The sequence below is a fragment of the Bacillus cereus group sp. BfR-BA-01310 genome (genome assembly GCF_022664325.1).
Classification (GTDB): domain Bacteria; phylum Bacillota; class Bacilli; order Bacillales; family Bacillaceae_G; genus Bacillus_A; species Bacillus_A paramycoides.
Map to the genome: position 1 here is coordinate 1 of NZ_JAKUHD010000011.1, position 57,671 is coordinate 57,671.

The following is a 57,671-nucleotide window of genomic DNA, read 5'->3' on the forward strand; positions in this document are numbered from 1 at the left end:
CGCAACCAAATGGTCCCGTGGTGTAGTGGTTAACATGCCTGCCTGTCACGCAGGAGATCGCCGGTTCGACCCCGGTCGGGACCGCCATTTTTACATAAAGGCTCGGTAGCTCAGTCGGTAGAGCAGAGGACTGAAAATCCTCGTGTCGGCGGTTCGATTCCGTCCCGAGCCACCATTTTGAAAAATGCAAGCCGGCTTAGCTCAATTGGTAGAGCAACTGACTTGTAATCAGTAGGTTGGGGGTTCAAGTCCTCTAGCCGGCACCACTTTCAAAATGAGCCATTAGCTCAGTTGGTAGAGCATCTGACTTTTAATCAGAGGGTCGAAGGTTCGAATCCTTCATGGCTCACCATTTTCAATTTAATGCGGGTGTAGTTTAGTGGTAAAACAAGAGCCTTCCAAGCTCTGGTCGAGAGTTCGATTCTCTTCACCCGCTTATCTATTATGGGCCTATAGCTCAGCTGGTTAGAGCGCACGCCTGATAAGCGTGAGGTCGATGGTTCGAGTCCATTTAGGCCCACCATAATATTCCGCAGTAGCTCAGTGGTAGAGCTATCGGCTGTTAACCGATCGGTCGTAGGTTCGAGTCCTACCTGCGGAGCCATATTATAGAGAAGTACCCAAGTGGCTCAAGGGGCTCCCCTGCTAAGGGAGTAGATCGCGAACGCGGTGCGAGGGTTCGAATCCCTTCTTCTCTGCCAGAACTGGCCCGTTGGTCAAGTGGTTAAGACACCGCCCTTTCACGGCGGTAACACGGGTTCGAATCCCGTACGGGTCATACTAAAAGAGATAGCATAATCTGCTATCTCTTTTTTGTTATGTAAAAGTAGACTTTGAATAGTCTGCTTTTTTATGGATTTTTGTATACTTTTTTCTATTTCAATCGTCTAACTAATAGAAAGGAGAGCGCGATGGAGTATGAAAAGGTGTCGTAAATTCTTTTTCATTTGCTACTCCATTCCAGTACTCTTTCTGTTTATTCATACGTGACAACATTCCTTCCCCATAAATTCCCTTGATTATATTCCTAACAAGAAGAAAAAAACAGTTTTTACATTCATTTTGTAATGAGATAATAAAGTTGTTTGAAAATAATAAAATCATTTAAAAACAAATAAAGGTGTTATAAAGTATAGAAATGGTTTGTATTGTATACTTCTATAAATAAAGAATAATTCTAAGTGTGGGGCTGATATTAAGTGTTTAAATATAACGTATGTTTCTTAAAAAGTAAGGATAAAGTCTTGATGTTGAATCGTGAAAAGGCACCGATTATGGGAGTGTGGAACGGTGTTGGTGGTAAAAATGAAGTAGGTGAAACTGCTGATGAGGGTGCAATTCGTGAAGTGTTTGAGGAAACAGGATTCAAGGTAAATCAGTATTATTCAAAAGGTGTCATTACATGGGATACTAGTGATCGTAAAAAAGATGGATTATATGTGTATTTATTTGAAATAGATACAATATTAGATAGTGAATCTATGAAAAAAACAAGAGAAGGTATTCTCGATTGGAAACACATTGATTGGATACTGAATCCCTCTAATTTAGGGATTGCTGAAATGGTAAAGGAATATTTACCTGTTCTATTAGAAAAAGAAGGTGATTATTCATTCGAATATAAAGATGACATATTAATACTTGTAAAATAAAAGTTTTTACATAAAGATTTCATAATTAAACATTTTTATTATCTATTTTTGAGGGGAAATTTAAATAGATTGATTTACATTTAAAGAAATTTAAAGAGTCTTGCTACATGTGAATTGTAATAAGGCCCTTATTTTTCTATTCAAAATTAAACACCTTTATTCTCTCTATACACATTTGTGTATTTGATACAAATCTAAGATGACTATAAAAAACACCATTCTTTCCTATGATTTTACAGAAAGAATAGCGTATTTTTTCATTTTAGGAGGTATTTTGTTTTGTTAGCTTGATAGCGATGGGCTAACACCACATACTCATCAAGCTAACATTTTGAAGTGCCCCCAAAACGAAAATTTCATCTTTTCATATGTGTCCATGAGAATTCAGTTCATTTTTTTCGTTTTGGGGAACATTTAATTTCTTAAGTTGATAACGATGTGGTGGGGCCCCATTATGGTCTTAATTCAAAATTGATTTTAATAATATGTTCTTGCCTACACACTAAGCGACCATCTATTTTTCTTTACATAATCTCCAGATACAGTCCATATCAACTATAGATTCTTGTCTTATGCTAAATGTATTCCCAAACAAGGAGGTAATGAAAAATGTTTAAAACATTATTAGCAGGAACACTTTTAAGTACAGGATTATTAGCGGGTGGTGCAGTAGGTGCAGAAGATGTGAAAATGGACAACCTAAAATCAAATGAAAATAGTCCAAATCAATCAATTACAACAAGTGCAGATGGAACAACGTCTTTCTCACAAAACTTTAATGCACCTAAAGATGCAGTGCCAGCAACTCCTAAAGGAGATGCAAAAACTGTTGAAAGAACAGAAGGTACAGGTTCGCAAGAAGGAAAAATGGTACCAACAAAAGAAGGTACAGATTCTCAACCTGGATTTGAAATGGGAGCCCCTGAAAAACCAGAGCATGCAAAAACTGTTGAAAGAACAGAGGGTACAGACTCTCAAGAAGGAAAAATGGTACCAACAAAAGAAGGAAATTAAATAATATATAGTTATAACGAAGAGCATCCAAAAAGTGGTGCTCTTTTTATATTATAGGGATCAACTAGTTTTACTCAATATAGAACTGTAGCAGGAATTAAGGCTAGAACATGGGGTACTGTCTTTTCAAATCATGGTGTTTGGAGCAATAGTTTTGGTGGTAACGTTACAACATAAACATTTTATTAGAGATTTTTTAAATTTACATACACTCTAGATATACTACATATCAACTTCAGATACTTGTTTTATGATACAAGTAATCAAACAAAAGGAAGGCAATACAAAATGATTAAAAAAGTATTAACAGTGCACTCTTTTAAGTACAGGAGATTATTAAACGTACGATTCGAAGAAGTTTGAGTTATAAAAAGAAAATAGATAAATATAGTGAAAATAGATAAATTGACAAGAGAAAAGTACTTTGTGTATATTACAGGTGCTTTTTATTTTCATTTTGATATAGGGCTTGAATTAAATTTTTACACAAAAATATATACGGCAAAAAGGGGGGAGTTCATTGCACAAAATTATTTATGGAATATTAATTTTAATTTATACTTTGTATTCATTTTTTGTAAGTGATGGAAGTGAAGTAAGGTTTATTATGGTGTTAACTATAGTACTTATCTTTTCTGTGGTTTTAGAAAAAGGAAATGCAAACAAAACGACTGATTAAAGGTCCTTTTGTTTGCATTTTTTTAGTTGGCTATTTAAGTCCAGATGTTTTAGGGATAGCACCAAATCGCCATAAGGCTTAAAGAACGATTTATCCCCAAACAATAAATACGAGCAAAATGCACAAAATTTTCGTTCTGGGAGTGGTATGAGATTTTAACTTGATGGCATGGGGTTTACCCTCTTACAGAGTTAGAAGACAACTCGGACATCTCTGTTACTGTGGTTGCTGACCATCGTACTGCTTTTTCTTCATTCTTGTGCCTAGTATGATGAGGGCGACATAGATTACGATGGCAATCGAATCTATAAGCGTATCCGTAAGCCCCGATACGTCAAGCAATGCGGTTACACCAAGAATAACCATCAGTCGGACGGTCAGGATCGCCGCAATCAACCATGCGGCAAACCGGATCTTTGATCTCTCGGTTTGGAATGACATGAAAATGAAAGCGATGCCGAAGACCAGATTTTCCGCCGTGATGATGTGCCAGACATACGTGAATACTGTCCGGGTACCCACGGATATCGCCTCAGTGTTGAGCGTCGGTAGCACAGCGGATTGCCCGTTCCATGCGTGCGTGACGGCAAACAGCATCGCAAGGACGCCTGCAATCAGATAATAAAAATTCCTAACCTTGATGTTCACCACAACCTTCCTTGGAAATTCCCGGTTTCTTCTTTCTCTTTTTTGTTTATTTCTTTATTATTTTTAATTTATTTTCTTAAATGGATTGTATTCACTTTAATGCAGAAAGAACACCTTTCATTTTTAAAGTGGTAATTAAACTTGTTTATTTCGATTCACAATCTTTATAAACCATCTTCATTGAGATTGATTCCACACTTGATTTAATCATTTTACACTCTATGTGAAAAAGTTCACAAATAGGTCATAATTTGTGAAGTAATTCACAATAATCCGTGCTACAATATGAATGTAAAGAAGTTAAACAACATTAAATTAGTATTTTAATTAATTACTTAAACAATAATAAAAAATAGATGTAAACAATAGAGAGGGGAAATTACAATGAAAAAAGGTATCAATCGCGTAGTATTAGTAGGAACAGGAGCTGTAGGTTGTAGTTACGCTTACTCAATGATCAACCAAGGTGTAGCTGAAGAATTCGTACTTGTAGATGTTAATGAAGCAAAAGCAGAAGGGGAAGCAATGGACTTAAGCCATGCGGTACCATTCTCTCCAGCACCAACAAAAGTTTGGAGCGGTAGCTATGCAGATTGTAAAGATGCAGACTTAGTAGTTATCACTGCTGGATTACCACAAAAGCCAGGCGAAACTCGTTTAGACTTAGTTGAGAAAAATACAAAGATCTTTAAACAAATCGTTCGCGGTATTATGGATAGCGGATTCGATGGAATCTTCTTAATCGCAACTAACCCAGTTGATATTTTAACTTACGTAACTTGGAAAGAATCTGGTTTACCAAAAGAGCGCGTAATCGGTTCTGGTACAACTTTAGACTCTGCTCGTTTCCGCTACATGTTAGGTGACTACTTAGATGTAGATCCACGTAACGTTCATGCTTACATCGTTGGTGAGCACGGTGACACTGAACTTCCAGTATGGAGCCACGCTACTGTAGGTGTACAAAAGCTAGAAACAATCTTAGCGAACAACGAACAATACAAACAAGAAGATTTAGATAAAATCTTTGAAAATGTACGCGATGCAGCTTACCATATCATCGAACGTAAAGGCGCAACTTATTACGGAATCGGTATGTCACTACTACGCGTAACTAAAGCGATCTTAAGCAACGAGAACAGCGTATTAACTGTATCTGCATACCTTGAAGGTCAATACGGTGAGAAAGATGCTTACGTAGGTGTTCCAGCTGTTATTAACCGCGAAGGTGTACGTGAAATCGTAGAACTTGAATTAAACGAAGAAGAAAAAGCGAAATTCGCTCATTCTGTAAAAGTATTAAAAGAAACAATGGCACCAGTACTATAATAATTGCTAAATGAATCAGAGGCGGGAAACTGCTTCCTACCTCTGATCATATATAAATGAATATAAATTCCTTTTCCGGTTTCCCTTGTATATCCCCAATATACCCCTGTTGCTGGAGAAGGATCGTTTATAGAAAAAAGCACTCTATTTTCGAATAGAGTGCTTTTATGTGTTATTTTTTCGGTGTTAGTCCTAATTTCGTTGTTAGACGGCTTGTTAAATGACCTGGCACTTCTACATAGAAGTTATAGTCACGTGTATTTACAGGAAGTCCGTTTATGCTGAAGAAGCTATATTTGTCTAATTTCCTTTCGTATTTATGGCGATAAGCATCAGTAGCATATACTTTTGCACCAAGTTTCGTATAATCGAATGTTTCATCTAAATATCCACGTTCGTTTACGAATGCTTCAGGCGTAATGTTTCCTTCAACTAATGAATTGTAGTTCTTTATTAAGAACGAGTATATGCTTATGAATTTTTCATTTCAATAAAATTTGTGACAAAAAATGTTGAGAAATATTATTTTATGGCAGATTAATTTGTTGGTATTTTACATGGAAAATAGCGTGAAAAACGGAGAGAAATCAATAAAATAAATATTGAGCAATAAAGAATGGTGAGAAATAGTGAGGAGAAATGAAGCGTTTGCAATGAATATTCGTCAAAATTCGATATTTTATATAGAAATATGAAGAAAATTCAACATTTTCAAGAAAAAAACGTATATTTTTAAAAAAATAACAAGGATATTTCAGTTTTTCGCAGAAATGATAAAGTGTTAAAAATTTCTGTCATCTTAGTGAGGTGAGCATATTGGATGTAATAAAGTGTGAAGAAGTGAAACGAGATGGGTTTCATACAGAAAAGTACTATGACAGTTATAACATCTTTGGGGCACATATTGTGACGGAAGATGGGATGCGAGGTGTACGATTTACAGTATGGGCTCCTCATGCTAAAGCAATGAGTGTTGTTGGAGATTTTAATGAATGGGATTATGAGCAACATAAGATGCTACAAGTGACAGAAGAGGGGATTTGGTCCTTGTTTGTACCGCATATTGAAGAGAAGGAAATATACAAGTATGCGATTGAAACGATGGACGGTGACGTTATTTTAAAAGCGGATCCTTATGCAGTATATGCAGAAGTAAGACCAAATACGGCATCTGTAGTTTTTGATATAGAGGGATATGAATGGAATGATAAAAACTGGGTCCGTAAGAGAAAGAAAAAGTCGATTTATAAAGAAGCGATGACAGTTTACGAATTACATTTCGGTTCTTGGAAAAAGAAAGAAGATGGAGATCTGTATTCTTACCGAGAAATGGCCGAGGAACTCATTCCGTATGTGGTGGAACATCAATTTACACATATTGAAATTATGCCGCTTGTTGAGCATCCATATGATCGTTCTTGGGGATATCAAGGAACGGGATATTATGCAGCAACAAGTAGATTCGGCACACCACATGATTTGATGTATTTTGTCGACGAATGTCATAAATATGGAATCGGTGTCATTTTAGATTGGGTGCCGGGGCATTTTTGTAAAGATGCTCACGGTTTATATTTATTTGATGGGACACCGACTTATGAATATAAAGATATAGATGTACAAGAAAACCCGGTATGGGGAACTGTTAATTTTGATTTAGGAAAGAGGGAAGTACGTAATTTCTTAATTTCAAATGCGTTATTTTGGATGAAGTATTTCCATATTGATGGTTTCAGGGTAGATGCAGTTGCGAATATGTTGTACTGGAATAAAGAAGGAAAAGAGCAAAGCAATGAACACGCTGTTTCTTTCTTACGAGAGTTAAATGAAGCTGTGTTTGCAGAAGATGAAGACTTTCTTATGACAGCAGAAGATTCAACAGCTTGGCCACTTGTAACAGCTCCAACATACGAGGGTGGACTTGGATTCAATTACAAATGGAATATGGGCTGGATGAATGACGTGCTGAAATATATGGAATGTGCACCCGAGTACCGGAAATACATTCATGAGAAAATGACATTCTCTTTACTATATGCTTACTCTGAAAACTTCATATTACCGCTTTCTCATGATGAAGTCGTTCATGGGAAAAAGTCGTTATTAAATAAAATGCCGGGAGATTACTGGGATAAGTTCGCCCAACTTCGTTTATTATATGGATATTTCTTTGCTCATCCAGGTAAGAAATTACTCTTTATGGGTGGAGAATTCGGGCAATTTGATGAGTGGAAAGACCTTGAAGAGTTAGATTGGAATTTACATGATTTTGAAATGCATCGTTATATGCATGATTACTTTAAAGAGCTCATAGCATTGTATAAGCGCTCAAAACCACTTTGGCAGCTTGATCATTCACCTGAAGGATTTCAGTGGATTGATGCTAATAATAATGAGCAAAGTATTTTCTCGTTTATCCGCCAAGGGGATAAGCAAGAAGATGCGTTAGTTGTCGTATGTAATTTTACGAAAGCTACATATGAAAACTATAAAGTAGGTGTACCAGATTTCGAGTATTATAACGAAGTTTTAAACAGTGACGCTGCACAATATGGCGGTTCGGGGCAAGTCAATAAGAAACGTCTCAAGACGATTCTAGAGCCGTACCATAATCAAGCAGCACATGTAGAAATTACAATTCCACCATTTGGCGTATCCATATTACGACCAGTGAAGACGAGAAAGGGGAGCAAAAAACAAGATGGCTCAAAAACAAAAGTGCGTAGCAATGTTACTAGCAGGGGGAAAAGGTAGTCGTTTAAGTGCATTAACAAAAAATTTAGCCAAGCCAGCTGTTCCATTTGGTGGTAAATATCGCATTATTGATTTTACGTTAAGTAACTGTGCGAACTCCGGTATTGAAACGGTTGGGATTTTAACACAATATCAACCGCTAGAACTTCATAATTATATTGGAATCGGAAACGCTTGGGATTTAGACCGTGTAAACGGTGGGGTCACAGTTTTACCTCCTTATGCGGAGTCTTCAGGTGTGAAGTGGTATACAGGTACCGCAAGTGCCATTTATCAAAACTTAAACTATTTAAGCCAGTATGAACCAGAATATGTCCTTATTTTATCAGGTGACCATATTTATAAAATGGATTACAGCAAAATGTTAGATTACCATATTGAGAAAGAAGCGGACGTTTCGATTTCTGTTATTGAAGTGCCTTGGGATGAAGCAAGTCGTTTCGGTATTATGAATACAAATGAAGAGATGGAAATTGTTGAATTTGAGGAGAAACCGCAATTTCCAAGAAGTAATCTTGCATCAATGGGAATTTATATTTTTAACTGGGCTATTTTAAAAGAATATTTAGAGATGGATGCAAGAAATCCTGAATCTAGTAATGATTTCGGAAAAGATGTACTTCCGCTTTTATTAGATGAAGGGAAGAAGTTGATGGCGTATCCGTTTGAAGGATATTGGAAAGATGTCGGAACGGTAAAAAGCTTATGGGAAGCGAATATGGATTTACTTCGCGATGAAACATCGTTGAACTTGAATGATCGTAATTGGCGCATTTATTCTGTGAATCCAAATGAGCCACCTCAATATATTGCAGAACAGGCAAAAGTAGAAGAATCGCTTATTAATGAAGGGTGTGTCATTGAAGGGGACGTGAAGCATTCTGTATTATTCCAAGGAGTAACGGTAGAAGAAGGTAGTATGGTAATTGATTCTGTCGTTATGCCGGGGGCAAAGATTGGTAAAAATGTTGTGATTGAAAGAGCAATCGTTGGATCGGAAATGGTTATTGAAGATGGGACAATAATTCGCCCGGAAAAAAATGTTGATGATGTAGTGCTAATTGCTGAAGGGAAATAGAAAAGGGGGATGAAATGAATGGGAGAAAAAATGTTAGGAATTATTAATGCAACGGGAAGTTTTCCTTCCTTAAAGAAAGTAACAGGGCATCGTTCATTAGCGGCGTTACCGTTTGGGGGCCGTTACCGACTCATTGATTTCATGCTTTCAAATATGGTGAATTCTAATATTCATAGCGTAGCGGTTTTTACAAGTCATAAAAATCGTTCTTTAATGGATCATGTCGGTTCAGGAAAACAGTGGGATTTAGATAGAAAGCGTGATGGACTATTTTTATTCCCACCTAATTGCCAATGTGATCAGGACGAATTTGGATCTTTTGCACATTTTAGAAGACATATTGATTATTTTCTAAGAAGCAGAGAAGAGTATGTTGTGATTACGAATAGCCATCTTGTAACGGCGTTAAATTTCCAAGCAGTGTTAGAGCGACATATACATACGGCAGCAGATATTACCGAGGTTTGTCATGAAGGAGTTTCGCTTCAAACATACGTGTTAAAGAAACAATTATTGTTAGACTTATTTGAGACATATAAAGATGTGGAGCAATACAGTTTATTTGATGTAGTGAGAGAAAAGCGGGGAAAATCACTGCATATTGCTACGTATGAGCATACAGGATATGTAGCTATTATTGACTCGATTGAAAGTTACTATAAACATAGCTTAGAAATTTTGCAACCTGTTATTTGGAAGCAATTATTTAAGAAAGAAGCACCAATCTTTACGAAAGTAAAAGATGAGCCGCCAACTCGTTACTTAAAGGGTGCAGTCGTGAAAAACACAATGATTGCAAACGGCAGTATTATTGAAGGCGAAGTAGAAAATAGTGTTGTCTCCCGTTCTGTTAAAATTGGAAAAGGTTCAATTGTTCGTAATAGCATTATTATGCAAAAGAGCCAAATTGGAGATAACTGTATAATAGATGGTGTTATTATTGATAAAGATGTGAAACTTGGCGACGGTGTAGTTTTAAAAGGAACTGCTGATAAGCCATATGTTGTAGAAAAGGGTAGTGTTCAAAATAGTACAATCAATAGTTATTCGTAAATAGCGGGTGAATAATCAGTGGGGAGGATGAAGAAAATCTCCACTGATTAAAGTTTCAATTTACATGAAAACTTGAAGGGAGGAAGCTGTAAGGAGAGCGATTTATGATGTATACGCTTTTCGCGCAGTGGGACAACAGGTGAATATTTTATTTGCAGTATCAGAATGTGTACCGTTTATTAAATCAGGAGGTTTAGCTGATGTAGCAGGAGCGCTCCCGAAAGAACTAAAAAAATTAGGGGTGAATGTTCGCATTATACTTCCGAACTATAGTCTTATCCCGAAAGAGCTAAGAGAAGGATGTACGCTTCATAAAGTAATTAATATTCCTCTTGGGTGGAGAAACCAATATTGCGGGATTTTAAAAGGTGAGCAGGACGGAATCACGTATTACTTAATAGATAATGAATATTATTTTAAGAGAGATTCTCTGTATGGTCATTATGATGATGGGGAGCGTTTTTCTTATTTTTCGAAAGCAGTTTTAGAGTGTATTCCGCATCTTGATTTTGAAGTAGATGTTCTTCATAGCCATGATTGGCATACAGCTATGGTTAATTTCTTACTTCGAGAAAAGTATCAAGATAACCCGTTATATGAGCATATTAAAACGGTATATACGATTCATAACTTGCAGTTCCAAGGTGTATTTCCTCCTGAAGTGATGTACGATTTACTGGAACTTGGTCATGAATATTTTCATAGTGAACAGCTGGAATTCTATGGAAATGTGAACTTTATGAAAGGCGGTATTATCGCATCTGACAAAATTACAGCGGTTAGCCCGACATATAAAGAAGAAATTCAATATGAGTTTTTCGGTGAGAAGTTAGATGGGTTGCTACGAAAATATAATGATAAGCTTAGTGGCATTGTAAATGGAATTGATACGAGCGTATATAATCCAGAAACAGATCCATATATTACAGCTCAGTATAGTGCAGAGTCATTAGATGAAAAGAATGAAAATAAACGCGCATTGCAGCGTTATTTTGGTTTGCCAGAAAAAGAAGATACACCAGTCATTTCGATGGTAACACGATTAACGAAGCAAAAAGGTCTTGATCTAGTACGTACTGTATTCCGTGAAATAATGGAAGAAGATGTACAATGTATAATTCTAGGATCGGGCGATTCGGAATACGAGCAGTTCTTTGAATGGATGGCATATGAGTATCCAGAGAAGGTAAAAGTATATATCGGATTTAATGAAGAGTTAGCACACCAAGTGTATGCGGGAAGCGATTTATTTTTAATGCCATCGCTTTTTGAACCGTGTGGACTTGGACAACTTATTGCACTAGCATATGGCACAATTCCAATTGTAAGAGAAACAGGCGGACTAAATGATACTGTACATTCTTACGATGAAGAAACTGGAGCTGGGAATGGCTTCAGCTTTACGAATTTTAATGCACATGACATGTTACATACGATTCTTCGTGCAATTGAGTTTTATCAAGATAAACCGGTATGGGAGCAACTTGTAAAGCAAGCGATGACTGAGGACTATAGCTGGAGAAAATCAGCTCTTGCATATAAGGAATTGTATAAGAGTCTCATGGAATAACATTTAGGTGGTGAAAAAATGTTTACTCATGTTGAATGTTTCAAATCAGCTTTTCTAGAAAAACTAGAGACGATGTATGGGAAAAGTTTCAAAGATTCTACAACTCGTGATCAGTATAATACGCTTGGTCATATGGTTCGTGAGTATATGAATAGTCAATGGATTGCAACGAATGAAAGTTATCGGTCTGGAGATCAAAAGCAAATGTATTACTTATCCATTGAGTTTTTACTTGGGCGTTTGCTTGGAAGTAATATGTTAAATTTAGGCATTCGAGATGTGTGTGAAAAGGGACTTTCTGAACTTGGAATTTCTTTGCAAGAGTTAGAAGAGATTGAAGCAGATGCTGGCCTTGGTAATGGTGGACTTGGACGTTTAGCAGCCTGTTTCCTCGACTCGCTCGCTTCTTTAAACTTGCCAGGACATGGCTGTGGTATTCGTTATAAACATGGCTTGTTTGATCAAAAAATTGTTGATGGCTACCAAGTGGAATTTCCAGAACAGTGGCTTCTTCATGAAAACGTTTGGGAAGTAAGAAGGTATGATCAAGCTGTAGAAGTAAGTTATTTTGGAAACGTTGAACCACTAGAAATTGATGGACGTTTAGAGTTCCGGCATACAAACGCAGAAGTTATTATGGCAGTACCATACGACGTTCCAGTTGTAGGCTATGAAACGAGTACTGTAAATACGCTTAGACTTTGGAATGCAGAGCCAGTTCCTTTCCCGCAAAATTGTAAAGATATTTTGAAATATAAGCGTGAAACAGAGGCAGTATCGGAGTTTTTATATCCAGATGATACGCATGATGAGGGGAAAATACTTCGTTTGAAACAACAGTATTTCCTCGTATCAGCAAGTTTGCAAAACATCGTTCGTATGCATAGGGAGCGACATGGTAGTCTTCGTCAGTTACATGAAAAAATTGCGATTCATATTAACGATACACATCCAGTTCTAGCTATTCCGGAACTTATGCGTATTTTATTAGATGAGGAAAAACTAGCATGGGAAGAAGCTTGGAACATCACAACGCAGACGATTTCCTATACGAATCATACGACGTTATCAGAAGCGCTTGAGAAATGGCCAATTCACATTTTTAAACCGTTATTACCGAGAATTTATATGATTATTGAAGAGATTAATGAACGTTTCTGTCGTGAGCTTTGGGAACGTTATTCATACGATTGGAATCGCATTGAGAACATGGCAATTATTGCGCATGACCTTGTGAAAATGGCTCATTTGGCAATTGTCGGAAGTCATAGTGTAAATGGTGTAGCGAAAATTCATACGGAAATTTTAAAGCAGCGTGAAATGCGATTGTTTTATGAATTTTATCCAGATAAGTTTAATAATAAAACGAATGGAATTGCTCATAGGCGCTGGCTAATGAAGGCGAATCCGCAGCTGACGAATCTTATTTCGGAGGCGATTGGAGAAGAGTGGAAGAAGCAGCCAATTAAACTGCAAGCGTTACAAGCTTTTCATCAAGATGCTAGTTTTCAAGAAAAGCTTGCAGGGGTAAAAAAAGAGCGTAAGGTCATTTTAGCAGAGCGCATTCAAAATAAAATGGGGATTCATATTGATCCAAATTCTATTTTTGATGTGCAAGTGAAAAGGTTACATGCCTATAAACGACAATTATTAAATGTTCTTCATATTTTATACTTGTATAACCGTTTAAAAGAGGATACTAGTTTTTCATTTTACCCGCGCACTTTTATTTTTGGAGCGAAAGCATCACCTGGCTATTATTATGCGAAGAAAATTATTAAATTAATAAATGAACTTGCAAGAAAAGTAAATAATGATCCATACGTAAGTCAATATATGAAAGTTATCTTTCTAGAAAACTACCGAGTTTCTTTAGCGGAAGATATATTCCCGGCAGCGGATGTGAGCGAACAAATCTCAACTGCAAGTAAGGAAGCATCAGGAACAGGGAATATGAAATTCATGATGAATGGTGCAATTACACTCGGAACGTTAGACGGGGCTAATATTGAAATAAAAGACCGGGTCGGTGATGAAGCCTGTTTCATTTTCGGCTTAACAGCGGAAGAAGTGCTTCATTACTATCAAAATGGTGGATATCGTACAGGTGACTATTATCACCACAATATGCACATTAAAAAAGTGGTAGATCAGTTAACGAATGGTTTCTTTGCACATGCTGGGGCTGAATTTGAAGCAATTTACGATTCCCTCGTTATTCAAAATGATGAATACTTCGTTCTTCGAGATTTTAGTCCATATGCTGAAAGACAAGAAGCTGTCGGTAGAGCCTATGAAAATAGGACGAAATGGTTAGAAATGTCGATTTTAAATATTGCACAATCTGGGCATTTTGCAAGTGATCGAACAATTTTGCAGTACAGCAATGAAATTTGGGGTATTGGTAATACGGTAAAGCTATTTTAAATAGATTGCCATATTTGGAACGGTACGATAATGCATGAAATTATATCGGTGATTCTTCGAATATATCGACCGCAACTCCAAATATATCAGCGATTTTTAAGCTATATCGATTTACCGACAAAAGTTTACAATGGTAGCAAGTTATGAATCAGAAGAGGGTGTTCCAAAACGGGGACATCCTCATTCATTATGTTAAAACGTGGTGAATGGGATATATGTATGAGCAATCTAATTTGGAAAGTGAAAGATTAATATTAACGCAGGTACAACATTCGCATGTAGATGATTTGTTTGAAGTGTATTCGGATTCCGAAGCGGCTATATATGTACCTCGGGAAGTGCATAAAACGAAAGAGGAGACTCATAGTTTATTAGAAAATATGCTTGTAACGATAAGAGAAGGTAAGGCTCTTATATGGTCTATTATGCTGAATGATAAACAAAAGGTAATTGGAACGTGTGGAATATGGCTCATGCCACATAATAGTGCATCGATTGGAGCTGTAATTAGCCCAGTATATTGGGGAAAAGGATTTATTGTGGAAGCTTTAGAGAAACTTATTGAAGTTGGCTTTCAGGAGCTAAGTTTGAACCGCATTGAAGGAAGATGTGATGTGAAAAATGTAGCTTCTGAACGCGTGATGCAAAAATTAAAAATGTCATATGAAGGTACATTGAGACAGAGTGTAAAAATTAATAATACGTATAATGATTCTAAAATATATTCACTTTTAAAACAGGAATACGATTACTTAGAAAAGTAAAACGAGCTTAATGAGATTAAGCTCGTTTTACTTTTTTTGCTTAAGAAAGAAATGAGATAGCGGTATAAATTATACCTGTTCCGCCATATTCCTCTGTCGCAAAGTATGAAAATGTAAAGAAACCTGTAAACGAAAAAATTATCATGAGAAAAAGTGCAAAGAAAAATTTTAGCATGTAAGGTCCCCTCATCCGAAAGTAAATTCATATATTATTATAGTCTACAAATGTTTAATTTCCAATTGTTTACTGTTTAAAAATGAGAAGTCAGACATGTTTTGTATGTTGTAATGGAATGATTATTCGCAATAGATTTTGTGTTCTTCGTAAATGTCATGTTGTGATGAACGTGTGCATATTCCCAATCTTGTTCATTAAAATGGACATGTCGCGGAGGGAGAAGAGGAACGACATCGAATAAATTGACAAAGCGAAAGCTACTAGCTACTTGCAATTTATAATAATTTCGAAAGGCAATATCTCCAACTTTTGGAGAGGCAAATGTATAAAGACCGTATTGTGCGAAGGCAGTATTTATACGTGCATCTAGTATGTGTAATGTAGCGAGTGCTCCCCCTAAGCTATGGCCTGTTGCAAGAAGTTTCTTATGGGCTGGTAACGATACGAGCATATCCATAATGGAATCCCGGCAAGATTCATAAATTGAAAGAAAGCCATTATGGACATTTCCGCTATTTAAAGCATAGGGGTATGGCCTTTGGTTGACGAGTGAATCGATAATCCAATCTGTATCTGTTTGTGTGCCCCTAAAAGCTACAATAATCGTATCCTCAGATTCTAATATGAACCCAAACCAATCCGTCGTTTGAATCGCTTTTCCTTGAAAGCCTTGTACATATTGGAATCCATCAGGTATTTCAAAAATCCCGTTGTGTTTATATTGTTCATATGTTAGACCGCAGCAGGATGCTAACAATATGGCAGTATCTTTATCAAAGGATAAAGGAGTACGCATCAAGCAAGCCCTCCTTAAGAAAAGGTATAGTTCAATATATGAGTGAGGGACTTGATTCATTCTTTTGGAAATAAGGCTTGAACCTACAGTTACGTGAGGAAGTATGATTTTTGTAAACATATTGTTAGGAGGAGTGTAGTGTGAGCAAAAAGGAAGGTTATTCAATTGGTAAATTTTCGAAGAGAACAGGCATATCAATACGGGCACTACAATATTACGATGAAATTGGATTGCTTAAACCTGAAAAAAAAATGAGTTCAGGACACCGTGTATATAAAGACAGAGATATATTGGAGCTCCAAAAAATAGTGAGTCTTAAAATATTAGGATATAGTTTAGAAGAAATTCGTGTCATGCTCAATATGAAAAGTTTGAATATAAGCTTAAAAGAAACATTGCAAAACCAAAGAGCAGCTTTTGAAGAAAAGAAAAAACAACTTGAAGTTTCGATAAAGGCGATTGAACGAACAATTTTATGTCTCGAGGAAGATGAAGAGGTAGATAGTAACATATTAATGGGCTTAATTAACAGCATTCAAAAAGAAAACGAACAACGTTTATGGCTTGAGGAATATATACCGAAGGAAATGGTTGATGGATTATATACTAAGCCTGAAGAAGAGATGATAGCACTGGATAAAGAGTTTGTACGCTTATCAAAAGAAGTAAAAAGACTATTTGGAAAAACGATTGATGATCCAGAAGTCCAAAACCTTGTCGATCAGCATATGAAGGCAACTCTTAAGTATGTCGGAGAAGGGACGATGTATTCTTTAAGTAAAAAAATAGAGGATGTAGAAGAACAATATAATAAGATGATGCCATCTCCTTATACAGAGGAAGAAGAGGTATGGCTTAATGAAGTGATGGAATATTATATGATTCAAAATGGTTTGTATAGTCCACCTAAGTAAAAAGCGCCCTATAAGGGCGCTACTTTTTACTCTTTTCCATCTAACAAGCGACCAAGTCCGCCTAAAACGCTACCTTCACCGCTGTTTTGAGCTGCTGGGCTTGTAAGGCGTGCTGCTAAGCGGCTAAGTGTTAAGGACTGGATCCAAACCGTTCCAGGCCCTTCTAACGTTGCGAAGAATAAACCTTCGCCGCCAAATAGAGCTGTTTTTACTTTTCCAACGAATTCAACATCATAGTTAACGTCTTTTGTCATTGCAACGAGACAACCTGTATCAATGCGAAGTTTTTCACCAGGTTTTAATTCACGCTTATATACTGTTCCGCCTGCGTGCATGAAAGCAAGTCCATCACCTTCAAGTTTCTGCATGATGAAACCTTCACCACCGAAGAAACCACTGCCTATTTTTTTCGTAAATTCAATACCGATAGAAACACCTTTTGCAGCGCAAAGAAATGCATCTTTTTGGCAGACTACTTTTCCTTGATATTCTGTTAAATCAACTGGAACAATCTTTCCTGGATAAGGAGCGGCGAATGATACGTGTCGTTTGCCATGGCCCGTATTTGTAAATACAGTCATAAACATACTTTCACCTGTAACGAGACGTTTACCAGCGCCCATTAATTTGCCGAATAAACCGCCAGATGGTCCGGAACCATCACCGAAGATCGTTTCCATTTCGATATGATCTTCCATCATCATCATTGCACCGGCTTCAGCGATAACGCTTTCTTCTGGGTCTAATTCAATTTCAACGAACTGCATATCATCGCCATATAATTTATACTCGATTTCATGTGCTTGCATTTTTTCACCTCATAATATGTAGTAATTATATTGTATAGAAATTAAAGGAATTAGAATACTGTATTTTTGTTAATTTTTGAATAAAAATAGAATGAAAATTTAAGGTTATACTAGGATTATAAAAAACGATGGGATGAAAGTGTTCTCATTTGACGTATTGGATTGAGCGTGATATAGTGGAGTCACTATTGAGCTACATAATGTGGTACGGAAATAAAGCACGTTGTATTAAAGGCTGTAAGCTTGTTATACATTCATGTCCTTTATATCCACCTTTTCATGTGGATTCATAGTTTCATTTTTATTTAGGAGGTACATGACATGCAAACAGGTAAAGTTAAATGGTTTAACGGCGAAAAAGGTTTTGGCTTCATCGAAGTTGAAGGCGGAGAAGACGTATTCGTACATTTCTCAGCAATCCAAGGCGAAGGCTTCAAAACTTTAGAAGAAGGTCAAGAAGTTTCTTTCGAAATCGTTGAAGGCAACCGCGGACCACAAGCAGCTAACGTTACAAAAAACTAATTAGCTAGCGAAAAGAAAGCATTCCGAACTTCGGAATGCTTTTTTTATGCTTTAGAACCAGACTCATCTGAAGATAATTCACCTTTAAAGGTGCGTTCTTCAAAGTCATCAAGCATTTGTTCATATTCTTCATGTTCCTCTGTTGCGAAAACTTGCGGGTTTTTTCCATACATATCTGTTCCGATAAAGTTTTCGAAATCCTCTACATAGCCAACATTCTCTTCACTATTTACGTACATTCCATTAAAGTTTTTTGAATCCTGTCTTTCTAAATCAGACGGTGTTTCTGACGTCCCGTAGTTTGCAACATCTTGCCATGCATCTTCAGCATCGTATTCAACAGAGCGATCTTCGTCGTGTTTGTGAAACGAAGGAGCCAACACTTCTTCTTCAACTGGGCGCGCCCTCATATCTAATTTATTTGTAGTGTGCTGAATACACGTTGTAGCAGTCGGCATTGCTTCTAATCTTTCGAACGGAATTTCTTCACCAGATACTTCACAAATTCCGTACGTACCAGCTTCAATTTTTTGCAGGGCATGTTTCGTATCTTCTAACTGTTTATGCCAAAATTCGATGAGACCGAAATCTTTCTCACGTTCGTACAATTCTGTAGCCATATCACCAGGATGGTTGTCATAAGCAGATAATTCCCCCACTGAATCACGTTCAGAAGCGCGGTCTGTATTCTCATGGGTTTGTATTGTTTGTTCAACTTCTTGCTGTTGTTTTTCTAAAATGGATTTAAATTGATTTATTTGTTGTGGAGTTAACATAGTCGTCCACCCTCCTACAATTCAGTTTCTTTATGTAGTATGAGCGTTGGCGAGAGGAATTATGAGATGAATTTCAGTGCCGTGATTTGGCGGGGGGTCGATATAACTGAAAAATCGCCGATATAATTTGAGTTGCGGTCGATATATTAGAAAAATCGCTGATATATGAAAAAGGAGCCGCCTAAGCAGCTCTTTCTTATAGGAAATATCCAAGTAATAATCCGATTCCCATTAGGAGACCGAAGATTGTGTTTGTTTTTGCTGTTGCAATCATAGCAGGTACCATTTCCATTGGAATGCTTTTGCCGATAAAGCCCTTTGTCGCTTTAAATGCTTTTGGTGCACTTAAGAATACGATAAGCATCCATGGTGATACGATGTTAACGATAATTAAAGCAATTGTCCAAATGTAGGAAACGATGAACATAGAAGCAAGAACACCAACTGCTCTTTCGCGTCCAACGAGAATCGCCAATGTTTTACGACCATTTTCTTTATCACCATCTAAATCACGGATGTTGTTAGATAGTAAAATTGCACCGATTAAAATGGAGCTTGGAATAGATAGTAAAACTACTTCTGATGTTACTGCTCCTGTTTGGATAAAGAATGAAATACCGATAATAATGACACCCATAAATAATCCTGCTGTTAGCTCTCCAAATGGTGTATATGCAATTGGAATTGGGCCACCCGTGTAAAGGTAAGCAACGGCCATACAAACAAGACCGATCGCGGCAAGCCACCAGCTAGAGTTCATACAAATATAAACACCTAATAGTATTGCGATACCAAAAAATCCGAATGCTAAGTTAAGCACGGTTTTTGGTTTAATGCCATCGCGGACGATAGCGCCGCCAATTCCAACTGAACCTTCATGATCTAATCCTCTTTTATAATCAAAGTATTCATTAAACATGTTCGTTGCTGCTTGAATGAGAAGGCAAGCAAGAAGCATCATAAAGAATAGAGGAAGATGTATTTGATTTATACCTCCGACCTGCATTGCATAAGCTGTTCCGATGAAAACAGGAACGAAAGCTGCTGTTAATGTATGGGGACGTAATAAACTCCACCAAATGCGCCAGCCTGTTTGTTTACTTGGCTTTGGCGCCGTAGGAGAGGAATTCGTTTCGACGTTCATTTCCATGTTGAATCCTCCTTGGTCACATATTGTACACAATTAAGTGTAGAAAAAGCATCATTTAGTGTCAACGTTTATTTTCTAGGAAGAGAAGGTGAATTTCTCAGAAATGCTAAACGTTGACAGGCCTTTCCTTTGAGGTGTATCTTAAAATCAAGCGTAATTATGACTATTTTTCGCCCATAGGGGGGAGACAATTGTGATTCAAACGAAACAAAAAGGCTTACAAGAAGTTCTTGTTACAGCTATTAAGCGTGCGACTGATGAAAAAACATTGGTTAGTTTTGTAAAACAAATAGATTGGGTGGATCCACTTCTGTTTTATGCAGCAGGAAAAAGGATTGCATTCGAAAATAGATGTTATTTTGCAGACCCAGCTCAGCATGTAATATTTGCTGGAATTGGCTCTGTTTTCACTATAGCAAATTCTTCTCACGAACGCTTTCAAAGTGCTCGTGATGAGTGGCATCAATTGCAGGAAAAAGCGATTGTTCAAAGAGAAGGATACGAATTTGGAACAGGACCTCTTTTATTTGGCGGATTTTCATTTGACCAAGAAAAAGAGAAAACGGATCTTTGGAAGGAATTTAAAGATACAACATTTTTACTACCAGCATTTTTATTAACTGTAAAAAATGAAAAAGCGTGGTTAACGATTAATAAGTTTGTTTCAGCTGAAGATTGTGCAGAAACTCTTTATAACGAAATTATTTCTTTAGAAGAGAGAATTTTACAAGAGAGTAAATGTGCACTAGAAGGAGGACAACTAACAGTTACTTCTAAAGTAGAAGTTGATCCGAAGGGCTGGATGAATGCGATTGGAAAAGTGCAAGATGAGATGAAGCAAGGGAACGTGCAGAAGGTTGTATTAGCAAGGGAGCTAAAATTAACGATGGATCAGCATATTGATTCCTCTCTTGTTTTAGAAGCGCTTCGCATTGGGCAACCGGATTGTTACGTATTTTCTTTTGATTATAAAGGAGCATGCTTCTTAGGGGCCACACCTGAGCGATTGATTCGAAAAGAAGGCGAGAAGTTTACATCAATGTGCCTTGCTGGTTCAATTGGTCATGGTAGTTCTATAGAAGAAAGTAAACAAAATGGTGAGACGCTTCTTCATGATGAAAAGAATTTGGCAGAACACGGCTATGTAGTTAACATGATTCGAGGTGTACTAAGCGAGCATTGCGAATCTGTTAATATTCCGGAGAGCCCAGGCTTATTAACGACGAAAAACTTAATCCATTTATATACACCTGTGAAAGCAAAAGGTGGCTCAAGTCTTTTAACGATGGTAGAAGAATTGCACCCAACGCCAGCTCTTGGTGGTACACCTCGTCATGAGGCGTTGAAGTTAATCCGTGATGTAGAGCTTTTAGATAGAGGATTGTATGGTGCACCAATTGGCTGGATAGATGATGAAGGAAATGGTGAATTTGCGGTTGCGTTGCGTTGCGGATTATTAAATGGCGAGAAAGCATCCTTATTTGCCGGCTGTGGTATCGTAATTGATTCAGTAGCGCAGCTTGAATATGAAGAAACAAGTTTGAAGTTTAGACCGATGCTTGGTGCTTTGGAGGAATTAAAGAAATGAACAATCATATAGAAGCATTATCATATTATTTAGGCGCGTTCGTGGATGAACTGACGCGTCTAAATGTATGTGATGTTGTCATTAGTCCAGGCTCACGATCAACGCCGATTGCCTTACTAATGGAACAACATGAAGGAATGAAAACATATTTACATGTAGACGAAAGATCAGCGGGATTTTTTGCGCTCGGTATTGCGAAAGCAAAAAAACGTCCTGTTGCACTATTATGTACGTCAGGAACGGCAGCAGCGAACTATTATCCAGCTGTATGTGAAGCTTTTCATTCACGAGTGCCGCTTATCGTATTAACAGCGGATAGACCACATGAATTAAGAGATGTGGGTGCACCACAGGCGATGAATCAATTTAATTTATATGGTACTTTTGTGAAGCAATTTATGGAGATGGCACTTCCGGAGGCGAGCGAAACGATGTATCATTACGCTCGTATGACGACCCAGCGTGCTATAGCAAGCGCACTCCTAGCACCGCAAGGACCTGTTCATCTTAATTTTCCGCTTCGCGAGCCGCTAATCCCAGATTTCTCATTAGAAAACTTATGGGATAAAGGTCGTGGTGAATATACAGGAGTAGTTCAGCAAGGGAATGTGACGATGCCGAGTGAATATGTGAATTCTCTTGTAGGGCGCCTTTCAAATATGGAAAAGGGGCTTATTATTTGTGGAGATGATAGTCATCCAGAAATTACAGCGGTTGTTACGAAACTTGCTGAGAAAACAGGGTATCCAATTTTAGCAGATCCACTTTCTAATATTCGTAGCGGGCATCATGATAAAACGATGGTTATTGATTGTTACGATACATTTTTACGAAATGAATTGTTAAAAGAATCATGGAAGCCAGATGTGATTATTCGCTTCGGCGGTATGCCTGTTTCTAAAGCGTTAACTCAGTTCATAAAGAAACAAACGACAGCGGTTCATATCGTTGTAGATGAATCAGGGCAATGGAGAGATCCGGCTCTTGTTGCGACTGAAGTAGTATGTGCAAGCGATAACGATTTTTGTAAAGCATTAATAGAGAAAATGCCAGTTATGAAAAAGAATGATTGGTTCGGAATGTGGAAACATATAAACGAGAAAACGAAGGAAACGCTTCGTGAGATGGAAACATATGAAACTGCATTTGAAGGGAAAGTAATTACGGATATTGTACGCGTATTACCAGAAGGGGCAACGTTATTTGCAAGTAATAGTATGCCAATTCGCGATACAGATTCATTTTTCTTCACATCGGATAAAAACATTCAAGTAATGGCGAACCGTGGTGTAAATGGTATTGATGGAATCATTTCGACAGCATTAGGAGCGAGCATTATTTGTGATCCGCTCGTATTAGTAATCGGCGATTTATCATTTTATCACGATTTAAACGGACTATTAGCCGCAAAATTACATGAGTTAAATATAACGATTGTTGTTGTAAATAATGATGGTGGAGGTATTTTCTCATTCTTACCACAATATGAGAAAAAGGAACATTTCGAATCATTATTTGGAACACCAATTGGGCTTAATTATGAACATGTTGTCAAAATGTATGATGGTTCATTTAGCCGTGTAAACGGGTGGGAAAACTTCCGAGAAGAAGTACAAAAGGGAACGACGACAAAAGGATTACACGTTGTAGAAATTTGTACGAATCGCGAAGAAAACTTGAAATTACATCGTGAATTATGGGCAAAAACAATGGACGTTATTACTACATCTCTGCAAGGTGAATCAAAATGAAAGTAACGTTGCAAGGTGTGACGTATGAATATGGGGTAGTAGGAAGCGGGGAACCACTTCTACTTCTTCATGGTTTTACGGGAAGTATGGAAACGTGGCGTTCCTTTATTCCTTCTTGGAGCGAGCAGTTTCAAGTCATTCTAGTAGATCTTGTTGGACACGGAAAAACGGAAAGTCCTGAAGCTGTGACGCATTATGACATTCAAAATGTAGCGCTGCAAATGAAAGAACTACTAGATCATCTTCATATTGAAAAAGCACATATACTTGGCTATTCAATGGGCGGTAGACTTGCGATTACGATGGCGTGCTTATATCCAGAATATGTGCGTTCTCTTCTTTTAGAAAACTGTACAGCTGGGCTCAAAAGTGCAGAGGAGCGAAAAGAACGCCGGGAAAAAGATGAACGACTTGCCGATAAAATTGAACAAGAAGGCATCGAAAGTTTTGTATCGATGTGGGAAAATATTCCGCTGTTTGAAACGCAAAAACGTTTATCCCAAAACGTAAAAGAAGATGTGCGGAAAGAACGACTTGCTAACAATCCAAAAGGACTTGCAAATAGTCTTCGTGGCATGGGAACAGGGGCTCAACCTTCATGGTGGAACGGGCTAGAAAACCTAAAAATGCCTGTCCTTTTACTGAATGGAGAAAGCGATGAAAAGTTCTTTCGCATATTAAAAAACATCGAAAAATGCATCCCACACGCGAAATTTGTCAAAATTGATGGTGCTGGCCATGCAATTCATGTGGAACAACCGGAAAAGTTTGATACAATAGTAAAGGGATTTCTAAAAACTATGCAGTGATGCTTTTTTCAGCAAGAAGGAAGTTGCACTTATAGAGGAGATCAGAAATATAAAAGGAGGTAATAGTAATGGCTATTGAATGGGTAAAAGAAGGCAATTACGAAGATATTATTTATTCAACATACAATGGTATCGCAAAGATTTCGATTAACCGCCCTGAAGTACATAACGCATTCCGTCCTAAAACGGTAATGGAGTTAATCGATGCTTTTGCACAAGCTCGTGATGATGCAAATGTTGGCGTTATCATTTTAACAGGTGAAGGTGGACGTGCATTCTGTTCTGGCGGCGACCAAAAGGTTCGCGGTCATGGTGGATATGTAGGTGACGACCAAATCCCACGTTTAAACGTATTAGACTTACAACGTCTAATTCGCGCAATCCCTAAACCAGTTATCGCAATGGTAGCAGGTTATGCAATCGGTGGTGGACACGTACTTCATATCGTATGTGACTTAACAATCGCTGCAGACAACGCTGTATTCGGACAAACAGGTCCTAAAGTAGGAAGCTTTGACGGTGGATACGGAGCTGGTTACTTAGCTCGTATGGTAGGCCATAAGAAAGCTCGTGAAATTTGGTACCTATGCCGTCAATACAACGCACAAGAAGCGCTTGATATGGGCTTAGTAAACACAGTTGTACCATTAGAAGAACTTGAAGCAGAAACAGTACAATGGGCACAAGAAATTTTAGCAAATAGCCCAATGGCACTTCGTTTCTTAAAAGCTGCATTCAACGCAGATACAGACGGTTTAGCTGGTATTCAACAACTAGCTGGAGACGCAACGTTATTGTACTACACAACTGACGAAGCAAAAGAAGGCCGCGACGCGTTCAAAGAAAAACGCAGCCCGGACTTCGGTCAATTCCCTCGTTTCCCTTGATCAAAAGCGGAAGCGGCTCGCTCAGAATGTGAGGGGGATGGAGCTTCTGACAAAGAGGCGCTTTTTGCCTCGTAGGAAGAAGCGAAGCCACCGAACATTCTAGCTGCTGTAGCTGGATGAAATTAAAAGCGGAGCCGACTGTTTAGCCCCGTCGGCTAAGGTTCTTTCGCACAGAAAGTGTTTTTTACTTTCTCGTGCGGAAGGTTCTTAGACGGAAGGGGCTAGGAGGCGCAGCTGGATAAGATCAAAAGCGGAAACAAAACAACTAAGAGACTTGATTTCATATCAAGTCTCTTTCTTTCATGAAAGGAGAATGAATAATGGAGACGATGCCGAATTGGTTAATGCAACGCGCATTTTTAACACCTGATCGCACTGCAATTGAAATTGAAGAGGAGAAGGTTACCTTCGTGCAGTTACATGAAAAAGTAGTATCTGTTTGTGAACACCTTTCGCATGTAGGAGTGAAGCGGGCGCAAAAGGTGGCTGTTCTGATGAAAAATGGTATGGAGATGATTACAGTTATTCACGCCTTATCTTATGTAGGTGCAGTAGCTGTGCTTTTAAATACGCGTCTTTCAAGAGAAGAGCTACTTTGGCAAATGGATGATGCTGAAGTTGTTTGTTTAGTGACGGATCAACATTTTGAGGCTAAGGATGTTCCCGTATATTCATTTGCTGAAGTGATGAATGGACCGAAGGCGGAAGCATCTATACAAGAAGAATTCTCTTTAGAAGAAGCGATGACAATTATTTATACGTCAGGGACGACAGGAAAACCGAAAGGCGTTATTTTAACGTACGGTAATCATTGGGCAAGTGCAGTTGGTTCTTCACTTAATTTAGGACTTCGTGAAGATGATTGTTGGTTAGCTTGTATGCCAATGTTCCATGTTGGTGGGTTATCTCTTTTAATGAAAAATATTATGTACGGTATGCGTATTTTACTCGTTCCGAAATATGATGCTAACTTCATTCATGAAGCACTTCAAACGAGAGGCGTTACGATTATTTCTGTCGTTTCTAAAATGCTAACAGATTTATTAGATAGACTTGGAGATGAAACATATCCATCTTCTTTACGATGTATGTTATTGGGCGGGGGACCTGCGCCGAAACCGTTATTAGAAACGTGTGTGGAAAAGGGAATTCCAGTTTATCAAACGTACGGTATGACAGAAACGTCTTCGCAAATTTGTACGTTATCAGCAGATTATATGTTAACGAAAGTAGGATCAGCTGGAAAACCTCTATTCCAGTGTCAGCTTCGTATTGAGAAAGACGGAGTAGTAGTACCACCTCACACTGAGGGCGAAATTGTGGTAAAAGGGCCGAACGTAACAGGTGGCTACTTTAACCGTGAAGATGCGACGCGCGAGACAATTCAAAATGGCTGGCTTCGTACTGGTGACCTCGGTTATTTGGATGAAGAAGGTTTTTTATATGTATTAGATCGCCGCAGTGATTTAATTATTTCTGGTGGGGAAAATATTTATCCAGCTCAAATTGAAGAAGTATTGCTTTCCCATCCGGTGGTAGCGGAGGTGGGTGTTGTTGGTATGAAAGATGAAAAGTGGGGGCAAGTGCCAGCTGCTTTTATCGTGAAAACTGGTGAGGTAACAGAAGAGGCGATTATCCATTTTTGTGAGGGGAAATTAGCGAAATATAAAGTACCAAAGAAAGTGTATTTCCTAGAGGAATTACCAAGAAATGCTTCGAAGAAATTGTTAAGACGAGAGTTAAGACAATTGCTGGAGGAGATGTAAATGGAAATAAAAAAGGCAACACTTCATATAACAGAAATGCCGTTAGTTTTTCCATTTTCCGCAAGTTACGGAACTTACGAAAAGCGTGAGAGTATTGTCATTGAATTAGAAGACACGGATGGATACATTGGTTTTGGTGAAGTCGTCGCATTTTCTGAACCGTGGTATACGGAAGAAACGGTGAAGACAGCGCTACATGTACTTCAAGACTTTCTATTACCAGATTTATTGAAAGCTGAAATCTCTCATCCGAATGAAGTGCCAGGTCTGTTCCAACATATAAAGAGAAACCGAATGGCAAAGGCGGGAATTGAAGGAGCCATTTGGGACTTATATGCGAAACGTCAAAAGAGTTCTTTAGCGACATTACTTGGTGGAACTAGGTCTGAAATTGAAGTTGGTGTTGTTATTGGGATAAATACGATCCCGACTATGTTAAAGCAAATCGAGAAGTATGCGGAAGAAGGATATGAGCGCTTTAAATTGAAAATAAAGCCGGAACATGATTACGAATTGCTTAAAGAAATTCGTAAAGAGTTTCCGAGCATTCCATTAATGGCTGATGCAAACTCAGCGTACACATTAGCGGATATTGACAAGCTCAAAAGATTAGATGAATTCCAACTTATGATGATTGAACAACCACTAGCAGATTATGATTTTCTTGATCATGCAGAATTACAAAAGAAAATTGAAACACCGATTTGTTTAGATGAAAGCATCCATAGTTTAGAGGATGCGCGCGTTGCCATTACACTTGGCAGTTGTCGTATCGTCAATATTAAGCCGGGACGAGTGGGCGGATTAACAGAATCAGTTCAAATCCATAATTATTGTATGGAGCATAATATACCAGTTTGGTGCGGCGGTATGGTAGAGATGGGGATTTCGCGAGCGCAAAACGTTGCCCTAGCTTCGTTACCAAACTTTACGATTCCAGGAGATATATCTGCTTCTAGTAGACATTGGGAGAAGGATATTATTTCACCGGAAGTGATGCTAGAGGGCGGGAAAGTGATTGTACCGCAAAGTATTGAACGTGAGTATGAAGTAGACCGCGAGAGGTTAGAAAAAATCACGAAGCAACGGATTCTGTTTGAGAGGTAATAATCAGTGTGGGGGCATCCCCACTGATTATCAGCCGTCATCAATTGGGCTGCCCGCCAATAGCGTGATAATTTTGTCGTTAATTGTCGGTAAGTCGATATATTTAAAAAATCGTTGATATATTTCAAGTTACGGTCGATATATAATTTCGTTCACTAATATGCGATGCGATACTTCTTCAACAGAATCAAGAAAAGGTTACTCTCATGGGTAGCCTTTTCTTATTGTACAAATTGGATAGACTAGTTTACAATCGAGCGTATAAAAACGGAATGAGGTAGGGGACAAAAATGAAGCGCATTTCAATTTTAATAGCTGATGATGAGGCGGAAATTGCTGATTTAATTGCGATACATTTAGAAAAAGAAGGTTACCACGTCGTTAAAGCAGTTGATGGAGAAGAGGCGATGCATGTTATTCAAACTCAGCCAATCGACTTAGTGGTTTTAGATATTATGATGCCGAAAATGGACGGTTATGAAGTGACACGTCAAATTCGTGCGAAACATCATATGCCAATCATTTTCTTAAGTGCGAAAACATCTGATTTTGATAAAGTGACAGGTCTTGTACTAGGTGCAGATGATTATATGACGAAACCTTTTACACCGATTGAATTAGTCGCGCGTGTAAATGCACAATTGCGCCGATTTCTTACGTTAAATCAACCGAGAGTAGTGGAGAATAAATCGGCTTTAGAGGTCCGCGGAGTTGTTATTGATTCTGAACAAAGAACGGTCAATGTGTACGGAGAACAAATTGAGTTAACACCAAAAGAATTTGATATTTTATATTTATTAGCGAGTCATCCGAAGAAAGTGTACAGTGTGGAAAATATTTTTCAGCAAGTATGGGCAGAAGGCTATTATGAAGGCGGAAATACAGTAATGGTACACATCCGTACTTTACGGAAAAAACTTGGGGAAGATAAAAGAAAGAATAAATTAATAAAAACAGTGTGGGGAGTAGGGTATACTTTCAATGGCTAAAAAGATGAGAAGCTTTCGCTCAAAGATGGTTATGCTATTTGCGTTAAGTATGGTATTAGCAGCTGGCGTAACGTATTTAATTTATGAAGGATTACGGCTCTATTATAAATTAGTAGTTCGTTATGAGGATCCTTTAGCTCAATTTCGCTCAGTTATAAGACAAATTGGAGATATTAATTTCTTTTTAATTATATTTATTCCTCTGTCCATTATGTTTTTCTTCTTTCTTACTAGACCGTATTTAAAATATTTTGATGAGATTTCTAATGGGATTCATTATCTTGCGAACGGTGATTTCACAAATCAAGTTGGGATTTCATCAAATGATGAGTTTGGATATATCGCACGTGAAATTAATGTAGCGAGTGAAAAGTTAAAAGAAGCGGTTGAACGAGGCGATTTTGCGGAAAGTAGTAAAGACCAGCTAATTGTTAACTTAGCTCATGATTTAAGAACACCGTTAACATCTGTTTTAGGTTATTTAGATTTAATTCTTAAAGATGAGAATTTGACGAAGGAACAAATTAAACATTTTTCCACAATTGCTTTTACGAAATCCGAGAGGCTGGAAAGCTTAATTGATGAATTATTTGAAATCACGAGAATGAATTATGGTATGTTGCAGCTTGAGAAAAGACCAATTGATATAAGTGAATTACTCATACAGTTAGATGAAGAATTATATCCGTTATTAGAAAAAAAGGATTTAGAAGCGAGATTGAATATTGCTCCCCATTTACCTATTAACGGTGATGGGAAATTATTAGCCCGAGTATTTGAAAACCTTTTAACAAATGCGATTCGCTATGGATACGATGGAAAGTTTGTTGATGTGAACGGATATATTGATCGTGAAGAGGTAGTTGTACAAATTATTAATTATGGAGATAGTATTCCAGAAGAAGATTTGCCGTATCTTTTTGATATGTTTTATACAGGGGATAAGGCTAGATCGAAGCAACAGGGCGGCACAGGTCTTGGTTTATTTATTGCAAAAAATATTGTTGAGCAGCATACGGGGACAATCTCTGCTGAAAGTAATGTAATTAGAACAATATTTGAAGTGAGATTACCAAAAGAGGATAATTTGGAAATTTAATAAAAATTTAAACTTTACCCCACTTTTTATTTTAATAGTTTTTTCTATCCTATACGTATGTTAGGTCAAGGAGGAACTAGAAATGAAAAAGTGGGTATTTATTTCTCTTTTTATATTATGTACGGTCTGTGTAGGCTTTTATATATCACCATTATTTCAAAAGGAGATCGATGTTAAAATTGCAGAAAAAGATAATAAGGTAAAAGCTGCGAATACTGAAAAGATAGAGATTACAGAAGAAGAAATTTATAAAGGGGATCTATTATTAGTTAATAAAGATTACCCAGTTAAAAAAGATAGCATTAGGTCTGATATTATAAATGTAAATCACAATAGTGAGTTAGTGAGAGGTTATGTGATATTTGATAGAAATCTTCGCTTATCAAAGGATGTTGTGAAAAAGTTTTTGAACGTTGTCGATGCAGCTGGAAAAGATGGAGTACAGCATTTCTTAATGAATAGCGGGTATCGAGATTTTACAGAACAAAGTAAATTATATAAAGAAATGGGATCTGATTATGCACTCCCAGCAGGATACAGTGAACATAATTTAGGATTATCACTGGACGTTGGGTCTACTCAAAAGAAAATGGAGAAAGCTCCTGAAGGAAAATGGATTGAAGAAAACGTATGGAAATACGGATTTGTTTTACGTTACCCGAAAAATAAAAGTAACATTACTGGCATTCAATATGAGCCGTGGCATATCCGTTATGTCGGTTTACCTCATAGTGCCATTATGCAAAAAAAGAAAATTACATTAGAAGAATATTTAGACTTCCTAAAAGAGAGAAAAGAAATTTCAACCGATGTTGAAGGTAAGAAATATACGGTTTCTTATTATAAAGTTTCAGATCGTATGAACGTGAATGTTCCGGTGAATAAGCAGTATGAAATTTCGGGGAACAATATGGATGGGGTTATTGTGACGGTTCAGGAATAGAGAAGAAAGCTATCTGAACTAGGCGAAGTAATTGAATATAGTGAGGGCTACTACAATACGGCAATGCAGCACTATGTAGTTAATTATGATATATAGGAAATGAAGAGGGAGGAGAATACTCCCTCTTTTTTTATGAAAATAATCCGTATCAAGGGGGATAGGATATGGATACATACTTATTAATTATCACTTTAGCTGAACATATTTACTAAAAGAAAGAAGGTACATAATTAAAGATATCTTCTTTTTCTTTTGCAGCCCTTTTCATGAAACAAGCCCATTTTTAAGAAGGGCAAGCTTCCGATTTGCCCTGAAAACATAATATAAATGGAATCCCCTCATTTAGAACAAGAAGAACTTGTTATGAATGATACTAAAGGAGGAATAGAATAATGGGCGAAAATTGTGAACACAGACATGATGATTGCGACCGCAGACGTGGCCATGGAGGCGGCTTTGCGCTTCTAATCGTATTGTTTATTTTATTAATCATTATCGGTGCTAGCTGCTTCGGCGGATGCGGTTATGGTGGCTACGGCGGTTACGGCGGTTCTTGTGGCTATGGCGGCTTTGGTGGATATGGCTGCTAATTATTTAAAAACTATTGAAAATAGCCTTGTGCATACTGCACAAGGCTATTTTATTCATATTTTAACATGCTGTGATAATTTATTAATGTAAAGAGAACGGATTAAGAAGAAGAAAATAATCTCGATAATCCCGAATAAAGTGAGTACGATTAATAACTCTTTTCGTAAAGAGAAAGAAAACATAGCTTGTAAAAATTGGATTGCAAATATTGTATGAATACCAGCAACGATATAAGGTACGAAAAATAAAATCCCTAACTGAATCGTTGCAGAGCGAAACATTTCAGTTTCTGTCAATCCAAGCTTTGTAATCGTAATATATTTTTGTTTTTCACTCGTTAAATCATTGTACATACGGAAATATAAAACGCTAGCTGCTCCGATAAAGAAAATAAAGCCGAGAAACGTCCAAATAAAGAATTGGGCAACTGCATTTTCTTTACTGTGAACGAGTTCATCCGTAGCTGTATGAATATAAAACGGTTTGATAAAACCTTCTTCATCCTTATGTGCTTCAAACAAGTTGTTTGCATCATGATCTAAGCTTTTTAATATATTTTTTGTTGGGACAATTGCATTTTCCCAATTTTCCACGAAGTAGTTATAAACTGTAATTGTTTCAATATGAGGAATTATATTTTCAATCACACTATCTTGCATAACGATTAAATGAGGTAATGCAAAGGATGGTTCGATTCCTTTATTAATAAAGCCTTTAATATGAAATTCCTTTTTATTAGAGTCAAGTGTAATAGTGTCCTGCTTCGCAAATGGGTTTGACACGAGATTTAATAATTCTGGCGAATAGCGAGAAATACTATAAACTTGTGTAGAATCGAGAGTGATTTCTGGCCTATTTAGTTGTTTAGCTAATGCGTTATAATCACTCATTTTCATAATTGCAATCTCTTCTTTTACAGCAATGTCTTTCAAAACTGTAAATTTATATTTTTTATATTGAAAATTAGCATTTGTAAGCTCAGTTTCAATTGTAGTAATGTGCTTTTGTTCAAGTGAATTGTCACCTTCGGATGTATATGTGAAGGGGACAGGATATTGCTCTAATACCGATGCTTTCGTATTATTATTAGCAGCAAATAACCCGATAATAATTGTAAATGCAAGTGCAGATAACATAGAAACGATAAAGAGTACATTAATATTGCTACGAGTACGAGCAACTAAATCTGAAATCCATAACATATTTATTTGCTTCATATAAAACTTTCTTCGCTTTTTTAAAATAAAGATAAAGAGAAGAAATGTTTGTGAAAAGAATAAATACGTCCCGACTACTACGAGCGGCAAAATAGATAACATAATAAAGAATACAGAGCCATTTTGTACATTTTCTTCTGTTACATAGCCTTGCGGATAACCAGCGATATAATAGCATAGTCCTAAACAAGTTAACGCGAATAATGAAATGAGTATCGACGGTCTTTTTTCTTTTTTTACTTTTGTATTATCTTTAATTAGCCGAGTTGTTTTACGAGTACGAATGAACATCGGTGTAAACGTAGAAACGATGAAAAATAAAATGATAAAAATTACTGTTGTAACGATAATTGCCTGCGTAGGCCAATATAAATAGAGGCCTTTCGCACCGGTCAATTTAGAAGTCACTAGTAAGAAAAAGTTAGAGAACACAAGTCCGCCTTGAATACCAACAAAAATAGCTAGAATTCCAATTATCATATTTTCAGTAAATAAAAGTCGCTTTAATTGTTTTTTTGATATACCAAGAACGGTTAATACCCCGAATTGTTGTTTCCTTACATTTAAAAATGTCCCAAGTGAATAAAGCAGAAAGAAGAACGAGAACATGACGATAATAAACTGAGCCGTACTAGCTAAGTTCATCAGAGGATCGCGTTCTTGATAGCTCTGTGTATTTTGTAGGTACGGGTGATACGTATAAACAGCAAATGAAAAGAAAACCATTATTGAAAATGCACTGCTTATAAAATAAGCAAAGTAGGCTCTGGAATTACGAGAGACATTTTTAAATGCAAATTGCCAAAATGTCATCCACGTCTTCCTCCTAATAGTGCTAGAACATCTAATATTTCTTGATAAAATTTTTCGCGATATAATCCGCGGTGCAGCTCATTGTAAAGCCCACCATCTTTAATGAAAATAACACGGTTACAATAACTAGCTGCAAACGGATCGTGCGTAACCATTAAAATGGTCGCATTTTCTTCTTTGTTTAACTTCGTAAATAGCTCCATTACATCAATAGCGGCTTTAGAATCTAAGTTTCCTGTCGGTTCATCCGCAAGTAGAAGTGACGGATGATGAATAACGGCACGTGCTACTGCAGTACGCTGTGCTTGTCCTCCAGAAACTTCAAAAATACGTTTATTTAAAATGTGATCAATTCCAAGTTTTTTTGAAATGTTATCGAGTTTTTCGTCCATTTCTTTCAAAGGAACATTATCTAGCGTTAAAGGTAATACGATATTTTCGCCGATTGTTAACGTATCTAGTAGATTAAAGTTTTGGAATACAAATCCTAACTCTTGGCGACGAAAAATAGCTAACTTTTCTCTACGGAATGTATGTGGTTGTTTTCCATTTATAATGACTTCTCCAGAAGTAGGTGAATCAATTGTAGAGATAACGTTTAAAAATGTGGATTTCCCACTTCCAGATGGTCCCATAATCGCAACGAATTCACCTTTATCTACGTGTAAATTGATATTTTTCAAAGCAGTATGAGGGACTTTTCCCTCATACACTTTTGAGACGTTTTTAATGTGTAATACTTCTTCCATAATGATCACCTTTCTATTCCTTAAAACTTAATATGTTGTGATAATTTTTGCATATAAAAGGAACGAATTAAAAGGAAAAAGAGAATTTCAACCGTTCCAAAGATTACAAGTACAACCGTAATCTCAGCGAATAATGATAGATTTAATATTTCTTGCAACATCTTTGTCGCAAACATCGTATGGATGGATGCCATAATGTAAGGAACAAAGAATAAGATGGCAAGTTGAATTGTTGCGGACTGTTTCATCTCAGTTTCTGTTAAACCAATTTTTGTAACAGTTATATACTTTTCTTGCTCATTTGTTAAATCTGTATACATACGGAAGTAAAGAACACTGCCAGCTCCGATAAAGAAAATTACACCAAGGAAAGTGCCAATTAAGAAGAACGAAGCGGCATTTAGTTTTGTCTTGTATAGAGAGTCGCTCGCTTCACTTGCATGGAACGGTGGATGTTCTGCTTGGATAGCTTCATTATCTTTTTTAATTTTTGTTGTAAACGCTGACCCGATGTTATGCGCTTTTTCCCAATCCTTAACTTTAAAGCTATATACACTCATCTGTTTTGAAACGGTTGATAAGGCTTCTACATTTTCATCAGATAGTACGAGTAATTGGGATATTAGGCTATTTGGGAAAGGGTTATAACTTTTATATTCTTTTACTTGTAGCGGTAAAGAGTTTTGAGTAAGTGTAAGAGTATTTTTCTTTTCTTGATCAAAAATTGTTCCAATGAATTGATCATCTATATCTTTAATAAGGATATAAGACTCATTATTACTTACGGTGAGCGTTTCCCAATTTAATGCTTTAGCAAGTATATTATAATCACTTTGTTTAATTGCATAATAGAGATGTGGAACTTCTTCTCCTGATGAAACTTCATATATATCCGTTTTAAATTTCTCATAAGTAAATTGCTCTTCATTGAATTTTTGTTCTAACCAATTTAAATGTTCATCAGCTAACGTATTTTCAGTATGTGATAAATAAGTAAAAGGGAAAGGGTTTTGCCTTATTTCATCAAACTTTGTGAATTTCCCAAACCCATATAAGAATGTAATCATTGTAAAAGCGAGCGTCGATAGCATCGCTACTATAAAGAGCATGTTAATGTTTGTCCGAATTCGCGTTGCTAAATCAGAAATCCAAAGCATATTAATACGTTTCATATAAAACTTTCTTCGCGTCTTTAATATACGAATGAGTAAGAAGCTAATTTGTGAAAAGAAAAAATATGTCCCGGCTGCAATAAGTGATGGAATGACAAATATACTAGTGGTGGCGTACAAAAGTCCAACTATATCTCCAAGTGATATAAAGTAGAGCGGGTTTGCTGCTAACACATATCCTGATATTAAACATATCGCACCAAATAAAGAGATGAGTACGGATGCTTTTCTTTCTTTATGTTGTTTACCTTCTTTTAAAAGTCGTACAGCTTTCCTCGTACGGATCAGCATCGGTGTAAAGGACGATACGAGAATAAAGAGTCCGAGAAAGATTATTGTTGTTAAAATAATAGCACTTGTAGGCCAATATAAATATAGACCAGGTACATGTGTAATTTTGGCGGTAATTAATAGGAAGAACTGTGAAAAGACAAGTCCCAATTGAATACCGAAAAATATGGAAAGGACACCAATTAGCATGTTTTCTATAAATACGAGCCTTTTTAACTGCTTTGGAGATATACCAAGTACTGTTAAAATTCCAAATTGCTTTTTTCGTACTTTCAAAAACGTACCGATCGAATATAGTAAGAAGAAAAATGAAAAGAATACAATGACAACTTCTGAAATTGTCATTAATATGCTCAGAGCATAATTAACGTCTGTCATATGCAGCTTAGGATGAAATAAATAAACTGCAAATGAGAAAAAAATTGCGATGGAAAACGCACTGCTTACAAAATAGGCGAAATAAGCTCTGGCGTTCCGTGTCACGTTTTTAAATGCAAACTGCCAAAATGTCATTCACCTAACCTCCTAGTAGAGTGAACGTGAAAAGGGTATGATAGATACCCTTTTCATGTAATAAATTTTTCGAAAAAGTTGTTTTAAATATTTTATCCATTTATATACTGTGATAATTTTTGCATATAAAGCGAACGAATTAATAGGAAAAAGATGAATTCTACAGTCCCGAAAATAATAAGAACGGCTGTAATTTCAGTGAACAATGATAAATTAATTACATCTTGCAACATCTTTGTTGCAAACATCGTATGAATAGAAGCCATAATGTATGGAACGAAAAATAAAATTCCGAGTTGAATGGTCGCTGAACGCTTCATTTCTGATTCTGTTAAGCCGATCTTCGTAATCGTTGCATACTTCTCTTGCTCGTTTGTTAAATCTGTATACATTCGGAAGTACAGTACACTCCCAGCACCAATAAAGAAAATAATCCCAAGGAACGTACCAATGAGGAAGTAGGAAGCACTTCCAGATTTGATTCTATATAGGGAGTTGCTGGCTTCGAAAATACGAATGAGAGCTCCTTCGTGCTCGATACTGGCACGGTCTTTATCAGCTCGTTTTACAAACTCATCAGCAATAGCATATGTATTTTCCCAGTTTTCCACGTTGTAATTATAGGCTATTATATGTCTCGTGTTATTTTGTAAATTGTTAACGACAGAATCAGATAGTACTAACGTTTCGTACGCAAAAGTAGCCGGAAGCGCATTATTTATCTCAAATCCTTTTACTTGTAGCTTATTATTTGTGTTAGCGAGTGTAATGTGTGTGCTAGTGTAATTTTGATCGAATGCACTAAACAATGGGAAATATGCTGCTCCAGATAATATATATGTTTCATTATCATTTATAAATAGTTGTTTTAATTGTAATGAAGTAGCGAGCTTATTATAGTCACTTTGCTTTATGGCATACGTGTCATTATAAGTTTCTATACCGTTTTCAGTTTTTACAGGTGTAGCATATAAATCTACTTTAATTTTATCGTAAGAAAATTTCCCATCTTGTAATTGTTTTTCTAGCCAATTCAAGTGCGGGGAAGTAAAAGGATTCGCATCATATGAGAAATAAGAAAATGCGAATGGTGAATTTCGTTCAACATCAAGTTTCATAAACTTCCCGAATCCATATAAAAAAGTAATCATCGTAAAAGCAATCGTAGATAGCATTGCTACAACGAAAAGCATATTAATATTTGATCGAATGCGGCTAGCTAAATCAGAAATCCAAAGCATATTAATACGCTTCATATAAAATTTTCGTCTCTTTTTCAAAATATGAATGAGTAAGAAACTAATTTGTGAAAAGAAGAAATATGTTCCGATTGAAACAAGTGCCGGAATGACAAAAATACTGGAAAGGATATAAACCATTCCTATTTGCGGGCTTAATGATACGAAATATATTGGTTTGCTCGCTAAAGCGTAGCCACCTAATAAACATACAGCACCAAATAGAGAAATGAGTATGGATGGTTTTCGTTCTTTTTGTTTCCCGCCATTTGCCTTTAAAAGATGTACCGATTTTTTTGTTCGAACGAGCATCGGTGTGAATGTAGATACAACAATAAAAAGACTAAGGAAAACAATTGTCGTTAAAATGAAAGCGTCTGTAGGCCAATATAAATATATCCCTGGTACGTGCGTAAGTTTCGCTGTTACTAATAAGAAAAATTGCGAAAAGACAAGCCCAAACTGCATGCCGAAAAAGATAGATAAAATACCAATTAACATATTTTCCGTAAAAACGAGACGATGTAATTGCTTTTTCGATATACCTAAAACGGTTAAAATACCAAATTGTTTTTTACGAACTTTTAAAAACGATCCGATTGAATATAGTAAAAAGAAGAAAGAGAACAGTACAATGACAACTTCTGAAAAAATCATTAAGCCTGAAATCTCAGAGATCATACTGAAATTTTGTAATTTCGGGTGAAATAAATAAACAGCAAATGAAAAGAAAACAGCAATTGAAAAGGAACTGCTTAAAAAGTAGGCAAAATAAGCTCTTGAGTTGCGCGTTACATTTTTAAATGCAAATTGCCAAAACGTCATAATATGTACCTCCGTTTAGAAGGTACATATGTAGTTTCATTGCAAAAAATGTATGAGAGTAAGTTCTCATACATTTTGCTAGCATATGTTATGATCATGCTTCGGTCACCTTCTCCGTAGTTTCTGCTTGATTATTCGCAGCGTTGTGGAAGATGATTTTAATCGTCGTTCCTTTACCAACTTCAGAGTCTAGTTTCACGGAATGACCTAAATAATCACAAATTTTACTTACGATATAAAGTCCCATACCAGTAGATTCTCCGAATGTACGACCATTTTTTCCAGTGTAAAATGGTTCAAACACTCTTCGAACATCTTCTTGCGGAATACCGACACCTTCGTCACGAACTTCTAAAATAATATCTTTTCCATTTCGGTAAGCTGATAAGAAAACTTTTTTTCCGCGTTCACCAGAATAGCGAACGGCATTTGTCATTAACTGATAAATGATGAACTTTAGCCATTTCGCATCAGAAGCAACTTTTAAATCTGAATGAACTTCTAAAACGGGGAAGACGCCATTTCGAATGAATAGCTCTTTTAATCCGTTAATATTTTTTGTTACAGTATCTTTTAATGAAATCGTCTCAACATGGAAGTCTTCATGGAAATTATTTAATCTCGCCATGTATAAAGCCATATCGAGTCCTTGATTTAGTCGTTCTAACTCTTTTTTAAATTTCGGGATTAAATGTTCATCTTCCATTTCAAGTACCATGAGCTGCATGACAGAAACGGGCGTTTTCATTTGATGTACCCAATGGTTAATAAATAATTGGTGTTCTTGTTGTTTTACTTCGAATGTTTGTAAGTCTTTTTGGAATAGACGATATTGCGTACGAACGAGTTCGTTTACACTGTGGGGCATAGGAGCAGTCGCTCTTTCAATAAACGCATCTTCCATTTTTTCTGGTGGTTCACTTAATCTGTGATACATTCTACGGTTACGAACGTAACGATAAGCGAGGAAACAGATAAATAAGTATAGACTTAAAACGATGAAGTAAAACTTATTATTTTGAAATCCATCTACTGCATCATAGAGAACGAAAATAATTCCGAAGTTTAATACATATAGTAGAAAAAATGCAAAATGATCACGTAAAAATAGCTTCATGCTTATTCACTCCAAGTTGCGTTAAAACGATACCCAAGTCCACGTACTGTTTCAATAGCATTTTCAATACCAAGCTCATTGAACTTTTTACGAAGACGCGTGATGTTTACGTTTAATGTATTTTCCTCAACGAAGCTTTCGTCGTCCCAAAGAGCTGCTAGTAAATCTTCACGACTTGCTGTACGTGGGAATTTAGATAATAGCATTTCCGCTAAAATTGCCTCTTTCTTCGTTAAAAGAACTTGTTCAGCCCCAAAATGAATTTCTGGACGCTCAGGGAATAATTTTAGCCCTTCTACTTCAACGATACGCTCAGAAATATTTGGCGCATAATCACCGTAAATACGACGTAATTGCCCTTTAATTTTTGCCATTACAACGTCGTAGTGGAACGGTTTTGTAATGTAATCATCCGCACCGCTTTCAATCGCCATAATTTGTTCCATTTCACCTGCACGTGCCGAAATGAAAATAATTGGACAAGTCGATTCATGACGAATTTGACGGCACCAGTAGAATCCATCGAATTTCGGTAAATTTACATCAAGTAAAACAAGATGTGGCTTCACTGCGTTAAACGACTCCATAATATCATCGAAGTTCTCCGTAACAACAGCATCATAGCCATATTTTTGAATGTGAGATTGTAGTAATGTTGAAATATTTGGATCGTCTTCAACGATTAAAATTTTATACATATGTATATTCCTCCTAAAAAAACAATTGTAGCTATAGTGTATCATGTGTTTCAAGTCTTTTCATTATGTTGAAATATAAGCTAGTAAACAGTATAGGTCAAAAGTGGAAAAAGTAAAAAGGGCCTTATATATAATTGACAATTAACTGAAATCATTTTAACATTTAGATAAGTATCTAAATGTCTAATTGTTGAAAGGAAGAAAGACATTGAATCAAGCATTTAAAGCATTAGCAGATCCAACAAGGCGAAAAATTTTAGATTTATTAAAAGAAGGCGATTTAACCGCTGGTGAGATTGCTGAACATTTCAATATGACTAAACCGAGTATTTCACACCACTTAAATGCACTTAAAAATGCTGAACTTATTCAAGATGAAAAAAGAGGACAATTCGTTATGTATTCTTTAAACACAACTGTCTTTCAAGATTTATTAACTTGGGTGTTTACATTTACGAATAAGGGGGAAGAGGGGAAATGAGGAAGCATCTTATCGCAATTATATTGATTTTTATAACTGGTTTAGCTTGGGCATATGCTTGGCCGAATTTGCCTGATACAATGGCAATTCATTGGGGGACTGAAGGTGTGAATGGCTTTGCTTCAAAATTTAATGCAATGCTGTTGCTACTTGGGGTCATGATTTTCACCTATGTTTTATTAACAGTTACTCCTAAAATGGATCCTAAGAAAAAGAATTACGAAAAATTTTCTAGAAGTTATACGATAATGAATTATAGCGTATTAGTAGTATTATTTTTAGTAAACATGCTCGTAATTGGAGTAGGATTAGGTTATGACATTCCGATGAATAGTACACCGTATATTCTTGTTGGTCTTTTATTTATAGTCATCGGCAACTATTTACCACAATGTAAACCAAACTACTTTGTAGGTATAAAAACACCGTGGACATTAAGCAACGAAGAAGTGTGGAGAAAGACGCACCGTTTTAGTGGGAAGGTGTTTGTTGTACTAGGGGTCATTATGATTTTAAGTATTTTCGCACCGGCAGCATGGAAAGCTTTCTTAATGGTTGGGATTATTATTGGGGCAGTAGGACTAACGATGGGATATTCTTATGTGGCTTATAAGAAAGAGATAGGGTCTTAATAAAATAATATAAAATTTATGGTGGTTGGAGTGAGATGAATATGTACCTTCATCTCAACAGTAAAGTCATATGTTATTTATAAAAAGAAATAGTATAGAATGAGTGAATTAAAAATAGGGGAGTGCAGGAAAGATGAAGAAACATCTTTTTGCAATTATATTAATTGTTATAACTTGTGTAGCGTGGGCGTTTGCTTGGCCACATTTGCCAGACACAATCGCGACACATTGGAGCGGCGGTAAGGTAGATGGCTATTCTTCTAAATTTTACGGAATGATTTCTATGGTTGGAATTATGATTGCGTTATATATATTTCTAAATGTGATACCAAAGATTGATCCAAAGAAAGCAAATTACGAGAAATTTTCTAAAGCTTTTATGATGATGAATAACGGGATACTCTTGCTATTATTTGTAGGAAATATAGATATCATCACAAGTGGACTAGGATATAACGTATTTATTAATCGAGTCCCAGAATTACTAGTTGGTGTATTATTTTTAGTAATGGGTAATTATTTACCGCAGTGTAAGCCTAACTTTTTCGTTGGGATGCGTAATCCTTGGACGTTAAGTAATGAAGAAGTATGGCGGAAAACACACCGATTTAGCGGAAAAGTATTTGTGACTTTAGGACTTATTATGATTATAAGTGTTTTTGCACCGGCTGATTGGAGATCCTATATGATGCTTGGGATTATAGTAGTTGCTGTCATCATAATGAATTTATATTCTTATGTTTTGTATAAAAAAGAAATGCAATTGTGAGCTATACTAGTCAAATTTTATATTTATAGTTTCTATGTGTTAAGAGATTTTAATACTCAGTGGGGATAACGAAAGCTCACTGAGTAAATTTTTTGCTCTTAGGTCTGAAAATTCTGTTAATAAACAAGTGATTGGGGGAAATCATATGTTAGAAATTATAAACTTTAGCAAGACATACAAAGGTGGCAATAAAGCAGTAAATCAGTTAAATATTACTGTTCAAGCAGGAGATATCTTTGGGTTTATTGGACATAACGGTGCGGGGAAGAGTACAACAATTAAGTCGTTAGTAGGAGTTATAGATTTTGAAGAGGGTGAAATTTTTGTTGATGGACATTCAGTAAAAAAGGACCCGATTGCATGTAAGAGAGTAATGGCGTATATTCCTGATAATCCAGATTTATATGAGCAATTAACAGGAATTCAATATTTGAACTTTGTCGCCGATGTTTTTAAGGTGTCTGCAAAAGATCGGGAAAAGGAGATACAAAAGTACGGAGATGCTTTTGAGATTACACCGTATCTAGGAGATTTAATATCTTCTTATTCACATGGTATGAAACAAAAAGTGGCGATTATATCAGCGGTTTTGCATAAACCAAAATTATTAGTTTTAGATGAACCTTTCGTTGGTCTTGATCCAAAGGCTGCTGTAGTATTGAAAGGGATTATGAAAGAGCTTTGTGAAAAGGGAAGTGCGATTTTCTTTTCTACGCATGTTTTAGATGTGGCGGAGAAGTTATGTAATAAAATAGCGATGATTAATAGAGGGAAATTAGCACTTTCAGGGGAAGTGAATTCTTTAATAAAGGAAGGCTCATTGGAAGAGCTCTTTATGAAGGAGCTTGCTAATGAATACTAATAGTCTAGGGCTTTTGAAAATCCGGTTGATAACGCAGCTTGGTTTAAATACTTTTAGATACGAAAAAGATAAGAAAAAGAAGCAGAATAAGATTTTGCTGTCAGCATCTATTGCTTTGGTTGGTATCATTTTAATGCTATATTGTGGTGCCTCAGCATATGGGTTGGTGAAACTAGGAATAAGTGAAATTATCCCAGTTTATGCACTAGTTATTAGCAGTGTATTGACGTTGTTTTTCACTATATTTAAGGCAAATGGAGAGATTTTTGCTTTTAAGGATTACGATTTTTTAATGTCATTACCGATTCGTGTAAGTACTGTTATTACAAGTAGGTTTTTGTATTTATATTTGCTAAATACACTCTTTTCAATCATAATCATGCTACCAATGGGAGTTATTTATGGCATAAATGAGAAGCCATCAATTTCTTTTTATTTTATGTGGTTCATCAGTATGTTTATAGCATCTTTAATTCCAACAACAATCGCAGCAGTCTTTGGAGCTGCGATTACGGCAATCGCTTCTAGATTTAAAAATACGAATAAAATAACTACAATTTTAAGTTTTATAGTAATTATTACATTTAGTTTCTTCATGATGAAAAATGGGAATTCTCAACATAGCCTTAATGATATGAACGGAATTGGTGCAATGGTTTCAGAGCAATTAACTAAGGTTTATCCATTGGCTAACATGTTTCAAAAAGCAATTGTTAATGCTGATATTGCAGCTTTCATCCCGTTTGTTGGGATATCGGTTATTTGGTATTATCTTTTTGTAAAAATACTTTCGTTAAAATATAAGCAAATAAACACAGGGATTACCACTTATCATATGCTTTCAAATTATGAGATTACTAGTATGAGAAAAGAAAGTGTATTGGTCGCATTGTATAAAAAAGAACTGAAGCGTTTCTTTTCTTCTACAGTGTATGTAATAAATAGTGGAATGGGAGTTGTGATGGCTATAGCTTTCTCACTGGCTATAGTTGTGATAGGACCAAGTCAATTAATAGAGTATCCTGGAATTGAGACGGTTTTGCAAAAGGTTGCGCCATTTGCTATTGCAGCAATGATTTCGTTGACGTGTACAACATGTGTGTCATTGTCATTAGAAGGAAAAAATGTATGGATTATTAAGTCGTTGCCTATTACACCAAAGATGATTTATGACAGTAAAATTCTTATGAATCTTTCATTAAGTATACCTGCATCACTTATTAGTGCCGTATTACTGATAATAGGGTTAAAACTAGATGTTTGGAGTTCTCTTTTAATCGTAATAACACCGATAACATATTCATTATTTTCGGCAGTATGGGGAATTTTTATTAATAATCGATTTGGTTATTATGATTGGGTATCCGAAACTCAAATAGTAAAGCAAAGTGTAGGATCGTTTGTTGGTATGTTTGGTGGTTTAATTATGGCTGTTATACCCGCCTTGTTAATTGGTACGGATACTATATGGAACTACAGGGTATTTACTTTTTTAGTTGTTGTAGCGATTTCGATTATTACTATATTCTTGTATAAGAAAGAATCGAGAAGAAGTATAAAATAAGAAGCTGCTCTTCCTTTAAAGGAAGAGCAGCTTCTTTATTTTGAAAAAAGTTTAGACTCTTATATTACTTTTTCAAAACGGGTATCCAAATCTCACTTTTAAAAGTTGATGATGTGATATCTTTCTGTTCATTCCATAATATTTCTGGTCCTTCTGCTAGTTCATAGTTTGAAGAAGGGAACCATTCGGAATAAATACGTCCCCACACGTTTTGCAAAGCATTAGGAAATGGACCAATAACTTCAAATATAGCCCACGTTGAAGTAGCAACTTCAAGTTGTTTGAATTGCTCTGGACAATCTTTCGTTGTGGCTACTCCAATATAGTGATCGAGTTCGCCTTTTTCCTCCATTCTTCTTTCAGAAAAGTTAGTAGAAGCACTAATAATTCCTGTAGGTTCAATATTTGAAAGGGATTTTAATGTTTCGATTGATTGGCTGTCTAAACTTTTCCACATAGAAGCAATTTCTTCATTTACACCAGTAAAAACAATCGGTACTCGTTTTTGTATACCAATGATTCGAAATGGATCTTTTTCTTCAATTCGATAGTTCATTTCATTTCCTCCTTTAATCGATAACTGGAAGGTCATTGGTGAATAAGCTTTCAAAGAACGGCTAGTACTTCGAGCTTCTGAAGGCGTTATTCCGTGCAAATTTTGAAATGCACGTGAAAAAGAATCTGGTGAGTTGTATCCATATTTTATAGCGACATCGATGACTTTTACATCGCTATCTTTTAGTTCAAAGGCCGCAAGAGTAAGACGTCGACAGCGAATATATTCCCATAGTGATATGCCAGCTAGAAAAGAAAACATTCTTTTGAAATGATATTCGGAGCAGAAAGCTATTCTTGCGACTTTCTTAAAATCAATTTCGTGTGTAAGGTTGTCTTCAATATATTGCATTGCCGCATTCATATTTTTAAGTGAATCCATTACATGACCTCCTTTGTAAATAGAATAGCAGGAATGAAATAGCTCCATCCGACATTTCATGCACAACTTTGTCGGGTGCATTTTGAACCTTACAAAAATGTAATGTTCCTGTAAGGAGAATGAATGGATGGCATGATATCCCAATGTTATAGTAACAAAGTACTTTCATTCAGTAGGTTAAATTATGATGTCTTTACTTGTGTGCCTTACATAACTGTCATGTTTGTGTAAGAAACATCGATAGTGGCAAGAGTAGAGAGTGTATATAGTTGAAAATAGAGAATAGAAGAAATGAGGGATGTCGAGATGAAAACGGTGTTAGAAGCAAAAAATATAAAAAAAGTATATGACACAGGTGGTAATAAATTTGAAGCGTTAAAAGGTATTAACTTACAAGTAAAAGAAGGTGAGTTCGTTGGAATTATGGGACCTTCTGGTTCTGGTAAGACAACTCTTTTAAATGTTCTTTCTACAATTGATAATGCGACGGACGGTGAAATTTTAATTGATGGAAAAGACATCGTGAAGATGAATGATGATAAGCTAGCATTATTCCGCCGCGATCATTTAGGATTCATTTTCCAAGATTATAACTTATTAGATACGTTAACGGTAAAAGAAAATATTGCTTTACCTCTTGCATTATCAAAGGTGAAAGCGAATGAAATTGATCGCCGCGTTCTTGAAATCTCGAAGAAATTCGGTATTGATCATATTTTAAGTCAGTTTCCATATCAAGTATCTGGTGGACAGAAGCAGCGCTGTGCGGCATCGCGTGCGATCGTTACCAATCCTAGTATGATCTTTGGGGACGAGCCGACTGGAGCGCTTGATTCTAAATCAGCGACAGATTTATTAGAAAGTATGAAGTCGTTAAATGAATATGATAACTCTACAATTTTAATGGTAACGCATGATGCGTTTGCGGCGAGTTATTGTAAACGAGTTATTTTCATTAAAGATGGTGAGTTATATAAAGAATTGCACCGCGGTGAATCAACGCGTAAACAATTTTTCCAAAAAGTCGTTGACGTAATGTCTTCCATTTCTGGAGGTATGGCTGATGACCTTATCTAGCATTGCCCTCCGCAACATACAGCGGAACTTTAAAGACTACTTTGTATATTTTGCATCTATGATTTTTAGTATTGTAATTTACTTTACATTTAAAGCACTGCAGTACAATTCGCAAATGGAAAAAGCCGCGGAAGGTTCTAAAAAAATTAGCGGTGCATTCCAAGTTTCCAGTGTCATGCTTATTATTTTCGTAGCAGTGTTCATTATATATTCAAACGGATTCTTTACACGAAAACGTAAAAAAGAAGTTGGATTATATTCCTTATTAGGTATTCGTAAAAGACAGATTGGTAAAATGCTCTTTTATGAAAATATGTTAATGGGGTTAATGTCTTTAATTATCGGGATTGCGATTGGTAGCGTCCTTTCAAAACTATTCCTTGAACTACTAGTAAGTATGATGGGATTAAACTTAAATGTTCATTTTGAAGTACCGATGGCTGCAATTATTGATACAGCAATTATTTTCTTTGTGATTATATTGTATACATCACTTCAAGGGTACCGCCTAATTTACCGATTTAAGTTAATCGAACTTTTCCGTGCAGAACGTGAAGGAGAAGCAATGCCAAAAGGATCAGTCATTATGGCATTAATTTCAGTTTTCTTAATCGGTTCAGGTTATTTCTTAGCATTAATGTATATGAAGGCACTTAAGTATGCAGACTTTATGGTAGTCGCACTTTATATTTTACTTGCGACAGTATTAGGTACGTACTTACTATTTATGTTCTTTACAGTATTCGTATTGAAACGTGCAAGAAATAATAAATCATCGTTTTATAACGGTATGAATATGGTCACAACGTCACAGTTACTATATCGTATTAAAGGAAATGCAAAGTCACTTGCGACAATTTCTATTTTAAGTGCGGTAACATTAACAGCGGTTGGTACGTCAGTTACGATGTATTACAACACATTTACGCAATCAAAAGCAGTTGCGCCGTACAGTTATTCTTACGAGAAAAAAGGTACAGAGCTAGATAAGAAAGTAAATGCGATTCTTGCTGAAGAGAAAGCGGATCACCCTGTAAAAGATCAATTTGAAATCGAGATGGTTCCTGTAAAAGGAAAGTTTGAAGGGAATAAAGTTGATTTTATTCTTAATCTGAACTACAGTATCTCAGAAAAATATCAGTTTATGTCTCAGTCTGAATTTAATAAACTTGCTAAAAAAATGGAAGTAGAGACAGTGAATGTAGCTACCGGTGAAGCATTTATATATGATAGCTCTTATATTGAAGGGTATGAGTTTAGTCCTGAATATAAAGGAAGTAAAGCGGTATTCCAAATTGGAAATGAAACGAAGACATTAGCAATCCAAGGTGCAAATAATAATGCAATTACGAATTTAGGTGAACTAGTTGTTGTCGTTTCAGATGAAATGTACGAACAAGCGAAGCAAGCATTTGGAACACGTGTTGTAAAAAATATTGATGTAAAAGATGAAAGAAACAGTAAAGTATTAACAGAAAAATTAACAAAAGTGATGCCAGCTGGTGAATCAGAAATGACACCACCATTTAGAGATTTCTACACTGGTTTCCATATGGGGCTTGAAGGAACTGGACTAATGATGTTCATCGGAATGTTCTTAGGACTTGTATTCTTACTAGCAACAGGTTCTATCATTTACTTTAAACAATTAACAGAGGCAAATGCAGATCGTGAGCGTTACGTTGTACTTCGCAAAGTCGGTGTAACGAAACAAGAAATGAAAAAAGCAATTGCAAAACAAGTAAGCTTTATCTTTGCGATTCCGTTAGTAATCGGAATTTTACACAGCCTATTTGCACTAAAAGGTTTAGCAAACTTACTACCATTTGAAATTATGATTCCGCTCCTAATTAGTATCGGAGTATACGGTGTCATTTATATCGGATATTACTTCTTAACGGTTCGTTCTTACTATAAGATCGTGAGTGCGAAGTAATAACGAAACAGCTATCGCTATAGGCGATAGCTGTTTTTAAATTCTTCATAAAATCTTAAGAAATCTCCTCAATTTTTATTAAGAAACGATAGTTATACTTAGACACAAGTTAAAAACTATTGAACGAACGGGGAGAGGTTTACATGCAGCTCATAACATTCTTACATGAATTTATTAAACACCCGAAACATACTGGTGCGATTGCGCCAAGTTCGAAAATATTAGCAAAGAAAATGGTAGATGTAATTGATTTTAATAGAGCAAAATGCATTGTAGAGTTAGGGCCTGGTACAGGGGTTTTTACGAGAGAGATTATGAAGAGAAAGAAGAAGGAGACAATATTTCTTCTTATTGAAATTAATGAAGTGTTTTTCAAAGAGTTAAAGAGAAAGTTTAAAGATGAGCAGAATGTCATTGTTGTACACGGTTCAGCTGAAAATATAAAGAAGTATATGGAAGAGTTCAATATAGAATGTATGGATTACGTCTTATCTGGATTACCTTTTACTTCTTTACCAGAAGAAGTTTCAAAGCGTATTTTAAACAATGTAATGGAAGTGATACATGAGAACGGTGAATTTATTACATTTCAATATTCACTTGTGAAAAAAGGGTTTATACAGCATTTCTTCCCTGAAATTGCGCTAGAAAAAGTGTGGCTCAATTTCCCGCCAGCTTACGTCTTTAGCTGTAAAAAAGAGCTAAGGAGAGCATATGCGTAATGGAATTAAATGAATTATTATCCTACATTGAGCAATACGGTTATTGGGCACTATTTTTCTGTTTATGGTTAGGGATTATCGGTATGCCGATTCCAGATGAAATGATTGTAATGAGTGGAGGTTTTGTATCCTCACTAGGGGTATTAAGCATCATTCCTGCATTTTTATTAACATATTTAGGTGTTGTATCCGGACTTTCTTTAGGTTATATACTAGGGAAAATATTTGGTACGAAAGTACTTGATAAGCTAATGAAAAAGAAAAAAGCGAAATATCTTTTGAAATCTCAAAAAATGGTAGAGAGGTATGGTCATTATGCGTTAGTCACAAGTTACTTCATACCAGTTGTAAGACATATCGTACCGTATTTAGTTGGAATGAATAACATGCGATTTAAGACGTATGCTTTGTATTCCTATACGACAGGATTTGTTTGGACACTCGTTTACTTTGTACTCGGTTCTTTATTTGGACAACATATTGAAAGTATTGTAGCGATCGCGATAGAGTATGGTATGTATTTTGGCGGGATTGTTCTTGTTGTTACGAGTGGTACTTATTTGTATAGGCAAAGAAGAAGTACAGTGATGAGTAAGTAGATAGAATAAAGGTTTATGATCATTGGGAGTAGTGTAAAAAATTATAAAAGGAGAGTTATTTTGTAGAATAACTCTCCTTTCTTTTTAATGTAATAGATTCTTATTACTTAAATTAGGCTTTGTTTGAAATACAATTATATAAATTGTTAATAAAATTGTATTGATCAGATTGGCTACTATAGTCATAAAATCACTTGATGGAATCATAAGAACAAAGATTGAAAGTATGGCAGAAATAAGAGGGATGAACTTTTGTAAAGAAGTTAATTCTCCATTTTTATGAAGTTGCCAAGACATAAAGAAGCTAATTAAGAAAACAACGGATGTAAATAATAATCCTAAATATCCCCAACCATCTTCAATATACCAAGGTAAAAAGCTCATTCGTGATGTGAAAATAAATAGATTTAATATTAACATACTAATTATTAAGGCGTTTAAAGTGGTAATGATTGTTTGTTTTTTCATTTGAATTACGCTCCGGAATTTGATTATAGTATCAATTAGCGCTTAGTTAATTGAGTTAATTCTTGTAAATCTTTTTCTTTAAAGGACTTAAAATTATTCTTTTCAACTGTATACATATCTTCTTTTATGAGACCAGCTTTATATTGCGCATCTAAAAACTGAAGCTCTTCATCCCAAATTTTGATACTTAGCTGAAGGCACTTTTCTCGCTGAGCCGTTGGTAAATCATCTAGGTGTTTCGGTTCTTTATGTGGATTTTTTGTATTATCAACACGAATTCCATAACGCAGTTCTAATTCATCTAGCTGTTTATATAATACATCTAATTCTTCTCTTTGCTTCATTATTGAATCGACTTCTGAGCTTGTGATATTAGGATTAGTTAATTTGAAATGAGTTAATTCCGCCGTGTAACCTTCAGTTTTTGAACTTGTATTTGCAAACACAACAGTTGATAATCCCATTAATAGGCCAAGGGATAAAGTTGTAATAATTATTTTTTTCATATCATTTTATTCCTTTCATTGTTTCGTATAAATAAAATATTTTTCGATATTTTTATTCAGATGTTTTTGCCATTTCCATAAATCTTTGTTCAATTTCATCCAATTCAAATGAATGACATATTCTGCGGTCTTCTTTATCTAAAATTCTGTAGTGTTGAGATAGAATATTTTGTTGTATTTGATAACCGTTTAATTCTTTTATTTGTCGCCACCATACTTTTCCTCCTAAAGTCTTCGGGAAATTCGTATTGTAATGTGTAAAAGCGATTGTTTTTATAATTTCATTCACATCATCTCCGAAGGTCATCTGGACTGTATCGCTCTGTTCAAAGAGTGTTACAACACAAACTGCGCCTGCCCATGTGAGGGTGCGTCTACCCTTTTCAATTTCTACTAGTGTTTTCTTTGATAAACCGATAATCTCTGACATTTTATCTTGTGATAAATCGTTTTCAACACGGATTAGTTTTAATTTTGAATTGACGAGTTCAATAAATTCTTGCTTATCCATCATACATCTTCCTTTCTTGTATAGTGTAAAATTACACTAAAGGTGTAATTTTGTCAATAATAGTGTAAAGAGTTACCTTATATTGTTTTGATCTTGTTAATTAATATTTCACTTTTAGTTTAAGAAAATGTTAAGAAACCGTACGAGTTTTTATTAAGAAATACGCTCTATACTTAGAAACGTCCTACAGAGAAACATAATGAAAGGCGGAATATAGATGAAAAGATTTATACTTGCATCAGTATTTATCATCGTGGCAGGAGCAGCATATTTATTAAATGGGAGTGCTGCGATTGATAGAATGAATCCATTTATTGATTTAGAGCACCATTACGCAATTATTGATACAGATGGGAAAGAGTTAGGTGGAAATAAAGGCCGTGAATACAAAGTGACAGCTTATAATGAAAAAGGAGAATCAAAAGAAGTTACGATTGATGCAGTAGATGAATTACCGAAAGGCTCGTATTGGCATGTCATTACGAGAGGGCAGTTCTTACATGATAAAGTACAAGTAACGACAGATAAAATTCCTGATGGTGCGAAGGCGAAGTTAGGGTTGTAAGTATAAAACTGATTCTCGATGAGAGAATCAGTTTTGCTATTTTATGGTAATGTATAGTTGTATTGATAGCGGAGGAGAGGGAGAGTTGTGCTACTCATTTTTAGCCTTATTTTAATTGGGATTATGTGTAGTATGAGAATAGTGTCCTTAAATATGATGGAACGACAGAAGATAGAAGAACGATATGTATATTGTCCAAAATGTAATGCGAAAATTAGGAGAGGGAATTCCGCTCCTTTTTGTTCGAAATGTAATTTAATATTTTAATAATAAATTCATAGAAGAAATACGTAGTGGAAAGAAGTTTGAACAAGGAATAGAGTACACAAATATTATTGAAGACTCTCCAGTTAGTATGAGGTCTTTCATAGAGCTAGATCGGGAGGTTTTAAGAGTTTTATTAATGGATGAAAGAGGTATTTTACCGACTGAAGCAGAGTGTAGAGAAGCGTATAAGACTCAATTAGATGATATTGAAGATTAAGTATTTTAATACACCCTAGAAAAATAGGATGAATTTCAAGTATGACATGGATAGGAGAACGAGATGAAGAGAAGAAGAAAATCCGGAGAGAAAGTACAAATGAATCGTTTTACACTTCCTTTATGTTACGGAAGTGAGGCACCATATTATTATTACGAGATAGCGCCTCATGAAAGAGAGGAACGCTTCCATTTAACATCAGATCTTTGCATAATGGACGATGAACATTACTTTATTAGAGGATGTTTAGAGCTTCCTATAATTGATTACCACGAAAATTTTATCTGGACTGTGTGGGTATCACTTAGTAAAGAAAGTTATGAAAAAGTACTAGAAAAGTGGGATGAAAGAGGACGAGAAAATAGTGACCCTTATTTTGGCTGGTTATCTGTAGAAATACCAGTTTATCCAGAAACACTAAATTTAAAAACGAATGTACATATAAGAGAAGTTGGAATGGCACCGTATGTTGAATTAGAGCCAACCGAGCACCCTTTAGCGATAGAACAAAGAAATGGAATTACTTTAGAGAGAGTTAAAGAAATACAAGAAATGATCCAACGACATAGCTAGATTAGAAGAGAAAAAACGAGTGATATCACTCGTTTTTTTATTACACAACCGCAGGATTATAAATCATCGTAAAGTGCCCTTGTAATAGTTCAATATGACAAGGTGTATGTAGTGAACTTTCCCCATCCGTATCTACTTCTTTTTCTTCTTTCGTTTCAATATGAATGGATTTTGCTTTTACGTGGAAGATGTCATTTTCGTTTGTGTCTTCAAATAGCTTCTTCCCGATATAATCTTTAAATGCTTGAATGCCTGTTGATTTTACGACGAAAATATCAAGTGTTCCGTCGTCACATTTTACGTTCGGAATAAAGGACGGGATACCACCAAGATATTCACCGTTTCCAACCATAACAAGAACAGCTTCGTCTTCGTATACTTGTCCGTCGTAAGTGATTTTTACTGGGAATGTTTCAGCGTTTTTTACAGTTCGAATTGTGCTTAAATAGTAACCGATTTTACCAAGCTTTGCTTTTTCTTCAGCATCGATATTGTTTGATACTTCAGAGACGAGTCCAATGCCCCAAAAGTTTAAGAAGTGTTGTCCGTTCGCTTTTGCGACATCAATTGGTTTTACATGTCCTTTTGTAATGAGTTTTGCTGCTTCTGCGATGTTTTGTGGAACGCCGAGTGTGCGAGAGAAGTCGTTGCAAGTTCCGCCTGGAATGATTGCAAGTGTAGGTCTAATTTCAAGAGGGGCTAAGCCGTTTGTACATTCAAATACAGTTCCGTCACCACCGAAGACGATAATTAAATCTACTTTACTAGCAAACTCCTGACAATAGTTTGTTGCATCACCTTGTTGTTTCGTATGAAGGATGTGTAAGTCAGGAAAAGCGGTGGCAAGTGGTGGTACGATTTTCGCTAAGTTAGTATGTAAATCGCCTTGTCCTGCCTTTGGATTTACGATGAGGAGTACTTTTTCAAATTTTGTCTTTGTCATTTTTATTCTCTCCCTTTGTCTTTTACGAACCGTGATAGAAAATAAACTTCCATCAGTAATTGATGGAAGTTTATTTTATTATTCCGTTACAACTGAAGCGATAAATGGTAAGTTACGATATTTTTCCGCACAGTCGATACCGTAGCCAACGATAAATTCGTCTGGAATTTGGAAGCCAACATATTCAGCTTTTAAATCCACTTTACGACGCTCTGGCTTATCAAGTAACGTACAGAATTTCAATGCTTTTGGTTTATGCATGAAGAAGTGATCTTTTAGGAAGTGAAGTGTTAAACCAGAATCGATAATGTCTTCTACGACAATTACGTTTTTTCCAGTAATGTTTACATCGATATCTTTTAACAGTTTTACTTTTCCAGATGTTTCAGTTTGATTTCCGTAACTAGATGCAGAGATAAAGTCGATTGTTACATCGTTTTTAATGTGACGAATTAAATCAGCAGCGAATACGAAAGATCCTTTTAATACAGCGATTACTACGATTTCTTCCCCTTCAAAATCACGTTCGATTTGAAGAGCTAGTTCTTTTACTTTTTCTTGTAATTGTTCTTCAGAAATTAAAGTGTCTTTTATTTCAATATTCATTTGAATCCTCCTACAATGTAAAACTTATGAACATTTCGACTGTAAAGGATAGAACGGAAAAAGTCAAAGAAGAATAGAGTTTTTTACAGAAATACCCACAATATAATCAGATGATATGATATACTGATTATATTAAGAAAACGCTTCCATAAAGGGTGATTATGATGAATAAGAAACAGTATACGAGTGTAACATTTATAAAAGCATTACTTTTAACAATTGTTCTTGGTATGTTGGCTTACGTAATTGATGTACCTGCGATTCGCATTTCACTAATTGGAATGACTTTAGTATTAGGTGCAATTTCCCACGGTATGATGTCGCAGCTGCAAGAAGCTGGATTGGATGATATGAAAGATCATATAGATAAGAAATGAGAAACCTTCACGTATATAGAATGAAGGTTTTTTCTTTTCTTACAAAAATGTAAGGTAATTTGTAAGACAAATCGATAGTTGCATAGTAGTGTTTTGGATAAACTATAAGTGTAAGGTAAAAGGCAAGCATATTTTAGGTAAATTAAGTTTTAGGCACTCTATATGTGAAAAAGGAGCAGGAGGGCATGGAGAAACGTTGGACGACCTTTTCTTTTTTAGCGACTAGTAACACCGTAATGCTAGCTGGAGAAATGGATTTTTTGCATATGTTTGATCGAGAAGACGATCATTCTTCTTCTAAGTTTACAATGAAATGGAGTAAATGGAGCGATAGTTGTAAATCGGAAGAAGAGGCCCCTAACGAAAGGCAAAAAATTATTTTAACAAACCCTATTAAAGCATGGGTTGTTCAACGTCGTAAGTGTAACGTCAAAAATCACTTCAAGAAAACTGAGCCGAGACAATTAGTTATCACTCCGGCCCTTTCTACTTCTAAATCACGCGAAAGTAACAAATAAATATCGAGACACACACCCGAAAAAACATCGTATATATTGCGATGTTTTTTTATTTTTCTACAATGAAATCTTTTAAAAAAATATATTTCATCTGCATCTTATATTTATATCTGTTGTTTATTCTAGTGATACATCCGATGCGAAGTGATGTGAATAAAGTATAAGGAGAGAATGAAGATGAAAAAGAGACTATTACCAATTTGTGCAATGGCACTTTTAACAGTAGGTTATTCTTCGGTAGCGAGTGCTTCAACTGGAACACTGACAAAGGAAGAAGCAGCGCAAGTGCAGTCTGATGTAGCTAAAAAGGAAGAAGCAATTAAGGCACAGCAAAAAAATGATGCAGAGAAAAAGCAAGCGGCGCAAGTACAAGAAAAAAGTGATATGGCTAAAAAAGAGGAAGCAATAAAAGCCGAGAAAAAGAGTGAAGAAGAGAAAAAGAGAATAGCACAAGAACAGTTAAAAAGTGATATGGCCAAAAAAGAAGAAGCGATAAAAGCCGGGCAAAAAAATGATGTAGCCAAAAAAGAAGTAGCGAAGCCAGTTGTACAAGGTGAAAAATTACCAAACACAGCATCAAGCAATGTAGCAATGATGGCATTAAGCGCCTGTCTTGTCGCAATAGGTACATTATTTGGATTGAATCGTCGCAATAAGGTTAAAGCGTAAATAAAATATTAGCCTATAAAGAATGGGATAATTTCACATATTAAAAATGGTAGGTCACTCCTACCATTTTTTGCATGGAGGGATGAAACATGAAGCTACTCAATTATATCGGTATTATATTAATGGCTATAGGGCTATTTATGGGATCATATTATGCGGTGGAATGGTATAAAGGAAAAAGCTCCGCTCAAGAATTAACAAAAGAAGAAATAAAGAGCCTTAAAAATATACAAGATAATCAGCTTTCTAATGAAAAACCAGTAACTTCCCACGTGCCTTCTACTCAAATACAATATAAAGAAGGAGAAAAAGTAGCCATGTTGCATATTCCAAAAATAAAGAAGAAGTTTTCTATATATTGGGGAGCAAGCGATGCAACTTTAAAAAAAGGAGTCGGTATGTTTGTTAGTGATTTAACGACAACGCCATCTGGTGGAGGACATACTGTATTAAGTGGGCACAGGGATACTGTATTCACAGAATTAGGAGACCTGAAAGAGAAAGACAGTCTTTTGGTGGAGTATGACAATAAAATTTACACATATGAAATTCAAAAGAAGTGGATTACACATGCGGATGATCGCACTGTCATTGTGAAAAAAGAAGAACCGACTTTGACACTGACGACTTGCTATCCATTTGATTATATAGGGGATGCACCAGATAGATATATTATTGAGGCGAAATTAACTGCTAGTTATTCAAAATAAAATTCTAGTTCCTGAAAGGGAGAGGAGGGTACATAAGTTATGTCAAAAAAGGTTTTAATTGTTGAAGATGAAGAGATTTTACGTGAAATATTAAAAGATTATTTTTTGAGTGAACAATATATAGTGTTTGAAGCGAGAGATGGGAAAGAAGCTTTAGTTTTATTTGAAGAAGAAGAGGTTGATTTAGTTATACTCGATATTATGTTACCAGAACTAGATGGGTGGTCTGTTTGCCGAAGAATTCGTAAGACGTCCCAAGTTCCGATTATTATGCTGACGGCACGTGTTGATGAAGATGATACGCTACTTGGTTTTGAACTTGGAGCAGATGATTATGTGACGAAGCCGTATAGCCCGCCTATTTTATTAGCAAGAGCGAAACGATTATTAGAAAGTAGAAAAGCATCAAAGAAACCTTTAGAGAACGAAGATGATACGTTATCAATCCATGGCATCCACGTCCATTTTCCGTCACGTACTGTTACTGTTGATAAGGCAGATGTTAGTTTAACGCATACGGAGTTTGAAATATTAGTGTATTTCATGAAAAACCAAGGAATTGTACTAACAAGGGAACAATTAATTTCAAGAATTTGGGGATATGAATTTGCTGGCGATGATCGAACGGTGAATAGCCATATTCGTAATTTAAGAAATAAATTAGGAGAGAAAGCAAAGTATATTACAACTGTAGTACGAACTGGTTATAAATTTGAGGGGAATATATGAGAAAAGGGATTGTACTAAAATTATTTACTCTTACAACAGCATTATGCATGCTAATTTTAGCGACGATTTTTATTGGGCAAACGATATTTTTTAAACAATATTATGCGAATCGAAAAGTGGAAAATATTAAAGTGAACTTAGATTCCTTTAAAAATAA

Annotated in this window: 57 protein-coding genes, 9 tRNA genes and 3 pseudogenes (1 of these 69 running past the window's edge); 51 read left to right on the top strand and 18 right to left on the bottom strand. The window is 35.9% G+C overall.

Annotated elements, in window-relative coordinates; translation table 11 throughout:
• Positions 1–11 precede the first annotated feature (11 nt).
• From MR109_RS19585 to MR109_RS19640, 12 genes are all read left to right on the top strand, one after another.
• Positions 12–87 (top strand) — tRNA-Asp (locus tag MR109_RS19585).
• 12 nt (positions 88–99) lie between these two features.
• A tRNA-Phe gene (locus MR109_RS19590) sits at positions 100–175 on the top strand.
• 15 nt (positions 176–190) lie between these two features.
• Positions 191–266: transfer RNA gene (locus MR109_RS19595), tRNA-Thr, on the top strand.
• A 10-nt stretch (positions 267–276) separates the two neighbouring features.
• Positions 277–352, top strand: a tRNA-Lys gene (locus MR109_RS19600).
• A 13-nt stretch (positions 353–365) separates the two neighbouring features.
• Positions 366–436, top strand: a tRNA-Gly gene (locus tag MR109_RS19605).
• A gap of 10 nt (positions 437–446) precedes the next feature.
• Positions 447–523 (top strand) — tRNA-Ile (locus MR109_RS19610).
• A gap of 6 nt (positions 524–529) precedes the next feature.
• Positions 530–604, top strand: a tRNA-Asn gene (locus MR109_RS19615).
• A gap of 6 nt (positions 605–610) precedes the next feature.
• Positions 611–701 (top strand) — tRNA-Ser (locus MR109_RS19620).
• Positions 702–706: 5 nt separating this feature from the next.
• Positions 707–778, top strand: a tRNA-Glu gene (locus MR109_RS19625).
• A 421-nt stretch (positions 779–1,199) separates the two neighbouring features.
• A complete protein-coding gene (locus tag MR109_RS19630) occupies positions 1,200–1,652 on the top strand; it encodes an NUDIX hydrolase (RefSeq protein WP_082147968.1) in 453 nt (150 codons plus the stop codon).
• A gap of 609 nt (positions 1,653–2,261) precedes the next feature.
• Positions 2,262–2,666: an alpha-ketoglutarate permease gene (locus MR109_RS19635; RefSeq protein WP_242273584.1), complete on the top strand. Its 405-nt coding sequence runs from the start codon at positions 2,262–2,264 to the stop codon at positions 2,664–2,666.
• A 520-nt stretch (positions 2,667–3,186) separates the two neighbouring features.
• Positions 3,187–3,345 (top strand): hypothetical protein, encoded by a 159-nt coding sequence (locus tag MR109_RS19640; protein ID WP_002105584.1) that lies wholly within the window; start codon positions 3,187–3,189, stop codon positions 3,343–3,345.
• Positions 3,346–3,561: 216 nt separating this feature from the next.
• Here MR109_RS19640 and MR109_RS19645 read toward each other — a convergent pair whose 3' ends face one another.
• Positions 3,562–3,996, bottom strand: coding sequence for a hypothetical protein (locus MR109_RS19645; RefSeq protein ID WP_002173980.1), 435 nt, complete (start codon positions 3,994–3,996; stop codon positions 3,562–3,564).
• Between the two features lie 381 nt (positions 3,997–4,377).
• On the opposite strand from MR109_RS19645, the gene MR109_RS19650 reads away from it, so the two are divergent.
• Positions 4,378–5,322: an L-lactate dehydrogenase gene (locus MR109_RS19650; RefSeq protein WP_002173979.1), complete on the top strand. Its 945-nt coding sequence runs from the start codon at positions 4,378–4,380 to the stop codon at positions 5,320–5,322.
• Between the two features lie 190 nt (positions 5,323–5,512).
• Here the strand turns inward: MR109_RS19650 and MR109_RS19655 are convergent.
• A pseudogene (locus MR109_RS19655) lies at positions 5,513–5,767 on the bottom strand (dockerin type I domain-containing protein); the annotation flags it as partial.
• 371 nt (positions 5,768–6,138) lie between these two features.
• On the opposite strand from MR109_RS19655, the gene glgB reads away from it, so the two are divergent.
• The 6 genes from glgB to MR109_RS19685 all read left to right on the top strand — a co-directional run bounded on the left by glgB (position 6,139) and on the right by MR109_RS19685 (position 14,968).
• Entirely contained in the window at positions 6,139–8,076 is a 1,938-nt protein-coding gene (gene glgB / locus MR109_RS19660) for a 1,4-alpha-glucan branching protein GlgB (protein ID WP_242273585.1), read from the top strand.
• Positions 8,024–9,154: a glucose-1-phosphate adenylyltransferase gene (glgC, locus tag MR109_RS19665; protein ID WP_002173977.1), complete on the top strand. Its 1,131-nt coding sequence runs from the start codon at positions 8,024–8,026 to the stop codon at positions 9,152–9,154. Before glgB ends, glgC begins: the two co-directional genes overlap by 53 nt.
• 18 nt (positions 9,155–9,172) lie before the next feature.
• Positions 9,173–10,207 (top strand): glucose-1-phosphate adenylyltransferase subunit GlgD, encoded by a 1,035-nt coding sequence (gene glgD / locus MR109_RS19670; RefSeq protein WP_071718200.1) that lies wholly within the window; start codon positions 9,173–9,175, stop codon positions 10,205–10,207.
• A 139-nt stretch (positions 10,208–10,346) separates the two neighbouring features.
• On the top strand, positions 10,347–11,777 hold the full coding sequence (glgA, locus tag MR109_RS19675; protein ID WP_098304285.1) for a glycogen synthase GlgA: 1,431 nt from the start codon (positions 10,347–10,349) through the stop codon (positions 11,775–11,777).
• Between the two features lie 18 nt (positions 11,778–11,795).
• Positions 11,796–14,204: a glycogen phosphorylase gene (gene glgP, locus MR109_RS19680; RefSeq protein WP_242273586.1), complete on the top strand. Its 2,409-nt coding sequence runs from the start codon at positions 11,796–11,798 to the stop codon at positions 14,202–14,204.
• Between the two features lie 206 nt (positions 14,205–14,410).
• Complete coding sequence (locus MR109_RS19685; protein ID WP_098474939.1) at positions 14,411–14,968, top strand: GNAT family N-acetyltransferase; 558 nt, start codon at positions 14,411–14,413, stop codon at positions 14,966–14,968.
• Positions 14,969–15,219: 251 nt separating this feature from the next.
• Here MR109_RS19685 and MR109_RS19690 read toward each other — a convergent pair whose 3' ends face one another.
• Positions 15,220–15,942 (bottom strand): lipase family protein, encoded by a 723-nt coding sequence (locus tag MR109_RS19690; RefSeq protein WP_048374364.1) that lies wholly within the window; start codon positions 15,940–15,942, stop codon positions 15,220–15,222.
• 140 nt (positions 15,943–16,082) lie between these two features.
• Between MR109_RS19690 and MR109_RS19695 the strand changes: the two genes are divergently transcribed.
• Positions 16,083–16,856 (top strand): MerR family transcriptional regulator, encoded by a 774-nt coding sequence (locus tag MR109_RS19695; RefSeq protein ID WP_098474940.1) that lies wholly within the window; start codon positions 16,083–16,085, stop codon positions 16,854–16,856.
• A 26-nt stretch (positions 16,857–16,882) separates the two neighbouring features.
• On the opposite strand, the gene MR109_RS19700 is transcribed toward MR109_RS19695, so the two are convergent.
• A complete protein-coding gene (locus MR109_RS19700) occupies positions 16,883–17,665 on the bottom strand; it encodes a TIGR00266 family protein (protein WP_025148825.1) in 783 nt (260 codons plus the stop codon).
• A 321-nt stretch (positions 17,666–17,986) separates the two neighbouring features.
• Here MR109_RS19700 and cspD point away from each other — a divergent pair, with 321 nt between their 5' ends.
• Positions 17,987–18,187, top strand: coding sequence for a cold-shock protein CspD (cspD, locus tag MR109_RS19705; RefSeq protein WP_001193053.1), 201 nt, complete (start codon positions 17,987–17,989; stop codon positions 18,185–18,187).
• Between the two features lie 44 nt (positions 18,188–18,231).
• Here the strand turns inward: cspD and MR109_RS19710 are convergent, their stop codons facing one another.
• Both MR109_RS19710 and MR109_RS19715 read right to left on the bottom strand, forming a co-directional pair.
• Positions 18,232–18,963: a yteA family sporulation protein gene (locus MR109_RS19710; RefSeq protein WP_048374367.1), complete on the bottom strand. Its 732-nt coding sequence runs from the start codon at positions 18,961–18,963 to the stop codon at positions 18,232–18,234.
• A 196-nt stretch (positions 18,964–19,159) separates the two neighbouring features.
• A complete protein-coding gene (locus MR109_RS19715; protein ID WP_025148827.1) occupies positions 19,160–20,113 on the bottom strand; it encodes a 1,4-dihydroxy-2-naphthoate polyprenyltransferase in 954 nt (317 codons plus the stop codon).
• Positions 20,114–20,306: 193 nt separating this feature from the next.
• On the opposite strand from MR109_RS19715, the gene MR109_RS19720 reads away from it, so the two are divergent.
• The 11 genes and pseudogenes from MR109_RS19720 (at position 20,307) to MR109_RS19770 (ending at position 31,642) form a co-directional block, all read left to right on the top strand.
• On the top strand, positions 20,307–21,701 hold the full coding sequence (locus MR109_RS19720) for an isochorismate synthase (RefSeq protein WP_098474941.1): 1,395 nt from the start codon (positions 20,307–20,309) through the stop codon (positions 21,699–21,701).
• Complete coding sequence (gene menD, locus MR109_RS19725) at positions 21,698–23,452, top strand: 2-succinyl-5-enolpyruvyl-6-hydroxy-3-cyclohexene-1-carboxylic-acid synthase (RefSeq protein WP_098474942.1); 1,755 nt, start codon at positions 21,698–21,700, stop codon at positions 23,450–23,452. Before MR109_RS19720 ends, menD begins: the two co-directional genes overlap by 4 nt.
• Positions 23,449–24,261, top strand: coding sequence for a 2-succinyl-6-hydroxy-2,4-cyclohexadiene-1-carboxylate synthase (menH, locus tag MR109_RS19730; RefSeq protein ID WP_242273587.1), 813 nt, complete (start codon positions 23,449–23,451; stop codon positions 24,259–24,261). The genes menD and menH overlap by 4 nt, the downstream gene beginning before the upstream one ends.
• 68 nt (positions 24,262–24,329) lie before the next feature.
• Positions 24,330–25,148, top strand: a complete 819-nt coding sequence (gene menB / locus MR109_RS19735) for a 1,4-dihydroxy-2-naphthoyl-CoA synthase (protein ID WP_000963881.1) — start codon at positions 24,330–24,332, stop codon at positions 25,146–25,148.
• A gap of 320 nt (positions 25,149–25,468) precedes the next feature.
• Positions 25,469–26,914: an o-succinylbenzoate--CoA ligase gene (locus tag MR109_RS19740; protein ID WP_141548821.1), complete on the top strand. Its 1,446-nt coding sequence runs from the start codon at positions 25,469–25,471 to the stop codon at positions 26,912–26,914.
• Complete coding sequence (gene menC / locus MR109_RS19745; protein WP_098474945.1) at positions 26,915–28,021, top strand: o-succinylbenzoate synthase; 1,107 nt, start codon at positions 26,915–26,917, stop codon at positions 28,019–28,021.
• A gap of 290 nt (positions 28,022–28,311) precedes the next feature.
• Positions 28,312–29,010 carry a response regulator transcription factor gene (locus MR109_RS19750; protein WP_242273589.1) on the top strand — a complete coding sequence of 233 codons (699 nt, stop codon included), beginning with the start codon at positions 28,312–28,314 and terminating at the stop codon, positions 29,008–29,010.
• Complete coding sequence (locus MR109_RS19755) at positions 29,003–30,109, top strand: sensor histidine kinase (protein ID WP_242273590.1); 1,107 nt, start codon at positions 29,003–29,005, stop codon at positions 30,107–30,109. The genes MR109_RS19750 and MR109_RS19755 overlap by 8 nt, the downstream gene beginning before the upstream one ends.
• 82 nt (positions 30,110–30,191) lie before the next feature.
• Complete coding sequence (locus MR109_RS19760; RefSeq protein WP_242273591.1) at positions 30,192–31,052, top strand: M15 family metallopeptidase; 861 nt, start codon at positions 30,192–30,194, stop codon at positions 31,050–31,052.
• A gap of 15 nt (positions 31,053–31,067) precedes the next feature.
• Positions 31,068–31,148: pseudogene (locus MR109_RS19765) on the top strand (GntR family transcriptional regulator); the annotation flags it as partial.
• Between the two features lie 296 nt (positions 31,149–31,444).
• The gene (locus MR109_RS19770) at positions 31,445–31,642 is read left to right on the top strand and encodes a YjcZ family sporulation protein (RefSeq protein ID WP_242273593.1); all 198 of its coding nucleotides are present in this window, start codon (positions 31,445–31,447) and stop codon (positions 31,640–31,642) included.
• 54 nt (positions 31,643–31,696) lie between these two features.
• On the opposite strand, the gene MR109_RS19775 is transcribed toward MR109_RS19770, so the two are convergent.
• The 6 genes from MR109_RS19775 to MR109_RS19800 all read right to left on the bottom strand — a co-directional run bounded on the left by MR109_RS19775 (position 31,697) and on the right by MR109_RS19800 (position 40,276).
• The gene (locus MR109_RS19775) at positions 31,697–33,673 is read right to left on the bottom strand and encodes an FtsX-like permease family protein (RefSeq protein ID WP_242273594.1); all 1,977 of its coding nucleotides are present in this window, start codon (positions 33,671–33,673) and stop codon (positions 31,697–31,699) included.
• Positions 33,670–34,422, bottom strand: coding sequence for an ABC transporter ATP-binding protein (locus MR109_RS19780; protein WP_025148838.1), 753 nt, complete (start codon positions 34,420–34,422; stop codon positions 33,670–33,672). The genes MR109_RS19775 and MR109_RS19780 overlap by 4 nt, the downstream gene beginning before the upstream one ends.
• A 20-nt stretch (positions 34,423–34,442) precedes the next feature.
• Positions 34,443–36,398 (bottom strand): FtsX-like permease family protein, encoded by a 1,956-nt coding sequence (locus MR109_RS19785; protein WP_242273596.1) that lies wholly within the window; start codon positions 36,396–36,398, stop codon positions 34,443–34,445.
• 92 nt (positions 36,399–36,490) lie between these two features.
• Positions 36,491–38,461 carry an FtsX-like permease family protein gene (locus tag MR109_RS19790; RefSeq protein ID WP_242273597.1) on the bottom strand — a complete coding sequence of 657 codons (1,971 nt, stop codon included), beginning with the start codon at positions 38,459–38,461 and terminating at the stop codon, positions 36,491–36,493.
• 94 nt (positions 38,462–38,555) lie between these two features.
• Positions 38,556–39,578: a sensor histidine kinase gene (locus MR109_RS19795; RefSeq protein WP_242273598.1), complete on the bottom strand. Its 1,023-nt coding sequence runs from the start codon at positions 39,576–39,578 to the stop codon at positions 38,556–38,558.
• Between the two features lie 2 nt (positions 39,579–39,580).
• Positions 39,581–40,276, bottom strand: a complete 696-nt coding sequence (locus MR109_RS19800) for a response regulator transcription factor (RefSeq protein WP_098304232.1) — start codon at positions 40,274–40,276, stop codon at positions 39,581–39,583.
• A 208-nt stretch (positions 40,277–40,484) separates the two neighbouring features.
• On the opposite strand from MR109_RS19800, the gene MR109_RS19805 reads away from it, so the two are divergent.
• From MR109_RS19805 to MR109_RS19825, 5 genes are all read left to right on the top strand, one after another.
• Entirely contained in the window at positions 40,485–40,757 is a 273-nt protein-coding gene (locus tag MR109_RS19805; protein WP_098304233.1) for an autorepressor SdpR family transcription factor, read from the top strand.
• Positions 40,754–41,389 carry an SdpI family protein gene (locus MR109_RS19810; protein WP_242273600.1) on the top strand — a complete coding sequence of 212 codons (636 nt, stop codon included), beginning with the start codon at positions 40,754–40,756 and terminating at the stop codon, positions 41,387–41,389. The genes MR109_RS19805 and MR109_RS19810 overlap by 4 nt, the downstream gene beginning before the upstream one ends.
• Before the next feature lie 133 nt (positions 41,390–41,522).
• Entirely contained in the window at positions 41,523–42,158 is a 636-nt protein-coding gene (locus MR109_RS19815) for an SdpI family protein (protein ID WP_242273602.1), read from the top strand.
• A 145-nt stretch (positions 42,159–42,303) separates the two neighbouring features.
• Positions 42,304–43,020 (top strand): ABC transporter ATP-binding protein, encoded by a 717-nt coding sequence (locus MR109_RS19820; RefSeq protein WP_242273603.1) that lies wholly within the window; start codon positions 42,304–42,306, stop codon positions 43,018–43,020.
• Positions 43,010–44,584 carry a putative ABC transporter permease subunit gene (locus MR109_RS19825; protein ID WP_242273605.1) on the top strand — a complete coding sequence of 525 codons (1,575 nt, stop codon included), beginning with the start codon at positions 43,010–43,012 and terminating at the stop codon, positions 44,582–44,584. Before MR109_RS19820 ends, MR109_RS19825 begins: the two co-directional genes overlap by 11 nt.
• A gap of 64 nt (positions 44,585–44,648) precedes the next feature.
• Here MR109_RS19825 and MR109_RS19830 read toward each other — a convergent pair whose 3' ends face one another.
• Positions 44,649–45,521, bottom strand: a complete 873-nt coding sequence (locus MR109_RS19830) for an AraC family transcriptional regulator (RefSeq protein WP_242273606.1) — start codon at positions 45,519–45,521, stop codon at positions 44,649–44,651.
• Between the two features lie 306 nt (positions 45,522–45,827).
• On the opposite strand from MR109_RS19830, the gene MR109_RS19835 reads away from it, so the two are divergent.
• The 4 genes from MR109_RS19835 to MR109_RS19850 all read left to right on the top strand — a co-directional run bounded on the left by MR109_RS19835 (position 45,828) and on the right by MR109_RS19850 (position 49,855).
• Complete coding sequence (locus MR109_RS19835; RefSeq protein WP_002173944.1) at positions 45,828–46,598, top strand: ABC transporter ATP-binding protein; 771 nt, start codon at positions 45,828–45,830, stop codon at positions 46,596–46,598.
• The gene (locus tag MR109_RS19840; RefSeq protein WP_242273607.1) at positions 46,585–48,534 is read left to right on the top strand and encodes an ABC transporter permease; all 1,950 of its coding nucleotides are present in this window, start codon (positions 46,585–46,587) and stop codon (positions 48,532–48,534) included. Before MR109_RS19835 ends, MR109_RS19840 begins: the two co-directional genes overlap by 14 nt.
• Positions 48,535–48,677: 143 nt before the next feature.
• Positions 48,678–49,256 (top strand): class I SAM-dependent methyltransferase, encoded by a 579-nt coding sequence (locus MR109_RS19845; RefSeq protein WP_242273608.1) that lies wholly within the window; start codon positions 48,678–48,680, stop codon positions 49,254–49,256.
• A complete protein-coding gene (locus MR109_RS19850) occupies positions 49,256–49,855 on the top strand; it encodes a DedA family protein (protein ID WP_242273609.1) in 600 nt (199 codons plus the stop codon). The genes MR109_RS19845 and MR109_RS19850 overlap by 1 nt, the downstream gene beginning before the upstream one ends.
• Before the next feature lie 84 nt (positions 49,856–49,939).
• Here the strand turns inward: MR109_RS19850 and MR109_RS19855 are convergent, their stop codons facing one another.
• The 3 genes from MR109_RS19855 to MR109_RS19865 are packed head-to-tail and all read right to left on the bottom strand — an operon-like array spanning position 49,940 to position 51,340.
• Complete coding sequence (locus MR109_RS19855) at positions 49,940–50,323, bottom strand: hypothetical protein (RefSeq protein ID WP_071718176.1); 384 nt, start codon at positions 50,321–50,323, stop codon at positions 49,940–49,942.
• A gap of 35 nt (positions 50,324–50,358) precedes the next feature.
• Positions 50,359–50,829: a hypothetical protein gene (locus MR109_RS19860; RefSeq protein WP_242273610.1), complete on the bottom strand. Its 471-nt coding sequence runs from the start codon at positions 50,827–50,829 to the stop codon at positions 50,359–50,361.
• 52 nt (positions 50,830–50,881) lie between these two features.
• A complete protein-coding gene (locus MR109_RS19865; protein WP_025148853.1) occupies positions 50,882–51,340 on the bottom strand; it encodes a helix-turn-helix transcriptional regulator in 459 nt (152 codons plus the stop codon).
• 217 nt (positions 51,341–51,557) lie between these two features.
• Between MR109_RS19865 and MR109_RS19870 the strand changes: the two genes are divergently transcribed.
• From MR109_RS19870 to MR109_RS19885, 4 genes and pseudogenes are all read left to right on the top strand, one after another.
• On the top strand, positions 51,558–51,905 hold the full coding sequence (locus tag MR109_RS19870; protein ID WP_242273611.1) for a YxeA family protein: 348 nt from the start codon (positions 51,558–51,560) through the stop codon (positions 51,903–51,905).
• Positions 51,906–51,992: 87 nt separating this feature from the next.
• Positions 51,993–52,172: a hypothetical protein gene (locus tag MR109_RS30240; RefSeq protein ID WP_082147973.1), complete on the top strand. Its 180-nt coding sequence runs from the start codon at positions 51,993–51,995 to the stop codon at positions 52,170–52,172.
• Positions 52,173–52,182: 10 nt separating this feature from the next.
• Positions 52,183–52,389, top strand: a pseudogene (locus MR109_RS19880) (DUF4262 domain-containing protein); the annotation flags it as partial.
• Between the two features lie 63 nt (positions 52,390–52,452).
• The gene (locus MR109_RS19885; RefSeq protein WP_242273612.1) at positions 52,453–52,962 is read left to right on the top strand and encodes a DUF2199 domain-containing protein; all 510 of its coding nucleotides are present in this window, start codon (positions 52,453–52,455) and stop codon (positions 52,960–52,962) included.
• A 40-nt stretch (positions 52,963–53,002) separates the two neighbouring features.
• Here MR109_RS19885 and MR109_RS19890 read toward each other — a convergent pair whose 3' ends face one another.
• The gene (locus MR109_RS19890) at positions 53,003–53,905 is read right to left on the bottom strand and encodes a diacylglycerol/lipid kinase family protein (RefSeq protein ID WP_242273613.1); all 903 of its coding nucleotides are present in this window, start codon (positions 53,903–53,905) and stop codon (positions 53,003–53,005) included.
• Between the two features lie 78 nt (positions 53,906–53,983).
• Complete coding sequence (gene hpt, locus MR109_RS19895; RefSeq protein WP_025148857.1) at positions 53,984–54,511, bottom strand: hypoxanthine phosphoribosyltransferase; 528 nt, start codon at positions 54,509–54,511, stop codon at positions 53,984–53,986.
• 161 nt (positions 54,512–54,672) lie between these two features.
• Between hpt and MR109_RS19900 the strand changes: the two genes are divergently transcribed.
• The 6 genes from MR109_RS19900 to MR109_RS19925 form a co-directional block, all read left to right on the top strand.
• Complete coding sequence (locus tag MR109_RS19900; RefSeq protein ID WP_242273614.1) at positions 54,673–54,888, top strand: hypothetical protein; 216 nt, start codon at positions 54,673–54,675, stop codon at positions 54,886–54,888.
• Positions 54,889–55,073: 185 nt separating this feature from the next.
• Entirely contained in the window at positions 55,074–55,406 is a 333-nt protein-coding gene (locus MR109_RS19905; RefSeq protein WP_048374396.1) for a hypothetical protein, read from the top strand.
• 177 nt (positions 55,407–55,583) lie between these two features.
• A complete protein-coding gene (locus MR109_RS19910; protein WP_242273615.1) occupies positions 55,584–56,075 on the top strand; it encodes an LPXTG cell wall anchor domain-containing protein in 492 nt (163 codons plus the stop codon).
• Positions 56,076–56,164: 89 nt separating this feature from the next.
• A complete protein-coding gene (locus MR109_RS19915) occupies positions 56,165–56,785 on the top strand; it encodes a class D sortase (protein WP_242273616.1) in 621 nt (206 codons plus the stop codon).
• A 39-nt stretch (positions 56,786–56,824) separates the two neighbouring features.
• Positions 56,825–57,514 (top strand): response regulator transcription factor, encoded by a 690-nt coding sequence (locus MR109_RS19920; RefSeq protein ID WP_242273617.1) that lies wholly within the window; start codon positions 56,825–56,827, stop codon positions 57,512–57,514.
• Positions 57,511–57,671, top strand: the 5' portion of a protein-coding gene (locus MR109_RS19925; RefSeq protein WP_242273618.1) for a sensor histidine kinase. It continues 1,690 nt past the right edge of the window; 161 of the gene's 1,851 nt are visible here — the first part of the coding sequence; it begins with the start codon at positions 57,511–57,513; the stop codon falls past the right edge of the window. Before MR109_RS19920 ends, MR109_RS19925 begins: the two co-directional genes overlap by 4 nt.

Excerpts from the sequence above, each read along its gene's own strand:
- MR109_RS19635 (WP_242273584.1), top strand. The coding sequence starts at position 2,262 with ATGTTTAAAACATTATTAGCAGGAACACTTTTAAGTACAGGATTATTA.
- MR109_RS19650 (WP_002173979.1), top strand. The coding sequence starts at position 4,378 with ATGAAAAAAGGTATCAATCGCGTAGTATTAGTAGGAACAGGAGCTGTA.
- glgC (WP_002173977.1), top strand. The coding sequence starts at position 8,024 with ATGGCTCAAAAACAAAAGTGCGTAGCAATGTTACTAGCAGGGGGAAAA.
- glgD (WP_071718200.1), top strand. The coding sequence starts at position 9,173 with ATGGGAGAAAAAATGTTAGGAATTATTAATGCAACGGGAAGTTTTCCT.
- glgP (WP_242273586.1), top strand. The coding sequence starts at position 11,796 with ATGTTTACTCATGTTGAATGTTTCAAATCAGCTTTTCTAGAAAAACTA.
- MR109_RS19685 (WP_098474939.1), top strand. The coding sequence starts at position 14,411 with ATGGGATATATGTATGAGCAATCTAATTTGGAAAGTGAAAGATTAATA.
- MR109_RS19690 (WP_048374364.1), bottom strand. The coding sequence starts at position 15,942 with ATGCGTACTCCTTTATCCTTTGATAAAGATACTGCCATATTGTTAGCA.
- MR109_RS19700 (WP_025148825.1), bottom strand. The coding sequence starts at position 17,665 with ATGCAAGCACATGAAATCGAGTATAAATTATATGGCGATGATATGCAG.
- cspD (WP_001193053.1), top strand. The coding sequence starts at position 17,987 with ATGCAAACAGGTAAAGTTAAATGGTTTAACGGCGAAAAAGGTTTTGGC.
- MR109_RS19710 (WP_048374367.1), bottom strand. The coding sequence starts at position 18,963 with ATGTTAACTCCACAACAAATAAATCAATTTAAATCCATTTTAGAAAAA.
- MR109_RS19715 (WP_025148827.1), bottom strand. The coding sequence starts at position 20,113 with ATGGAAATGAACGTCGAAACGAATTCCTCTCCTACGGCGCCAAAGCCA.
- menD (WP_098474942.1), top strand. The coding sequence starts at position 21,698 with ATGAACAATCATATAGAAGCATTATCATATTATTTAGGCGCGTTCGTG.
- menH (WP_242273587.1), top strand. The coding sequence starts at position 23,449 with ATGAAAGTAACGTTGCAAGGTGTGACGTATGAATATGGGGTAGTAGGA.
- menB (WP_000963881.1), top strand. The coding sequence starts at position 24,330 with ATGGCTATTGAATGGGTAAAAGAAGGCAATTACGAAGATATTATTTAT.
- MR109_RS19740 (WP_141548821.1), top strand. The coding sequence starts at position 25,469 with ATGGAGACGATGCCGAATTGGTTAATGCAACGCGCATTTTTAACACCT.
- menC (WP_098474945.1), top strand. The coding sequence starts at position 26,915 with ATGGAAATAAAAAAGGCAACACTTCATATAACAGAAATGCCGTTAGTT.
- MR109_RS19750 (WP_242273589.1), top strand. The coding sequence starts at position 28,312 with ATGAAGCGCATTTCAATTTTAATAGCTGATGATGAGGCGGAAATTGCT.
- MR109_RS19755 (WP_242273590.1), top strand. The coding sequence starts at position 29,003 with ATGGCTAAAAAGATGAGAAGCTTTCGCTCAAAGATGGTTATGCTATTT.
- MR109_RS19760 (WP_242273591.1), top strand. The coding sequence starts at position 30,192 with ATGAAAAAGTGGGTATTTATTTCTCTTTTTATATTATGTACGGTCTGT.
- MR109_RS19770 (WP_242273593.1), top strand. The coding sequence starts at position 31,445 with ATGGGCGAAAATTGTGAACACAGACATGATGATTGCGACCGCAGACGT.
- MR109_RS19775 (WP_242273594.1), bottom strand. The coding sequence starts at position 33,673 with ATGACATTTTGGCAATTTGCATTTAAAAATGTCTCTCGTAATTCCAGA.
- MR109_RS19780 (WP_025148838.1), bottom strand. The coding sequence starts at position 34,422 with ATGGAAGAAGTATTACACATTAAAAACGTCTCAAAAGTGTATGAGGGA.
- MR109_RS19785 (WP_242273596.1), bottom strand. The coding sequence starts at position 36,398 with ATGACATTTTGGCAGTTTGCATTTAAAAACGTGACACGGAACGCCAGA.
- MR109_RS19790 (WP_242273597.1), bottom strand. The coding sequence starts at position 38,461 with ATGACGTTTTGGCAATTTGCATTTAAAAATGTAACGCGCAACTCAAGA.
- MR109_RS19795 (WP_242273598.1), bottom strand. The coding sequence starts at position 39,578 with ATGAAGCTATTTTTACGTGATCATTTTGCATTTTTTCTACTATATGTA.
- MR109_RS19800 (WP_098304232.1), bottom strand. The coding sequence starts at position 40,276 with ATGTATAAAATTTTAATCGTTGAAGACGATCCAAATATTTCAACATTA.
- MR109_RS19810 (WP_242273600.1), top strand. The coding sequence starts at position 40,754 with ATGAGGAAGCATCTTATCGCAATTATATTGATTTTTATAACTGGTTTA.
- MR109_RS19815 (WP_242273602.1), top strand. The coding sequence starts at position 41,523 with ATGAAGAAACATCTTTTTGCAATTATATTAATTGTTATAACTTGTGTA.
- MR109_RS19820 (WP_242273603.1), top strand. The coding sequence starts at position 42,304 with ATGTTAGAAATTATAAACTTTAGCAAGACATACAAAGGTGGCAATAAA.
- MR109_RS19825 (WP_242273605.1), top strand. The coding sequence starts at position 43,010 with ATGAATACTAATAGTCTAGGGCTTTTGAAAATCCGGTTGATAACGCAG.
- MR109_RS19830 (WP_242273606.1), bottom strand. The coding sequence starts at position 45,521 with ATGGATTCACTTAAAAATATGAATGCGGCAATGCAATATATTGAAGAC.
- MR109_RS19835 (WP_002173944.1), top strand. The coding sequence starts at position 45,828 with ATGAAAACGGTGTTAGAAGCAAAAAATATAAAAAAAGTATATGACACA.
- MR109_RS19840 (WP_242273607.1), top strand. The coding sequence starts at position 46,585 with ATGACCTTATCTAGCATTGCCCTCCGCAACATACAGCGGAACTTTAAA.
- MR109_RS19845 (WP_242273608.1), top strand. The coding sequence starts at position 48,678 with ATGCAGCTCATAACATTCTTACATGAATTTATTAAACACCCGAAACAT.
- MR109_RS19850 (WP_242273609.1), top strand. The coding sequence starts at position 49,256 with ATGGAATTAAATGAATTATTATCCTACATTGAGCAATACGGTTATTGG.
- MR109_RS19855 (WP_071718176.1), bottom strand. The coding sequence starts at position 50,323 with ATGAAAAAACAAACAATCATTACCACTTTAAACGCCTTAATAATTAGT.
- MR109_RS19860 (WP_242273610.1), bottom strand. The coding sequence starts at position 50,829 with ATGAAAAAAATAATTATTACAACTTTATCCCTTGGCCTATTAATGGGA.
- MR109_RS19865 (WP_025148853.1), bottom strand. The coding sequence starts at position 51,340 with ATGGATAAGCAAGAATTTATTGAACTCGTCAATTCAAAATTAAAACTA.
- MR109_RS19870 (WP_242273611.1), top strand. The coding sequence starts at position 51,558 with ATGAAAAGATTTATACTTGCATCAGTATTTATCATCGTGGCAGGAGCA.
- MR109_RS19885 (WP_242273612.1), top strand. The coding sequence starts at position 52,453 with ATGAAGAGAAGAAGAAAATCCGGAGAGAAAGTACAAATGAATCGTTTT.
- MR109_RS19890 (WP_242273613.1), bottom strand. The coding sequence starts at position 53,905 with ATGACAAAGACAAAATTTGAAAAAGTACTCCTCATCGTAAATCCAAAG.
- hpt (WP_025148857.1), bottom strand. The coding sequence starts at position 54,511 with ATGAATATTGAAATAAAAGACACTTTAATTTCTGAAGAACAATTACAA.
- MR109_RS19900 (WP_242273614.1), top strand. The coding sequence starts at position 54,673 with ATGATGAATAAGAAACAGTATACGAGTGTAACATTTATAAAAGCATTA.
- MR109_RS19905 (WP_048374396.1), top strand. The coding sequence starts at position 55,074 with ATGGAGAAACGTTGGACGACCTTTTCTTTTTTAGCGACTAGTAACACC.
- MR109_RS19910 (WP_242273615.1), top strand. The coding sequence starts at position 55,584 with ATGAAAAAGAGACTATTACCAATTTGTGCAATGGCACTTTTAACAGTA.
- MR109_RS19915 (WP_242273616.1), top strand. The coding sequence starts at position 56,165 with ATGAAGCTACTCAATTATATCGGTATTATATTAATGGCTATAGGGCTA.
- MR109_RS19920 (WP_242273617.1), top strand. The coding sequence starts at position 56,825 with ATGTCAAAAAAGGTTTTAATTGTTGAAGATGAAGAGATTTTACGTGAA.